We start from the raw sequence: 57,671 nt of genomic DNA on the forward strand, positions 1-57,671 counted from the left end.
CAGGCCGAATTCGGCGCGGCGCTGCCGGGCAGTGTTGCGACGACTCCTTTACTCGGCTGGCTTATACTTCAGGCGACCTGGGCAAACGTGCTTGAGCATGCCGCTGGGCCACCGGACTACTGGGGGTCAAGGGGTCGTCGGTTCGAATCCGGCCGTCCCGACCGATTGACCTGGGAAGATGAAGATCTTCTCAGGTAACGGCGGTAACATCCGGTAACGGATGATCTTTGTTGGCGGTAACCGCATGGACGATTGGCCGCCGGCCTGCTCGCCTTGGAACGCTCTGACCTGCCGCTTCATCTGCGTTTTCGGATGAGGCGGCATTTTGGTCTCTTGATTGCGCGTCAAGCGCTGCTGATGCGCCGGCTGTCGCTGGTTGGCGTAGGGAGAATCGAGGGTCTCGTCGTCCAGGGCGACAATCCAAGCCTGTAGTCGGACAGAATCTCCAGCACTCGGGCCAGGCGAATCTTCTTGCGTCACCTGCCCGCGCGGTGTCGGGCCGTCATGTGCGGTTGCGGGGGACAGTTCCTTGATCCGCCGTCGGCAGGAGGACTGCCCTGCTCGGTGAGCGGACGGCGGAAGGGCACTACGACGACGACCGAGGGCCCGCTCGGATGAGCGGGCCCCCGGTCGTCGTCAGTTGATCAGAACAACTTGTTGAAGCCTCCCCAACCGACTCCGATCCTGGTGCCGCCGGAGGGGTTGGTGAAAAGCGCGGAGCCGTTTCCGCTGCCGTAGTAGACGTGCAGGTCGCCGTTCGCCTTGATGCCGAGCAGGTCGTTCTTCCCGTCGTCGTTCATGTCGCCGGGGGAGAACAGCGCGTTGGTGTAGACGTTCCAGCCCGTGCCGGCGACCGTTCCGTTGTAGTTGCCGCAGATGGCGAGGAACGGAATCCGGTTGTCGGGATAGTCCATCCACCAGTTTGCCATCCAGCCGGTTTGGCCGTTGGAGCTGATGCCGTAGACCCAGTACGGGTTGCCGCTGACGACCTGGCCGGTGCGTTGGCAGATTGGGGTGAACATGGAGCCGGTGTTCAGGGTGTCGATGGCGGTTGAGCAGTTGGTGGTGCTCGGAGATGCCTCACATGCGGCGTTGGTGGAGGCGACGGTGATTCCGTCGGTCCAGACGGTGTAGGTGCCGCTCGTCGGTACGGTGCAGTTCGGCACGTCTGGCAGTTGGTTCTCGCTGTAGTCGGCGTAGTAGGCCGAGATCCACCCCGTCTTACCGCGTGGTGTCGTCACCTTCACCCAGTACGGGTTCCCGCCGACGTACTCGCCTTGGCGGGTGCAGATGGGCGTGAACTGTTCCGTGGTGGCGAGGTTGTCGATGATGGTGGGGCACTTGGCGATGGTCGGTGCGGGGTCGCACGTCGTGTTCGGTTGGCGGACGTTGACCCCGGCCTGCCAGACCTTGTACTTGGCACCGCCGATGCTGGCGAATCCGGCCTTGCCGTTGCCGCGGAACAGCGTCAGTTCGCCGGTGGACTTGCGGGCGAACAGGTCGGGCTTGCCGTCACCGTCCACGTCGCCGGCGGCGACGATGGAGTCGAAGCCCTGCCAGATGCCCCAGCCCAGCCGGACGGGCTGGGAGTCGTCGGCCCAGCCACCGTAACCGTTTCCGCGGTGCAGGACGATCTCGCCGGTGGACTTGCGCGCGATCAGGTCGGGTGCACCGTCGCCATCCCAGTCTCCGGGTGCCAGCACGAGGTTGTACTGGTTCCAACCGGTGGCGGCCACCTGGTTGCCGTCAGCGTCCCAGCTGGTCACCGGTTCAGCGTTGGGATAGAAGCTGCCGGCGCCCATGCCGCTGTGATAGACGAGGTCACCGTCGGCCTCGACGACCACAAGGTCGTTCCAACCGTCGCCATCCCAGTCGCCCGGCCGGACCACATGCAGCCAACCGGCCCGATTGCTGTCGATCTTCAGTGAGCACTGGACACCGTCGAGGAAGTTTCCTGCGCCGTCGCCGATGTAGAGGCAGACGTCGCCGGCGGCGGTTCGGCCGATGACGTCGCCGTGGCGGTCGGCGTTGACGTCGCTCCGGCTTTCGTGGACACCAGGAGAGGTCGCGAAGAAGCTGAAGTCACTGTCCAGTGACGTCGAGGGGTTGACGCCGTCCCAGGTGCGCACACTGACCACACCGGGCCCGCTACGGGTCGGGGTCATGGTGATGGTCGCCGTGCCGCCGGGAGCGTTCGCGGCGACGTACCGGGTCGGGGCGTCGTTGTCGATGCCGACGTAGAACCCGACGATGTCCTTGTTGCCCTTGGCGTTGATGGTGAACTGACCCGGCGTGCCAGCAGGCTTGGTGCTCGACGGGTTGCCCGGGTCGTTGTAGTTCGGATACTCCGCCGACGTGATGTCGACATCGGCGATGGGCATCGTCCGGTCGACCGTGAACTTGCACGTTGTCGAATATCCGGAGAACGCCCCGTCACTGTCCTTGGTACGGACCCTCCAGTTGTACGTCGCCCCGTCGGTCAGGCCAGTCTTCGCCAGCAGGGTGCTGGCCAGGTTGCCGCTGGAGACCGTGACGTTCCGGATGGTGGTGGCGCCCCCGGTGGGCCAGTAGGAGAACTCCGCGGTCACGTTGCCGCCGTCGGCGTCACTCGGCACCGCGCGGAGGTAGACATCGGTGTTACCGAGCTTCCCGCCGGCGCAGGGCACGCCGGGGCTGGTGCTCAGGCTGGTGGGGACCGACGGTGTGGAGTTGTACTCGATACTGAGGGTGGGGTTGTTGCGGAACTTCTTCCACGCCCAAGTGTCGGACTCGTTGCTGGCCCGCAGGCCGAGGGTGACGTCACCGGCGTTGGCCGCCGCCGAGGTCCGGACACCGGCGGTGGCATCGAAGTCGACCCCACCGTCCGGGCACGAGCTGCTGTAGCCGCGCGCGACGTTGGCGGTGTACAGCTTGCTGATCCAGCCGGGCTGTGTGTTCCAGGTCGTCGACGAGCTGATGGCGCCGGTGCGCCACAGCTCCACTGACCGCTCGTTACAGGACCATGAGTGCGTCTCGTAGGTCTGGAATGTGGCGCGGATGATGTTCTTGCCCTTGACCTTGCTGGTGTCCATTCGGAAGAAGGACCGGTTGGTCAGGTTGTCGGTCTCGGAGTAGCCGACGCGGGCGATGTCGCTGGAGTTCCAGTACTTCGAGTTGGGGAAGGTCTTCCACACCGAGGTCCAGGCGAGTCGGGCGCCGCCGACGAGCGCTGGATCGAGGTAGACCGGGTACCGGGTGGTTGATCCCTTGAGGAGCGCCTGATCGGGTACGAGTGAGAGCTTTCCGCCGCGGATGCTCGTCTTCACCTCCGCCTGCCGGGCGCCCTGGTTGTTCTCGAAGGTGCGGGCGCTGGTCGAAGCGCCCGGCTCGGCCGTGCCGCCGCTGTCCCACATCCGGGGTGTCGGCGCGTTGAAGACCGTCCTGCCGTCGCCGTCCAACACCTTGATGTTTCCGGCCGTGTCGGTCGTGACGTTGAGACCCTTGGTGCTGACGGCGAACGTGGCCGTGGTGACGTCGGGGTTGGCGGCTGCCTCGGGCGTACGAATGACGAAGACCTCGGAGAAACCCTCCACGTCGGCCTTGACGACCAGATCCACGTCCGGCAGAACATTGGCATAGGTGGCGGTGTCGCCGTCCAGAGTTGGCCGGGGCAGTGTGCGATGCCAGCCGAATTCGAGTTCCTTGCCGTCCCGGCTGAGTCGAACCAACGCCCCGTCGCCGCCTGCCGAGAGGCTCAGGCCGACGGAGGTCGCACGAGGAACAACCCGGCCGGCCTTGTCGAAGACGAGGGTGGTGTCGACCGGGACCCAGGTGCCGTCGCGTTTGATCCGGACCGGGCGGGCGCGCTGCTCAAGGGTGAAGGTGCCCTGGGGATTGGCGAAAACTTGCCGGGTCTCGGTCGTCAGGCCGTCGACCTCGATCCGTGTGCCGGTCTCGCGGGCTGCGGCGAGCGCTTCTGGCTCAGTTGCGTACCACGCCATGTCGCCGGCGGGCGCTGCGGAGCGCTTGTCAGTAGCGCGTGAAGCTGGTGCCGCCGAGGCCGGCGTAACTCCGGCCGTGGCCAGCACAGATGCGGTAGCGGCGAGTGTGGCTAGAAATCTGGACAGCGTACGGCGACGCGACATGGATCCTCCCCGTGAGCCCGGCCGGTGTCGTCGGTGCCCCGGGCGGCGAGGCAGGAGTCAACCAAACTCACCGTCACCGCACAAGGAGTTGCCGGTGAACAACTGACTGGCCAAACAGGACATGGGCCAGCACATCAACCGATCTCGCCCTGTGAGATTTCCCGTCCTTGTGTGCGCCCTAAACGATCTCTACGGTATCCGACGGTCAGATCATCATCGATGGTCGTTCGTGAACGGGGGAGGCTTTCGTGGCCCGAGGTCCATCCACGCCGTCCGCGCCCAGGCGCGGCAAGCGGTCGTCAGCAGCTCGGCGACTGAGACACATCGCCGGTCTGCTGAGCCTGGTCCTGGTGACCAGTGTGCTCACACCGGTTCAGGCACAGGCATCTCAAAGCGTCGATTTGCCGGCATTGCAGACGGAGCGCTCGGTCACCGGCCGTACGAAGCCGGCCGAGTCCCGGTCCTCCACGCTCAGGAGAGTGCCGAGCGCCGCTCTGCCCACGCCTCGGTGGCCGGCGGCATCGTCCACGACGGTGGATCTGGGCGGCGCCCAGAACGCCGGGTCGCGGGTGCAGGCAGGAAACGCCCCCGTCCGGATCGGTCCCGCTGCCGCGGCGACCCAGCGGGGCAGCTCCAGTACGAGCACGCCGGCGATGGTCCAGGTGCAGGTCCGTGACCGCGCCACCGCCGATCGGGCCGGTGTGCGAGGTCTGCTCCTCAGCGTCGGCAGTGCTGACGGCAGGGCCGGGCGCGTGTCCGTCGAGGTCAACTACAGCACGTTCCGCACCGCGTACGGCGCGGACTACGCCTCCCGGCTGCGTCTCGTTCAGCTTCCGGCCTGCGCGCTCACCACACCGGATCGGGCGGCGTGCCAGCAACCGACGGTGCTGCCTACCCGCAACAACGGAGCGGCCTCCACTCTGGTCGCCGAGGTGAACGTGGCCCGTGCGGCTACGGTGCTCGCGGCAACCGCGGCGGCGTCCGGCCCTGGCGGTAGTTACGGGGCAACCAGCCTCAGCGCCACGGGCTCGTGGTCTGCTGGTGGTTCGGCGGGTGACTTCTCGTGGTCGTACCCAATGGATCTGCCGGCCTCGCTCGGCGGCCCGACGCCCTCGATCGGGTTGGGCTACTCGTCGAGCAGCGTCGACGGTCGGATGGTCTCGACCAATAACCAGGCCACGTGGGTCGGGGACGGCTGGGACTACTGGCCCGGTTACGTCGAGCGTCGGTACAAGTCCTGCGCCGACGACATGGGTTCCGGAGCGTTGAATACCGAGAAGACCGGCGATCTGTGCTGGGCCTCGAACAACGTCACGTTGTCGTTGAACGGACGGACCACCGAGTTGGTTCGGGACGACGACACCGGCGTCTGGCGGACGGCCGAGGACGACGGCTCACGGATCGAATCGTTGACAGGTGCCAGCAATGGCGACAACAACGGTGAGTACTGGCGGGTGACGACCACCGACGGCACCCAGTACTACTTCGGCCGTAACCGGTTGCCGAACTGGTCCGGCAATGCACCGGAGACGAAGTCGACGTGGACCGTCCCGGTCTTCGGCAACAACTCCGGTGAGCCGTGCCACGCCAGCACGTTCGACGCCGCGTGGTGTCAGCAGGGTTGGCGATGGAACCTCGACCATGTCGTGGACCCGCACGACAACTCGATGGCGTACTACTACCAGCCGGAAAGTAACTACTACGGCCGCAACATCAAGACCAACGGCGTGCAGTACGAGCGTGGCGGCTACCTCGACCGGATCGAGTACGGCCAGCGCAACGGCCAGGAGTACGCCAAAGCCGCCCCCGCGAAGATTGTCTTCGGCGTCGCCGAGCGGTGTCTGCCGAACGCGAGCTTCGACTGCGCCGAGTCGAAGTTCAACGTCGGCAATGGCAGTCACTGGCCCGATGTGCCGGCTGACCAGAACTGCAACGCCGGCGAGGCCTGCGCCGACCGCTTCTCGCCCACCTTCTGGACCCGGAAGCGGCTGACGTCCATCACCACCCAGATTCGGGTGGGCAGCTCGTACAGCGATGTCGACTCCTGGACGCTGAGTCACGAGTTCCCGGACACCGCCGACGGCACCACCCCTTCCCTGTGGCTCGCGTCGATCACCCGCACCGGCAAGCTCGGCGGGAGTAAGAGCATGCCCGCGGTGCAGTTCACCGGGCAGACCATGCCCAACCGGGTCGATGGCCTGGAGGGCGTTCCGGCGATCACCCGACAGCGTATGGTGAGGATCGACACCGAGACCGGGTCGACCATCGGTATCGGCTACCTGCCTCGCGAGTGCAGCCGCTTCGAGCCAATCGTCCTGCCGGCGCCGAACGAGACGAACACCAAACGGTGTTATCCGGTCTACTGGCAGCCGGAAGGCGAGACCAAGCCGGTGCTCGACTGGTTCCACAAGTATGTGGTGAACCAGGTCGTCGAGCAGGACCGCAAGGGCGGTCAGTTGCCCAAGGAGACCAACTACCAGTTCTCCGGACCGGCCTGGGGCTACGACGACAGCGAGTTCACCAAGGCCGATCAGCGCACGTGGGGTCAGTGGCGTGGCTACGCCAAGGTGCAGACCCGGGTTGGCAAGGCACCAGACCCGATCTCGCTGACCGAGACGCGCTACTTCCAGGGTCTGCACGGCGACAAGACGTCGACGGGTACCCGTGACGCGCAGGTCGTCGACTCGGAAGGTGGCTCGATCAACGACCTGCCCGAGTTCCAGGGCATGATCCGGGAAGCGCTGTACTACTCCGCCGACGGTGGTGTCCTCGAATCCGCGACGTTGAGCACCCCGTGGCGCAGCGCGGCCACCGCCACCCGAGCGCGCAGTGGCACCAGCGCCCTGAAGTCGTACGTCACGCAGACGACCAAGGTGCAGTCCCGGTCGAAGATGGCCGACGGGTCCTGGCGTCGCACCGAGGTGCAGAACAGTTTCGACGAGTACGGGATCCCAACCCAGATCAGTGACCTGGGTGACGTTTCTCGTAGCGACGACAACAGCTGCACCCGGCACGAGTACGCGCGCAACACCAGTGACTGGTTGCTGTCCAAGGTCAAGCGGACCGAGAAGGTCGCGGTGGACTGCGCCACCACCCCGTCTCGCCCGACCGACGTGGTCTCCGAGACCCGGATGTACTACGACGGCTCCACCACCCTCGGTCAGGCTCCGACGAAGGGTGATGTCACCCAGGTCGAGGAGCTGATGGAGTGGCCGGCGGGCGGTCCACGCTACAAGGTGACCGCGCGGTCGGTCTTCGACGCGTACGGTCGCGTGACCGAGGCGTACGACGTCTACGGCAACAAGACGACGACGGTGTTCACGCCAGCGGCCGACGCGCTGGTGACCCAGATCGACACCATCAACCCGAAGTTGCACAAGTCCACGTCCTACGTCCAACCCGCGTGGGGTCTGCCCACTGCCGAGGTCGATGCCAACGGTGCTCGCACCGATCTGGCGTATGACCCGTTGGGTCGGTTGGAGAAGGTCTGGCTGCCAGGCCGTGACAAGACTGCGAACCTCGACACGCCGAACAGCAAGTTCTCGTACCAGGTCACCCAGTCAGCTCCGGTGGTGGTCACCACCGAGACTCTCAAGGAAGACGGCTCGTACCGGGTCGGGTACGAGATCTACGACGGCATGCTGCGGCTGCGCCAGACCCAGCAGCCAGCTGCCGGTGGTGGCCGGATCCTCACCGACGTCTTCTACGACAACCGCGGTCTCGCCTTCAAGAAGCGGGCGGCCTACTACAACGACTCGCCGCCGTCGGCTCAACTCCTGGACGATGTCGGCGACAACCTGGTGCCGAGCCAGATGCGGTACTACTTCGATGGAATGGGTCGTCCGACCAACGAGGTCTTCGAGAGCTTCGGCGTCGAGAAGTGGCGAACGGTAACCACCTACGGTGGTGACCGGATCAATGTGACCCCACCGTCGGGCGGAACCGCCACGACCTCCATCAAAGACGGGCTGGGCCGTCAGACCGAGCTGCGCCAGTACCACGGCACCACGGCGACGGGCGCCTATGACGCGACCACCTACGCGTACGACCGGTTCGGCCGGCTCAGCAAGGTCAAGGACCCGACCGGTAACGAGTGGACCTACGTCTACGACCTACGGGGTCGGCAGATCAAGGCCAGCGACCCGGACAAGGGCGACACCACCAGCACCTACGACGACGGTGACCGGCTGACCTCGACCACCGACGCCCGGCTGGAGCGGCTCTCGTACACGTACGACGAGCTGGGTCGCCCGAAGACCCTGCGGCAGGGCGCCGAACCCGGAAACCTTGCGGCGCAATGGGAGTACGACACCCTGAAGTTGGGGTTGCCGACTTCGTCGACCCGATATGTGGGGTCCAACGCCTACACCACCGAGGTCACCGGCTACAACGCCCGCTACCAAGCGGAGGGAACCAAGTACACGATCCCGCCCAGCGAGGGTGCTCTCGCGGGCACGTACAGCTTCGGGGCGTCGTACACCCCGAATGTCGGCCTGCCGAAGACCAACACCTACCCGTCGGGCGGTGGCCTCCCCGCGGAGACCGTCACCTACGGGTACGACGGCCTGGACATGCCCGTCAGCGTCACCGGTCTGAGCAAGTACCTCCAGACCACCCAGTACTCGCGATACGGCGAGCCGCTTCGGCACACCCTGGGAGCACCTGGCAAGGAGGTCTACCTCAGCTACTCCTACGAGGAAGGCACCCGGCGCCTCGCCAAGACCACTACGGACCGGTCGATCGCGCCGACCCGACTGGATGACATCGAGTACAAATACGACTCGATCGGCAACATCACCAAGATCAAGGGCGTCGAGCAGAGCACGTCCACCGACACTCAGTGCTTCGGCTACGACTATCTGCGGCGCATGACCGAGGCGTGGACGGCCACCGACGACTGTGCGGCGAAGACCCCGTCGGCAGCCACCGTTGGCGGGCCGAACCCGTACTGGCACTCGTACACGTTCTTCGACGGGACCAGCAACCGGAAGACCGAGGTTCAGCACGACACCTCGGGTAATCCGGCCAACAACGTCACCGCGTCCTACGTCTATCCGGCGGCCAAGGCTGCGCAGCCTCACACGCTGCGCAACGTGACCACTGTTGGTCCGGCCAGCGGTGGCCTGCCCGGTGGCCAGCGCTTGGACCAGTACGAATACGACAAGGCGGGTAACACCACCAGCCGCAAGATCGGTGGCACGACCCAGGACCTGACGTGGGACGCCGAGGGACACCTGTCCAAGGTCACCGAGGGCACGAAGGTCACCGAGTTCCTCTATGACGCCGGCGGCAGCCGGCTGATCCGGCGGGATCCCGGCACGGTCACGCTCTACCTCGGCTCCACTGAGGTGACGTTGACCAAGGCCACGTCGACGGTCACCGGGACCCGCTACTACCAGGGTGTCGGCGCGGTCCGTACTCCGTCGAACAAGGTGAACTTCCTGCTCGGTGACCACCACGGCACCGCGCAGCAGACCATCGACGCGACCACGCAAGCCTCGACGCGCCGCAAGTTCACACCTTACGGTCAGGCTCGCGGCACCCAGCCGTCGGTGTGGCCGGGGCAGAAGGGCTTCGTCGGGGGCACGATCGATTCGTCGACCGGGCTGACACACCTCGGCGCGCGGGAGTACGACGCGGCCACGGGTCGGTTCATCTCGCTGGATCCGATCGTGGACTTCAACGATCCGCAGCAGATGCAGGGGTACGCGTACGCGAACAACTCGCCGGTGAGTTTCTCCGACGCCTCGGGCCTGCGGTTCTGCGCCGACGACAACTGCACTGGCAATGGTGGTGGCGTTGCGGGTACGGGGCCGCGGCCCACTCCGACGCAGACCACGACGCCGTCCAACGGGACCAAAGCGCCGTCGGGGCCGAGTGACGAAGAGGTCCGCAAGGCCAAGACGGTCTCGGAGAAGAAGATCCTGGACGTCGTCATCGAAGCTGGTGGGCAGATCCTGCTCGAGGTTCTCGGGATCAACGACATCCGCGACTGTGTGATGAAGGGCGACATCGGCGCCTGCGCGATGGCGGTCGCGGGTGCGCTGCCGTGGGGCAAGATCCTCAAGGCCAAGAAGATCGGCCAGGCGATGCTGCGGGCCGGTAAGGCCGTGATGACCTGGTTCGACGAGATGAAGGTGGCTCGGCGGGTCCTCGCGGAGGCCGACGAGGCGGCGGCGCTGTTCGCCAAACAGGCGGACGAAGCAGCGGCAGCGGCGGCGAAACAGGCCGACGACGCTGCGGCGACAGCGGCGAAACAGGGCGACGACGTCGCAGAAACGGCCACCGACTGCGCCAAGAACAGCTTCACCCCCGACACCCTGGTGGTTATGGGTGACGGCTCCACCAAGCCGATCGAAGATGTCCAGCTTGGCGAGGAGGTGCTCGCCACCGACCCGGAGAGTGGGCTCACCGAGGCGCGGCCGGTCGTGGGGCTGATCGTCGGGGAGGGCCAGAAGAACCTTGTTGACGTCACGGTCGACACCGACGGCGCGAAGGGTGATGCTTCCGGTTCGGTGATCGCGACCGACGGCCACCCGTTCTGGGTCGCCGACCTCAAGGAATGGGTCAAGGCCGCCGACCTGAAGCCCGGTCAGTGGCTGCGCACCTCAGCCGGCACGCTGGTGCAGGTCGAGGCAGTCCGGCCGTTCACCCAACAACGCCGAGTCCACAACCTCACCGTCGACGGCATCCACACCTACCATGTGGTAGCCGGCAGCACTGAGGTACTGGTACACAACTGCAGTGCAGCCAAGAAGGCGGTTGATGACCTACGTGCCAGTGGTACCGTCGCGTCCAAGCGGAACATCGCGGCGGCGGAGGTCAAAATCGACGGAAAGGCCCCCGTCCTAATGCGGTCGGTCAGCGGCGGGGCCAGTCGAAGCGGGATGGTTGCTAATGTTGGCGAACACGGGAACCCCCAGCGCCTGATACCTCAGGTTCTGCGCGGAGGCAAGAACAATCGTTTCTTCGATACCGAGTTCAAGATCCTAAACCAACTCGCCAACGATTTGGGGCCGTCCTCAAGCTCGATCACCGGACGTGTCGACCTCCATACTGAGCTACCCGTCTGCGGCTCGTGCTCGAGCGTTATAGCTCAATTCAATGGAATGTTTCCCGGAATTCGCGTATCAGTTACTACTGGTTGAGGTGGCAGATGGATCCGGAGCAGGTCCACTTAGCCGTAGAGCACGAGAATCTCGTCCTGTTGGCTGAACTATTGGATAACGGTGCTGATATCAACGCGGAGGTTGACGGGCTGAGTCTTCTGCAGCACGCGATAGACGTCGAGGTTGATGGACACGTGCAGACTGGAGAACCACTCCATGTCGATACCACTGTCCTTCTTCTCGCAAAGGGCGCCGACGCGGCAGTTAGGTCGAATCGCGGCCATGGCTCCAGCGCGGCAGAATATGCATCTTTTCGGGGGCACTGGCTGGCCGTATGTGTTATAGATGCCTGGCTGCGCCGACCCCCGATCAGTTAACAAGACCAGCGTGTTTGGTGTGAAGGTTTCCAGTCAATTCTATTGGTAGGTGCAAGAATGGGGGTGGCTTCGGCTGCCCCCATTCATCCCTGTCGCACGGCTCCGGAGAGTCTAAAATGCTCCGTTGGCGCGAGATTGCGTGGGACGGCTTCTGAGGCCATGTCGACTCCACAAAGAATGGCTGCTGGTCGCTCGGAATAGGGTCGGTCACCCCCAATTATGCATTCACTTGCATGTAATCGAAAGTAAGAACCGACGTGGCGTCCTGTTTTTCCGCAGAGCGCTCGTCCGACCGTTCACCGAACAACGCCGAGTCCCCAACCCTCACAGCCGATGGCATCCGGCACCTACCACGTGCTGGCAGGTGCCGCATCGGTATTGGTGCACAGCTGCGGTAGCGCATTTGCGAGTCTAATCCGGCGCACGGGAAGGAAACACGAGCTACCTCTCGTGATGGAAGCGGCGCAGAGCCAACTGGTGGGCACGACGCACTCGGCATTTCGGTCCAGGTCAAGGCAACCGCTTCACGCCGGGTCGGCGCGCGCCGAAATGCTTAGGGTGCTTGAGGGCGGCGACATTTCCCAGTCCCCGCGTGCGCTACTCTCGCTCATCCGCCAGCCCGATGAAGAGATCGCACCAGAAGTGGTTGGTGAGGTCGCGCTTCACGCTGGTGGCGTCCGGAGTGGCACGGTCGAGTTCCGTGACGATCTCCCGCCAGGCTCCGCGCGTCATTTCCTCGGCAAGCGCTGTCACCTGCTCGGCTGGCGTCGGGTACGGTTCGCCGTCTTCGGGCACTGCGGGCGGCGGCGGAGCGGCAAACCAGTCCGCGATGTCGACCCGGGCGAGGTCGGTCGTGGCTTCCTGGTTGCCGCGGGTCTGCTCCAGGCGCCGCGGACGATGCTCTGTCCAGACCAGTTTGCTTTCGAAGCGCTTCCGTCCCTCGTGACGGATCAGATGGTCCTGGTCGACGTGGTCGAGCCAACCGTGCACACCATGCGGGCTGCCGCCGCACTGGGTTCAGAGGCAGCGGTGGCCTCGCGCTGTCTCGCAACTAGGATTGTGTCTGCCGGTGTCCATGTCGCGGCGACCTCGCTGATCCGGTTGACCCGGTTGCGTTGCTAGCGATAGCTGACTAAATGGAATCTCGCTGATACTCTATGTCGCCGGCTGATCTATGCCAATGCCGGTCGACCGAGCCTGTCGGATGCGGGCAGAACATCGCCTGTATGTGGGCCAATGACTACAGGTGGTGCCGAAGGTTGTAAGCCATCAGCACTCCCGCCGTCTCTGGTTTGGGTTGCAGTCGGGGAGGTGTCCGCTTGCGTCCGTCAGAGGCGGTGGAGGCCTTCGCTGAGCTGGTGGATGACTTGCCACTGTGCTTCCTCTCCGGTGGGCCGGGGGAAGCCGGCGTGCCGGAAGGTCCAGTTCAAGTAGGACACCAGGGGCATGCCGGCCTCGCCCACGAAGTGCGCGTCGGCGGATGCGTCGGGCAGGATTATGCCGTAGGGGCCACCGCCGCTGACGTTGTCCTTGTGGTAGTGGTCGGGCGCGACGGGAAGTAGGAATGGATCGTCCTGGTCCTCCTGCCACGCCTCGATTTCTTCCGCGAAGTAGTCGCGGATGCCGCTGTTCGGGTAGCGGGAACCCGCCAACTCCAGCACGAGCGGGTCGGCCGCGGCCGAGTTGGGCCATTGGGGGTGCGTTCCCACCAACCACACGTCGCCCACGATCCGGATCCACGACGACAGCACCATCGGGAGTGGGCCGAGACGCTGTTCCAGCCAGTGAAGGAGCTCTTCTGCCTTCGGGCCGGGTGGCGTGTATGGCTCTGTCGGGGTCTGGTCGTCGTCGTTCTGGTGGAATCGGTAGCCCTGCTCGCGCAGTCGCGCGACAAGCGTTTCGATGTTGCTCCGGGCTCGGCGGGCCATCTCGTCGCATACCGCCTGCGCCTGGGGGGCGAAGGCTGGCTCACGGACACGGCTTCCCAGTTGCCGCATCTCGTGCCATACCCGATCTTGTTGCCCGTCGACGTAGCGGTCTACCCAGTCCAGGTGCTTAATCACTGCGATCATGGTGGCGCAGGTGATGTCTTGCAGCAATGGTCCTTGCGACACCGCGCGCCCAGGCGCGCGGTACCCAATCGCTCTAGCCGGTCGAAGGTTGGCGCCGCTGACGGTCGCGAGGCAGGAGTACGTTCGGACAGCCTGGCATGGGAAGCGCTTGACGATCCGCGGTAACGAACCCGGTAACCGAGGGGATCGCAACGGGCGGATCGTTCACGGTGGGCAGCCTGCTCCCCGGCCTCGATAGGGTCGTGCACGCGCGTCGGACGAACCCGGACGAGGCGCGGGAGTTGATCCAGGCAGTGCTGCGCGACCGGCGGGCCATCACCGCATACGCGACCGGAGCGCGCGCTGCTCGCCCTGCCTTTGGCAACTTCTGGGCTAGCTACACCAGCGGCTTCGGCAGTGTGCTGCGCGGCTACGGACCTGTCACCGCCTCTCTGAGCCTGCTGGGCGGACGTCGCATCATCGATTCCTCGCCGGCACCACCATCGTCGAATACAAAACGGGTCACTTCGACGATGGTGGTGACCTTGATGCTCTCGTCGAGCAGGTGCTGGCCTATGCCCTCCTCGCAGCAGGATCCGGCCATCCGGTCACCGCAGTCGTCATGTATCTCGCCCGCTACCATGTGCTTGTCCGCTACCCCCTCGACATGTTCCTTGCCCGCCTCGCCGGGCAACCCATCGACGTCACCGAAGTTGGTCGTCGCTTCGCCGCCCTCGTTGACCGAGCGAACCGCTGGGGCGGCGTCCTTCCTGGACGTCGCGCACGCGGCGTTCGCGGCGCTGACCCCCCAGGCGTCCGGCCGGTCGGCGGCGAACCGCCGGTTGACCAGGTCCCCGCCGGGCTGCGCCGCCGGGTCCGACGGCTCACTCGGCCCCGCACTCCGTAGGCGGAATGCCTCATCGAAGATGGTCCGCAGCGCACAGAGAATTCCGGCCATCCACCGTTCGAGACTGTTCGAGACTGTTCGAGATGCTCGAACCCGTAGTTGCGCTCGGATAGGTTTCAGCACATCGATTTGAGCGGCGTCTATGCGGCCCTCAGGAGGCGATGTGCACACATTCCGCCATTCGCCGGCTCCGGCTGCCAGCCTACTCCGTGCCCTGGTGGTCGTGCCCCTCACAACCCCCGCCAGTGCCGCCCGCCCATCGATCCCGAACGTCAACCGACCCTATTACCACCGTTTTCCCCGGAACAGCTCCGGCGCCTCCGTCCACGTACTGAACAGCACCGGTGAGAGGGTGCTCAACCGGCGGCACACGGACCAGAGCAGGGTGGGTCTGGCCCTGAATGTTGATCCCGGACAGACGAGGTGGTCGCAGGTGCGACGCCTCGGTCTCTGGTGGGGCTAGTGCCTCGTCTTTGAACGTTGATCGTGTAATCCGCCGGTTCTGAGGGCGTTTCGGGCAGGCTGTCTCCCATCGGTTGGCTGTGGGAGGTGATGGTCGTGGGCAGACGCCCGGAGGTGTTCGTCCGGCAGGTGTCGATGGTCGAGGGTCAGCGGTTGCAGAAGATCACCCGCACGGCGAAGGACCCGGTGAAGCTTCGGCGGGCGATCGTGGTGTTGATGTCGGCCCAGGGTCAACCTGCACCGGACATCGCTCACCTGCTGAAGGTGACCGAGGACTACGTCCGCGACGTGATCCACGCGTTCAACGATCGGGGGTTCGACGCGCTGGACCCAAAATGGAGCGGGGGCGCACCGAGACGGATCGATGAGCAGACTCGTGACTGGATCTGCGTCATCGCCCGGTGCGACCCCCGCTTCCTCGGCCAGCCGTTCTCCTGCTGGTCCCTGTCGAAGCTGTGCGAGTACCTCATCGCCGCCGGCTATGTCACCACGATCAGCGTCGAGACCGTTCGCCGGATCCTGCACGAGCGTGGCGTGTCCTGGCAGGCCACCAAGACGTGGAAGGCCAGCACCGACCCCGACTTCACGACGAAGATGCGCCGGATCCTGGACCTCTACGACCACCCGCCGCCGGCTGGCCGGGTCCTCTGCGTGGACGAGTTCGGCCCACTGAACCTGCAACCCCGCCCGGGACGGGCATGGCGCCCGGTCGGACAACCTGTGCGACTACGCGCCACCTACACCCGCGACCAAGGTGTGCGACACATGATCGCCGCCCTCGACCTGAGCACCGGCAAGCTGCACTACCGCATCCGCGACCGCAAACGCTGGCGCGAGTTCCTCAGCTTCCTCAAGACCCTGCGCGCCCGCTGGCCCGGCGAGCACCTCTACCTGATCTGCGACAACTTCTCCCCGCACAAACACCCCGAGGTCCGCGCCTGGTGCGCCACCAACCACGTCGACCTGGTCTTCCTACCCACCTACGCCTCCTGGCTGAACTGGATCGAAGCCGAGTTCGCCGCCGTGCGCTACTTCGCCCTCAACGGCACCGACCACCGCAGCCACGCCGAGCAAGACACCGCGATCGGCAGCTACATCCGGTGGCGCAACCAGCGAGCCCGACCCAAGACCGGATTCGCGATCGACTCAAAAATCCGCCACCCGGATTACCCGTTCAAGGCTGCATGACGAGGCACTAGCAATGGCCCGGCGTGCTCAGGTCGCGGTTGGTGTCGCGGCAACATTGGTGTTGGCCGGTACCACGGCCGTCCTGCCCAATGCGGCTGAGGCGGCCTCGGCGCCACCGCCAGCCCTCGCGCCCGCAGATCCGCAGCCGACGGCGCACGCCAGTCGGCCGGAGGTCGCCCCGGCGCAGCGCGACACAGTACTGGGCAAGGGCTGGCGAAGTTCGACCGACATCGCCTGGACCACCTCCGGTGATGCCAACGGGCTGCACATCCTGGCGGCGAAAGCCGGCGATGGGTACGCCTGGCACACGATCACCACCCTGTCTGAGCCTGGTTTCGAAGCCGACGCCTGGATCGGGAACGTCTGCGTCACCGGTTCGGGCCGCCGGCTGGCGGCCACGTACACGCCGCGGACGTTCACCAACAGTGGAGCGCTCTTCACGCGGGGCGCGTTCACGGCGGTGGTGGACCTGGGCACGGGGAGGGTGACGAAGCTGCCGTTGCGGGCGAGCCTCGCGTACTACAGCCCCGGTTGTGGCATTGGCGAGTCCGTCGTGTTCACCCAGCCGGCCGATGAGGACAGCTCGCGTACCCGGCTGGTGCGGGTCGACGCGGGAAACGGCAAACGGGCCGCGGCTGTCGAGCAGACCGGTCAGGTGACCTCAGCGGTGCCGTTCGCCGACGGCACGATCGCGGCGGCCGACCGGCACCGGATCGTCGGCATCGGCGCCGACGGCCGGCGACGGGCCCTGGCGCGCACCCACGCCGTCCCGTTCACGATCGTCGTTGGTCCGGACGGCGGCCTGACGTACCTCGACCACGCGGACGGCAAGGGCTTGGTGCAGCATCTGCCGCGCAAGGCAAGCAGGCCGAGCACGGTGGCGCGCGGCGACCTCACCGGAATTGGCCTGACCCGCGACGCGACCGGTCGCGCCTACGTCACGGGATCCGCCACCGGTGAACGGTCCGGCGTGGCGGGGACTCCCGCCCTGCCGAAGGAAACGCTGGCTTCGACGAGGGGCGAGTCCTTCGTGACCTCCACCGGCTGGTCGGCGGCCGGAGCCCGGCAACCGGACCCGACACCTGCGGTGGAGGTCGCGCTCGCCATTCGTTCCACCGGCCATCGGCTTCACTTCACCGTCGACGTGACGGCCAGCGGCGACCCGGCCGGCCGGGGACCGAGCCCGGTGCCGGGGACCGCCACGCGTCAGCGCATCGCTGCCGCCGCCGGCTCGACGACGAACCCGGTTGAGGACGAGCGGACCTGCGCGGTGCCCCGCAACGACCCGCGTAACCAGGCTGGACACACATGTACGGCATCTACTTCGACAGCCATTACACGTTCCGTGCCTGTTGGGTGGAGGACATTACCTCGCCGCCCCTGCAGACCTGTACCGATCCGATCACCTTCGGCTGACCGAGGGCCAGGGTCACGGCCTCCGTGAGGGTCGTGACCCAGACGCCGGGCGTTCGGCGTTTCCGCCACACGTCATAGCCAAAGACCCACACAAGGGGGAATGCGAATGTTTGACAACGGGCGCCGGCTTCGGCGCGGTCACCGTCTGGGGTTGGCCTCTCTGCTCGTGAGCGTGTTGGTGGCGGTGTCGTCCGGGCAGCCGGTCTACGCGGCCAACCTCGGTAGCGAGCCGACCCTGCCCTACGCGCAGCCGGGCAACACCAGCCTGCCCAGGGCTGGGTGCGACACGACCGCCACCGACCCGAAGAATCCGCCGGTCAACAGTCCGGCGGCGGTGCAGGTGATCTACGCGTGGAATGACTCCACCGGTAACCAGTACGCCGCCAACGTCGAGAACGCCGCCCGCGTCGTGGACCGCGTCGACTGGCTGCTCGACCAGGCCAGCGACTATGACCAGCACTTCACGTTCAGCTGCCGATCGACGACCACCAGCACGTACAACCAGTATGCGCAGGCGATGGTGACGTCGGAGAAGATCGACACTCCGAGCACCGACTTCTGGTCGATCGCGAACGAGTTGGCGGCCAAGGGGTACGACGACAGCAACCGCTGGTACGTGGTCCTGACGGAGTTCGCCGCGCCGTCCGCCTCGGCACACTGGTGTCCGACCAGTGGAGGCAGCGGCTGCGTCTCCATCGTTGAGGCATGGGACAGTGGAGTCGTCGGGCACGAGATGGCGCACCTGCTCGGTGCCGGTCACGCCTACATGACCGAGCACGTCTGGCAGGACTCGAGCGGTAGCTGGCAGGCCGAGCAATACTGCCCCGACATCATGATGTGCGCCGGCGACTGGTGGGCCTTCGACATGGGCTACCGCCAGAACTACGACCCGAGCGAGACCAGCGCAAGGTTCTATGTCGACAATTATCCGTCAACGACGACGAACAACGCGGCGGTTCACCCGCTGCTCACCTCGCCGGTGTGCTGCGACGTCGGCGCCAACAACGACCTGCTGACCGCGCAGGAGCGGACCATCGAGGCACAGGTACCTGGCACGTCGAACCCCACCGGGTTCACCACCTCCGGCTCCGGGGCCACCATCTCGGTCACCCCGCAGGGCTCGTACACCGGCGTTTCCGCCCGCTACTTCGACAACCGTCGCTCGTTGCAGTTCGTCAGCTCACCGCAGCCGGCGGAGAAGTCGGTAATGGTGAGCCGTAGGCCGTCGGTGACGGTCGGGCACAACTACAAGTTCTACGTCCGGCTTCGCGCCGACTCCGGCACCGCCGCGCTGCGCATGCGGTGGTACAACTCCGGCGGCACGCTGCTGTCCACGTCGACCAGCAGCTGGTTCGGCCTGACGTCGAACTGGTGGGAGTGGTCGCACGAAGCGGTCGCCCCGGCGAACGCGGCCACCGTGCAGATCTCCGTGGTGGCACCGGCCGGTGGCTCCCAACCGGCGACCCTGACCATGCACGTGGACACACTGCAACTGACCGACTGCAGCGCCAACCAGAACTCACTGTGCCGCCCCAGTACCTGATGTCACCCAGGTGATCCGGCCTTTCCCCGCGTCGCGCTCCCGCGACGTGGGGAAGGCTGTATCTGCCCTTGATCGCCGCGGTCATCGCGCAGGCCAAGGGCATCATCACGGCCGAACGCCGCTGCAGCCCCGCCGAAGCCTTCGCGATACTGTCCAAGGTGTCGCAGGACTCCAACCGCAGGGCCCGCGGCGTGGCCCAGGCTCTCGTCGATCGGGCAACCGGGAATCGCGCCACGCCCTGATCCGGTTCGGCGCCTCCGCCTCGCCGTCGAGATTTCCGTACCCCGCGCCGAGTACGACCACCAGTTGCCCCTGGTGCGCAACGACGGTTGGGTGACCCTGCACGCCGAGGCCGGCGAGACCGGCATGGGGGAGACCCCCAACTCGGTGCTCGAACCGTTCGCGGTCTCCGCGTCCGAGCCGCACCACCAGGACCTGGTGCTGCGGCCGCTCACCGGCACGGAGGTACGCGCTGGCGGTGTGGTCGACTCACGCACGTCCGCGCCGTGCCCGCCGGACGTCGCGCTGACCACGGACGGGCAGGTCACGCCCGGCACCGCCGAGCGGGTCGAGGTGGCGGTCACCGCCCGGTGCGCCGACGGGCTGCGCGGGGTCGACGCGACCGTCGCCGTCCCGACGGGCTGGACGGTCACGCCGGCCAGCGCCGACCTGGGCACGGTCGCGGCCGGCACGCCGGAGACGGCGGTGTTCCAGGTGACCGCCCCGGCCGGCACGGACATCGGTTCGTTCGACCTGACAGCCACGGTGGGCGCGACCTCCGGGGCCGGGTTCCCCAGCTCCGTCACGGCGGAGGTCACGGTGCGCACGCCGCTGCCCCCCGGCCAGGTGTGGCTGAGCGACCAACAGTGGACGGGCGAGTCCAACGGGTGGGGCCGGTCGAGAAGGACCGCAGCAACGGCGAGGACGCCGGCGGCGACGGCAACCCGATGCGTATCGACGGGGTCGCCTACGACAAGGGTCTCGGCGGGTCCGCGCTGTCGGTCATCTCGCTGGACCTGGGCGGGCGGTGCACCACGTTCCGCTCCGACGTCCGGGGTGGACGACGAGACAGGCAGTAACGGCTCGGTGGTGTTCGAGGTGTGGGTGGACGGGGTTCGCAAGGCCCAGACCGGAGTGCTGACCGGCTCCGGCAGCCTCAGCCGCTCTCCGTCGACGCGACCGGCGGCCAGCGCCTCGAACTGCGCCTGACCGACGGCGGCGACGGGGTCGGCAACGACCACGGTGACTGGGGCGCGGCCCGGCTGACCTGCGACGCCTGACCGAACCGGACGCGCGGCGGCGACCCCCGGGAGCCGCCGCGCCACCGTCCGGCCCGGTCGTCAGGGTGGAGGCCCGGCCTTCCGCCCGTTTGGGAGAATCGTGCGGGCGGCGGGTGTTCGTATCAGCGCCGTCCGTGGATCCGCACGGTCGCGTCGCGTACCGCGTCGTTGAGTCCACCAAACAGTTTCGGCTGGCGTGGCTGCTGGCCACGTGCGCGCGCCTGCTGTCGGGCCGGGCTACCTGCAGCACATCGTCGTTGTCGGCGCCGACACCGACGGCGACGCGTCCTGTACCGCGTCACCGACGAGGAACTGCTCAGCCTCGCCAAGCAGGCCGGCGAGCACTGGCAGGTGGCGCACCTGCGGGTGCACGCCGACCTGATCGTGTTCAGCCAGCACCAGGCTCCGGACCCGTAGCGCGGCTGTCGCCGGCAGGGCAGCCGTCGCGGCTGAGTACCCACCGTTCCCCGCCGACCCGCACCAGCCACCGGCCACCGCAGTCGAGGGCACCACCTTCAGGAGAAGGCTCGTCAGCTGTCGGTGGCGTCAGCGGCCCGCATCGCGGCGGCCTCTTCGCGGGCACGGGCCGCTGCGACAAGATCTCCCGACACGGTGTGTGCGCGGGCAAGGGTGTCCAGGCCGTTGGCAAGCCAGGTTCGCGAGCCGATCCGCCGCCACAGGCTGGTAGCTGCTTCCGCACGGCGTCGAGCGAGCGCAGGCTGGCCCGCCAGGAGTTGCGCTTCCGCGAGCGCGTTCAGTGTCGCAGCCTCGCCCCAGAGGTTGCCGAATTCGCGATACGTCCACAGGCTGCGAGCCAGATGCCGTCGCCCCTGCGCGTGTTCGCCCCGGCGCACGAGGACGTCTCCGAGCCAGCACGTCGCGTGGGTGGCGCTGAGCCGGTCACCCAGACCTGCGCTGATGGTTGCCGCCTGTTCGAAGCAGTCGCCCGCGGCCCGGTAGTCACCACGCGCGCGGTGACTCTGGCCCAGACACCGCAGGGCCTGCGCCTCCCCAGGTCGGTAGCCTGCGAGTCTGCTGGTGCGAAGACACTCCTCAAACCGTTTCTCGGCCCTCTCCGGGCGCCCATTCTCCAGGTCGATGACGCCGATCCCGTTCATCGCGTAGACGAGGCAGTTGACGTTGCCCGCTCCGCGGGCCAGCGTGGCGGCAGCCTCGAAATGACGTACCGCGGACGTGTAGTGACCGAGTAGCCGGTGTACGTAGGCCAGCCCGGCGGTGGCGCTGGCACGGTATGTCGGGCCTTCGCCCTCGGCGAGCAGAAGTGCCTGCTGAAAATGTTCGATCGCTTCCGGGTACCGGTCCAGGATGGTGGTGAGCTCACCGAGGCAGCGGTGCAGTTTCGCGGCGCTGCGCCGGTCGCCGCAGTGCAACGCCACCTTCAGCGCCCGGTCCTGGAGCCGTTCCCAGTCGTCGAAGTGACTGCCTATCTGGAAGTAAGACGTCATGGCGGTGATCAATCCGGCAGCCGAAGCGATGTCGGTGTCGTTCATTCCCCAGTCGGCCACGTCGATGAGGAACCGACGTTCGTTGGTGAACCACGTCTGCGGGTCGATGAGGAGCTCGTCGGAGACTCCTCCCGGTAGTCGCCAATGCACGAGCTCGGTTTGCGGTATGCCAAGGAAGTCGGTGCAGAGAATGTCCACGGCACGCTCTGCGAGGTCGAGACTCGCGCTGAGCACCCTGGTGGCGGCCATGTGGCGTTCGTGTGGCGAATCTTGCTGTTCCGCGCGTTCGCGCCCGAGTAGTTTCACCAGGTCGTGCAGACGGTAACGGAGGTCGGCGGCGCTGACGGAGCAGATTTCCACCAGGTGCACGTCGACCAGACCGTCGAGCACGACTTCCGCGTCCGGCAGGCTCAGGTCGAGAAGCGCTGCGGCGGACCAGGCAGCGAAATCCGTCGCGGGTAACAGGCTCAGCATCCGCAGGGCGTGCTGTGACTGCTCGTCCATGGCCTGGTAGGTGAGTTCGAGACTGGCCCGCACCGCCACATGTCCGACGGTCAGCTCGTCCAGCTTGCGCTGCTCGTCGGCCAGCGACCGGGCAACCTTCCTCAGCGGCCAGTGGGGACGCGCGGCGAGCCGCGCTCCCGCGACCCAGACCGCGAGGGGAAGACCACCGCAGGTGTCCACGATCAACCGAGCGGATGCCGGATCAGCGGCGACCCGGCCGTGGCCCAGCATGTCGGCCAGCAGAGCGAGTGCGGCTGACGGGTCCAGCACACTCAGGGGCAGACGACGGCCACCGAGTTCGGCCAGGCTGGTGCGGCTGGTGACGATGGTGGCGCACCGTGATCCGCTCGGCAGTAAATCGCGTACCTGGCATGCGTCCCGTGCGTTGTCCAGGATGACGAGTACCTGTTTCTGGGCCAGCAGCGTGCGGTACAGGTTGATCCGATGAGGCAGATCCGCGGGCACAGCTCCACCACGTACGCCGAGCGCTCGCAGGAACGCGCCGAGAACCGCTGCCGGCGTGGCCTGCTGCTCATTGAAACCACCCAGGTCGACATAGAGCTGACCGTCCGGGAAGCGAGCGGTGAGCAGGTGCCCGACGCGTACCGCGAGTGCCGTCTTCCCGCCACCGGCCGCGCCGGTGATCAATAGAGTCGCCGGTCCAGGTCCGTCCTCGGTCAGTAGCCGACAGGCGCGGTCCACCTCGTCGTCTCGGCCCACGAGCACCGGCAGGTCGGGCGGAAGCAGATAGGGTGTCGCCTGCGCTGCGGACAGAGCCCTCTTCGGAGACTGCGCCGCCTCGGGAACGGTCGCGCGCTCCACGACGCCTTCGACGACGTCCGGTGTCGTCTCTTCGGCCACGGACAGTGCCCGTTGGGCTTCGAGCCACTCATCGACGATGGACGGCTCGCCGCCACAGGCCCGTACGAATGCCGTGACCAGCTCCTGGCTGGGTAGTGAGCTGCGATTCAGCGCACTCGCGACGGTGCTGGGGGGCAACTGACAACCACCCTTCCGGCCTTCTCTCTCCAAGGACCGGTAGGAAAGCCCGGACCACGCCTTCAGCGCGCGCAACCGGGCGACAAACTCCGCCGCCGTCCGCACCCTGCCGGGCCGAGGTAGCGGCGTCGTCACGGATTACATCCTAGCGACCATCGTCGAACCCGGGTTGACCCTGAGATCGCGTCGGACCGATCACCGGCGAGGGCGGGCCGAGTTACTGGTACCGCGATGAGCTGCCGACCGACCTGCCGCCGGCGCCGACCGACCCGACCGGCGTACGCCGGGTGTACGCCCGGGGCGTGCTGGCCATGGCCAACGCCGGGCCGGACACCAACGGCAGCCAGTTCTTCCTGGTGTACGCCGACTCCGCGCCGGGTCTGCGAGTTCACTCCGGCCGCAGCGGCGACCTGGCTGCTGCGCAGCCCGTTCATGCCGTCATCCTGGCGGCGGCCCGTTGCGCGAGCGCGTCGAGGACGTCAACGTGCGCGGCTGGCACCTGCACGTCGACGCGCAGCGCGCCGGCGTCGCCGGCCCCCTCATCGAAGTCCCCGTCCTCGTCGGACTCGTCTACGTCTCGCTGTGGGCACGCCGCCGCTACTTCACGTCCACGCCTTTCATCAGCACATCCGCCTAAGCGGTAAGGGAAACACCGTGAGTGACAAGCCCAGCGTCCTGTTCGTCTGCGTCCACAACGCCGGCCGCTCCCAGATGGCCGCCGGCTGGCTACGCCACCTCGCTGGTGACACCGTCGAAGTCCGCTCCGCCGGCTCGGCCCCCGCCGACGCCATCAACCCCGCCGCCGTACAGGCCATGCGCGAAGTCGGCATCGACATCACCGACCAGGGCCCGAAACTGCTGGAGTACGTCACGGCGGAATCGTCCGACGTCATCGTCACCATGGGCTGCGGAGACGCCTGCCCCGTCTTTCCCGGCAAGCGCTACGAGGACTGGAAACTCGACGATCCCGCCGGCCAGGGCGTCGAGGTCGTCCGCGGAATCCGCGACGAGATCCGCACCCGGGTGCAGGCACTCCTCACCGATCTCATCCCCGTCGCCTGAACCACGCTGTCGCCGCGCCTGCCGGTCTGAACTCGTCCGGCAGGCGCACGGCGTCTGTGCGCAGCGGCGGCGAGTCCACCCGTCGCGCAAGGCCGGCGGTGACGCAAGGCCGTGTCGCATGCCGTCGCGTTGTTAGTCAGCCGCTGCCTACGCGCCGGACGAAGGTGGAGCGGCTGCTGCGCCCGCCGCGCCTGCGCGAATCGCCGTCTGTCAGCAACCGGCGCCCGGAGCAGGGGCGGTGGCGTCCGAGGCTGTACCCGATCGAACGGGTGGTCGGATAATCTCCGGCATGTCTGCTGGAGCGAATCGTGTCGACGATGCGGCCGACGTGGAGCAGGTGGCCCCGGCTACCGGTCGAACCGCGGTGGCGGCGAGCACTGGTCAGGCGTGGCGGGTGGTGGTCGGATTCGGTGTGGTGAGCCTGGCCGCGGACATGGTGTACGAGGGTGCCCGCTCCATCTACGGGCCGCTGCTGGCCTCGTTGGGCGCGTCGGCTGTCGTCGTCGGCCTGATCACGGGCGCTGGGGAGGCGGCGGCGTTGCTGCTGCGTCTGGTGTCCGGGCCCCTGGCGGACCGGACCCGCCGGTACTGGACCTTGACGATCGTGGGGTACGGGCTGACCGCGGTCTGCGTACCGCTGCTTGCGGTGACCCCGATTCTGGGCGGCGCCGGCCTGGCGGTGGCCGCGGTGCTGATCCTCGCCGAGCGGCTCGGTAAGGCCATCCGCAGCCCGGCCAAGTCGGCGCTGCTCGCTGACGCCGCGAGCCGGGTCGGGATGGGCCGCGGCCTGGGGGTGCACAAAGCCCTCGACCAGATCGGTGCGTTCGCCGGTCCGCTGCTGGTCGCTGCGGTCGTCGCGGTGACCGCCGGTGCGCTGTGGCCGGGGCCGGCGGTGCTGACCGTTCCGGCCGTCGTGGCGATGCTGCTGCTGATCACGCTTCGCACGCGGGCCGGTACCTCTCCGGCAGAGCGCGACACCGACACAGGGTCAGGCACCGCGGCGAAGACCGGTCGGGAATCGCTGCCGGGCAGGTTCCACTGGTTCGCAGCGGCGATGGCGGTGTGCACTGCGGGCCTGGTGACCTTCGGGCTGATCGGTTTTCATCTGGTGCGCGCGGGCGTGGTCGCGACCGCGGCGGTGCCGCTGATGTACGCGATGGCGATGGCCGCGGGTGGGCTCGCCGCGCTGCTGACCGGGGTGCTGTACGACAGGGTCGGCCCGTGGGTTCTGGTGGTGCTACCCGCCATGATTGCCGTCGTGCCGCCGCTGGCGTTCGGTGGCGGCCTGTCGGCGGCGGTCTTCGGGGTCGTGGTCTGGGGCGCCGCTGTCGGGTTGCAGGACTCCACGGTCAAGGCCATGGTCGCCGATCTCGTGCCCCGTAAGCGGCGGGCCACCGCATACGGCATCTTCGCCGCTGTGCAGGGCGCCGGAGCCCTGGCCGGCGGCGCAGCGGCGGGGTTGCTCTACGACCGTTCGGTGCCAAGCCTGATCATCGCCGTGGTGCTTGCCCAGGCCGTCGCCCTGCTCATGCTCGTCGGCGTACTGGCACGAACCCGCCAGCACCGACGCGACCCTACCTAAGTCCGGCTGGGCCCGATGTCGCTGGAGCGAGCGCAGCAGCGACAATCCGGCAATTGTCTGCTGTGACCGGCGAGTTACGCCCGGATAGCAACCCGATGAGACCGCCCGCGCCGCAGAGTAGGCCGAGAATCCGGTGCGGGGCGATATCGCCGGTGGTGGTCAGGGCGAGGATGCCGTAGGTGCCGGCGCCGACGATCGAGGCGAGGAACGTCGAGGCCAGGGCGGCGGGCGCGATCTGGGCACCGGGGTGCCGCGGCCGGTCAGGATGGGGCCGATGATCGAGGCCCAGGATTGTGGACTGGGACAGCGGCGGCAAGTCGGGCGTGCCGGTACGCAGTGCGCGGGCGCAGAGCCAGAGTTCGAGCGGAAGTAGGACAGCGGCAGCGACGAGCCGGAAGGCGTCCGCTCCCGGGATGGCAAAGACGCGGATGACCGCACCCAGGATGACACCCGGCAGGACCCTGAACCACCTCGCCGACCGCATCCGCAACCACCGCCAGCAGCGCGAATCCCGGTGGAGGCGGCTGAACCCGGGCCGCCAGGCCCTGCTAGCCCTGGCCCACCTGCACAACTGCGACACCTACACCCGCCTTACCGCCGGCCGACGGCAGCCTGTACCTGTGGGCCGGCCGTGCCCAGGATCCCGCGCCGGACCGAGCTCGCTTCCGGCCTCCGCTTCGACGTGGTGGGCCCTGAACGGTCGGGCCTTGGTGCGACTGCTGAGCATTCGGTCATAGTGGACGCTCCGTGCGCCCACCCGCGCGTATATCGTGATGGGCAGGCATAGGCAGGTATCGATTGCAGAGGGGGCGTCGACGTGGCGTTATCAAGACGGGTGGCCCTTGCGGCATCCTGGCTGGTAGCGGGAGTGGGCGCGCTGACCGCCCTCGCCATGATCTCTGTGGTGCCTGGTAGCGCCTCGGCGGACACCGTGGCAGGTGGATGCCGGGCGACGGCGCGTACCGACTCGCATTGGGGCAATGGTCCGACGAGCGGCGCGGTCGTCGTCGTCACGGTCACCAACACCGCGACGACGCCCGCGACGACCTGGTCGGTGACGTGGACGCTGGCGGACGGCCAACGGGTCGTCAACGCGTGGAACGCCACGGTCAGCACGTCGGGCCAGACGGTGACCGCGGTCAACCTCGCATGGAACGGCAGGCTGGCTCCGGGTGCCTCCACGACGTTCGGGATGCAGCTGGCCGGCTCGAGCTCGGCACCGGCGTTGAGCTGCAGTAACGATGCCGTGTCACCGCCCTCCTCGCCGCCGGTCTCCAGCTCGCCGCCGGGGCCTGAGGACGTCAGGGTCACCGAGGCCGACACCCGGACCGCGGTGACCCTGGTCCTCGGGCAGACGCTCGGCGTGTCCCTGCCGTCGAGCTACCTACCGTTGACGTCCACCAGCCCGGCGTTGACCCTCGTGTCGAGCAGCGGCGGATACCCCACCGGTCAGCCGCTGACCGCGCTGTTCCGGGCGGTCGGTACCGGTTCGCTCGACCTGTCCACGGTGAGCGACGACCCGTGCTTCCACACGACGCCACCGTGTGCGAGACCGGTCCTGCAGTGGACGGTTCACGTCAACGTCGTCCCCGCGTCGCCGGCCGGAGACGTCAACCTGACCCAGGCCGCGAACCGGACCACGGTCAATCTGGTCGTCGGGCAGACACTCGGCGTGTCGCTACCCGCGAACTACCGGCCGTTCACGTCCGTGAACCCTGCGATGGCCCTCGTGTGGACCACCGGTGGTTACCCCACCGGGCAGCAGCTCAGGGTGCTGTTCCGGGCGGTCGGGGGCGCCTCGTTCGACCTTTACACGCAGACCGACACGGCGTGCAACCACGACCCCACCCCGTGCCCCAGCCCATACCAGCCGTGGACGGTACGCATAAACACCCTCTACCCGCCGCCGTCCCGCTGACCGGGCCCACAACGACAAGTCGATCACCATGCACCTCGCCGTCACGCGCGCGCCGGCACCGGCGATGATCGCCAGGTATCGGCGCACTCAGGGGAGGCGAATGCCCGGCCTGCGATTGACGCGCCGGCCACAACGGGCGCATGACGCCTACGTCCTGGCGTACGTGGTGGCACAACCACCGGGTGCACGAGCGGACCCACGGCACCAAGCACATGGTCCACCCCGCCGTGGGTCCGATGACCATCCGATACGAGGCGCTGGCACTACCCGGCGACGACGACCAGACACTCTTCATCTACACCACGGGTACATTGACAAGCCGCGCAGCCTGGACAGGCCACCGCCCCCCGGGATTCCGAGCTCGCACGGGGATCCGGTCGCGTGATAGGTAACTAGCGGCCGGACCCGCCGAACAGGCGAACCGCCTCTGTCGCTCGCTGCTGATGGCCGACGCACGCTCCGTGCAGACGGCCTGTGCAGGATGAGCCCTGTTGGCCGTCCGGCGCGTCCGGCATCACGGCCGGACGACCCCGACGGCATCTACGACGAGACTGCCGCTGCGCACCATGATCTCCACGGTGTGCGTGCCGGCGGCGAGGTTGCGCAGGGCGTACGTCTGATAGAACTCGGGAGAGGCGAGCGTGCTCGCTGCGGAGTTGACCACCGTACCGTCCACCCTGACCTGCAGGACGGCCGAGCCGTTGTTCGGCCCGATGATGTCCAGTCCGGTACCGGCGAACGTGTAGGTCAGCGTCGAGCCGCTTCCTTGGCTGGTCGACAGGCTCCGCTGAACGTTGTACATACCCTTACCGTTTTCGTGCGCCCAGGACCCGCCGTACACCAGCTTCCTGGCGGGCGGATTGGCCAGGTCGGACATCTCCAGGTTGTCCAGCACCTCGGAGTAGTACGGCGGGCTTCCGTCGACCGTCTCCACCCGGAGGTTGTCAAACCGGGTGAAGTAGTAGCCGCTGCCCAGCGTGATCCGGCCGGACAGCTTGGGATTCGGGTCGGTGTAGGTGGCCAGTGTGACGCCGTCGAGGTAGGCGGTCACGGTGCTTCCGGCGCCCTTCAGCGCGATGTTGTGCCACGCGTTGTGAGCGGTGTTGAATCCACCGATCCGCACGCCGCCGGCGCCGCTGACCACGTTGCCGCTGGCGACCGCGCTGTTGTTGACCAGCAACTGCCAGCCCCCGTCGAAGGTGAACTTCACCGAGTACGGCGCACCGTTGTCACCGTGCTGCTCGCGGATGCCCAACCGGGCGTGGTTGGCGCCGTTCTGGGTGCTGCTGTTCTCGAAGGAGACATCGACGCTGGCCTTGTAGTTGAGCCACCGACTGTCACCGATCCTGGTGACCGCGTCTCCCCCGTTCCACGCACCGCCCAGGCCCTGGCTCGGGCCGTCCAGCTGCTGACGCAGCACGTAATTGGTCGATCCGTCCGGCTGGTACGCCTCGAAGGCGCCATTGCGGTCGCTGGCGTAGCGCGGGATGACGCTCCTGGCGCCGCCACGCGAAGTGATGAAGTCCTCGGTGCCCGTGATGGTGCCGCCACTGCCGATCACCGGGACCGTCTTGCCGGAGTAGTCGAAGCCGTCGGCGTAGAGGATGTTGTCGCTTGTGCTCTGCACGTCGCCGGAGATGTCGGTGTCCAGCACGGTGCGCTGGCCCTCCACCGGCAGGGGTTCCAGGTACTCGGGATTGGTGTGGTTGGCCAGCGTCGTCACGGTGACGACCGAGTTCGGCCTGACCGTCACGGAGTACACCCCGCCGTCATCGGCCGTGACACTGCCGAGGTGCTTCAGGTAGTTGGCGTTGAACGCCTGGCCGGGGTCGGCCGCGCGGGTTTCCCACAGCTGTAGGGCCGGAGTGCCGGAGTAGGCCATGTTCACCGGCTGGAGGCGGTACGACTGGGTGTACTCGCTGTCGTTCATCAAGACCGTGGAGAAGTTGCGCCTGTCGGGCGCGGCGAGCGTGAGATAGCTGGGCGTGCCGTTGCGTCCGACCACCGGGTTCGTCCCGGTCGCTCCGGTATAGCTGGATTCGGGGACGGCGCGCCAGATACCGGCCGTGTTGCTGGAGTTCTCCCAGCCGGTCTTGGCGAACCAGCTGAAGTGCCGCAGCACGTCGATGGCGGCGTCGTAGTGCAGCCAGCCCGACCAGGGATCACGGGCGCTGACGATCTCCTTGTAGGAGTACTGCCCACCCTCGTAGAAGGACCCGATGGCCGGTTGGTAGATGAAGTTGGTCCGGCGCGAGTTGACGAATCCCTTGATGATGGTGTTTCCCATCTCCAGCGCACTGTTGGTGCCGCCGATGCCGGTTCCGACCACCGACGGGGACCGCATGTTGTTGTTGGGGCGGAAGGCGGAATTGCCGAAGGTCGCCTGTGCTTCGCTGTTCCAGATCTCCTTGTCGTAGTCCATCGCCAGGCGCTTGAAGTTGCCGGCGCTGTCGTCGTCGGGGCTGTAGTGGTAGCCGGCCGCCGCCACCACGTCGCGCAGGCCGGCGTCGCTGATCATGCTGCCGCCGAACGACCCGACACCTACCTCGTCGGAGATGACGACCTTGATCTGGTTGTACCGAGATTGCTCTGTCGAGTTGGCGAAGTCGGCACTGTCGGTCCTGACCCGGTTGGCATAGGTCTTGGTCCAGTTCAGGTCCGCCCCGCGCTCGTTGAGACCCGGGTTGACGTAGTCGACCATGAACCCGTAGGTCCGGTACGCGCTCAGGATGGTCTTCTTGAACCAGGTGTAGACCTTGTCGTTGCTGTTCGCCCAGCCGGGGGAGTTCCAGCGCAGCAGGGACACCTTGACGTTGGGGTTGACCTTCTTCGCGTCGGCCGCGAGCTGGAAGCCCTGCGCACGCTTGACGTTGGGGGTCTCGGACTCCCAACGCATGGTCGAGGGGTCCGGTCCGGTGGAGTTGTTGCGGTCGTTGCCCATCTCGATCTTCACGTTGGTGAAGACCGGACTCTCCCCACCGAAGAGGACCCGCAGCAGCTGCGCGTACGCGGTAGGGCTCTGGGCCTTGTAATCCATCAGCAACTCGCTGGTGCTGTTGGCGCTGAGCGCACCGAAGCCCTTGAACGTCAGGCCGTTGACGTTGCCGGCGCGGATGTTGTTGCCGTCCACCGTGATCGTGCCCGATCCCGGAGTCGACACGTCGGTGACGATCCACTGCTGGTTGGTGCTGCCGCTGTTCGCGTACTGGACGAGGTTGGCGCCGTCGGACGTGCTGCCCCCGCCATCCAGGTACAGCCCGTTGGCCCGGTTCCTGAACTTGACGTAGCCGCCGGAGTCCTCCCGGGTCCACTGCTGGTTGGTGCTGCCGCTCTCACTCCACTGGCCGCAGATGGATCCACCCGTCGTGCGGCCCATCCCGTCCAGGTACAGGCCGGTGGCCCGATTCTTGATCCGGACGTAGTCGCCGACGGCATCGATCGTCCACTGCTGGTTGTCGCTCGACGACGAGGAATACTGGCCGACAGCGGCGCCGTTGGTGGTCCGACCCATGCCGTCGATGAACTTGCCGGTGGTCCGGTTGCCCAGTTTGACGTAGGCCGCGGCTGCTTCCATGGTCAGGCCCACTGGCGTGGATGCGACCGGCATGGCTACCACGTACGTCAGGACAAGCGCTGCGATCGACAGCATGCTCAGCGCGGTGGGCCTGACGCGGACACGGCGGGGGCGGGCTACTCCCGGAGTCTGCCGAGGCGGAGCGGATCGAGGGCTGGTCATGAGATCTCCAGTCAACCGGTCAAGGTGTGGCAGCCGACGCCTCCGGCTCGCCGGCCTGCGGTGACCAGAGGTGGCACGTCATCGTCTGATCGCATCGAACCATATATATGCCATCCGGATCTAGAGATGCCAGGAAACGGAGCGAGACGTGCAAGAGAGTTCAGATTCGAACATCCGGCCGTCAGGCTGAAGCACCGCGACGGATCCACCCAGCGGTCGGGGGCCACGCTGGGGACAAGGTGGGGACGGCGAAGTGGACCGCGTCGAGGTGCAGGTTCGGCCAGCGCACTGCGGACAGGAGGGTTGCCACAGGTTCGGGGCTTGCGGTACGGCATGCTCCCTTCGAGGTTCCCGCGGTAGCCGCCGTCGGCCATCACCTCGCGACCGGCGAGTTGGGTGTTGATACCGCTGCTGCGGTACACGATCGTGTCGTTGCGGTTGCCGGGTTGCGGGTCGCCCGAGGCGATGACGAGGCGGGTGTTCGCGTCGATCGCCACCTGCAGGTTGGTCGGGTAGCGGTAGTTCTTGCTCTGCGCGGCGAGCCGGTGATCCCGGGTCGGGATCGGGGTGCCGTCCACGATCGCGACCTGGTCTTTCGGGCAGTGGCGTACCCGGTGCCGACGCGAGTAGCGGCCCGACGATGTCGATCACCCGGTGCGCTGCCGAGTGAGAAGCCCCGAACAGGGCGCCGAGCCGGCGCATGGTCTGGGGTGTCTCTCAGGACGCGACTGAGGAGCGCAGGTCTTCTACGGCCTCCCAAAGCTGTCGTTCACGGTCAGGGTCGTAGGACTCCTTGGACGAGCGCTCCACTCGTGTGCGGTCGATGTAGGAACCGGAAGGTGCCGGGACGCGTCCGAGCGCGACGTCGGCGAGGCGCTGGCCGGCGACTTTCTGGCTCGACGCCATCGGGGTCAGCGTCATCAGTGGCATGATCCGCCGCCCCACGAGCCGGACAGCTGCGCCTGCGTCGCGGCTCAGGCCGGTACCGGGCACGAATCCAGGGTTGTAGCCGACAATGTCGACGCCCTGCGGCAGGCGTCGTGCGTACTCGTGGATGAGGTAAATCGCGGCGAGCTTGCTGGTGGAGTAAGCCGTCCCTCCGGCCGTGACGGTGTCGGCCTCCGGGAACGCGCGGATGCGGGCCAGGCCGGCCGGATCCTGCCAGGACGGCGCGGGCATCATTCCCGCGTTGTGGCGGAAGTCGCCGAAGTGCGCGTCGCTGACGGTGAGGACGATTCGTGACGGCACCTCGAATCGATCCTGCAGAAGGCGGAGAAGGACGTGATTGGCGAGCACGTTGACGGCGAATGTCGCCTCGAATCCGTCCGGGCTCTCTGTGACGTTGTTCGTGTAAAGCAGGCCGGCGTTGCCGATGAATCCGCGCAGCGGCGGCAGATCTCCTGCATCGAGCCGTCGGATCAGCTCGTCAGCTGCTGCGCGGACGCTGCCCATCGACAACAGGTCCGTCGGGATCGATGTCACGGCGCGCCCGTTGTGGCGGAACTGGGAGGCGAGCTCGTTTCCCGTGGCGCCACGTGCCAGGAGCACGAGGTGCGCCTCAGTGTCGCCGTCAAGGACGCGCTCGACGGCGACGCGGCCGAACCCGCGAGTCGCGCCGGTCATGACGATGGTGTGGGTCACCGGGTTCTCCCTTTGTTGAAGACTCATGACCACCTCTAACTATACGGCGTAAATTTACCTTGTATATCGAAGGTAACGCCTCCTTGCTTGATCGTCAACCGCACCCTTTACGAGATATAGTGAGCCTCATGTCACCCCGACCCCCGGCCGCCGAGCGACTCGATCACGACGAGCTCCTGTCCACAGCCCTCGCCATCGCGGACGCGGACGGGCTCGACGCCGTCACGCTGCGCCGGGTCGCTGGGCACTGGAACGTCACTCCCATGGCGCTGTACTGGCACTTCAAGAGCAAGGACGCCCTCCTCGACGCGCTGGTCGAGCGGATCCTCGGCGAAATGGAGCTGACCGCCGACAGCGAGCCCGACCTGCCTACGGTGATGGCGGCCCTGCTGCGTGTCCTGCGCGCGCACCCCGCCCTCGCCGAGATCGCACCCCTCCGCTTCATGCGCACGGACGCCGGCATCGATCTGGCCGAGCGGGTCATCGGACTTCTGCGCGCCGAGGGACACTCGCCGGTGGCCGCAGCGCAGCTGAGCATCTTCCTGCTCAACGCGTTGATCGGGTTGGTGATCCGCCAGCCGGGTGAAACCGCCGTCGCCGACCCGGCCCTGCGGGAGTCCCTGCTCAACGCCAAGCGCGCGCGGCTGAAGTCACTCTCCCCGCAGGACTACCCCCACCTGACCGAAACCGCCGACTTCTTCCTCGGACTTCCCGACGAGCAGGAGTACTACCAGCGAGGCCTGACCATGCTCCTCGACGGGGTGCGACTCACCTGAACAGGCCAGCACGGGAATCGAGTTACGAGACATCCCTCAGCGCCGCGCTGCAAGTGCTGTAGATCGACGTAGAGGGTTTCGGGTGAGCGGGGCTGAAGTGCCCCGCAGTCCCGCCATCGAGACACCGATCCCGCTCGCGACGCCGTGGCCAGCGCATCCCTTGTCGTGACCTCTTCGGCGGATGCGAAGGTGTCACCCGTGATTCTCCCGGTCGTCGGTCGCGCGACGTCCACTCATGCCGATGTCAGTGCGTTCGGCCAGCTACCGCTCGGGCCGGCATTCTGGAAGATCGAGTCGGTTCCAGCCGCGGGGCGCCGAGTCTGGGATCCGCCTGTATACCCTGTGCGGATGCCTTCGGCGAAGCAGCTTCTGCCGCTCCTCGGGGCCGCGCTGATCGCCGTCGTGGGCGCGCTGTTCGGATCCCCCTGGACGACCGGGGCCGGCGGCGTCGTCGTGCTGGGCGTCCTCGCCGTCCACCCCGCGGTGACCGGTCCCGCTGTGCCCCGGTCGACACGTCTGCTGCTGCAGGGTGGCCTGCTCCTACTCACCCTCGCGGGCGTCGTGGAGATGTGGGGATGGGCGGCCTCGCCATTCGGCGACGCCCCACGGAGCGCGAGCGAGCTGATCGCGCTGGTGACCGACCCGGTACGGCAGCGGACGCAGTTCCTACGACAGCTAGCCGTGGCAAGCTGTCTGATCCTGGCCTGCGCCTGCCTCGGCGGCGCTATCGGGCGGTTGCCGCGAGATCGGCTGCGCCGGGTCGGCCGGGCCGCGCCGGCCGTGGGCGTGCTCACGCTGGTCACCCTGGGATTCGTCGCACTCCTCCCGTCGGGGCTGTCCGCCCTACTCGGCTCGTTCACCAATGTGGCCGTGGGGGCGTTGCTCGTGCTCGGGGGGTATGCCTGGGTCGTGAGCCGCGCGGTCCGGCGCCATGGCCCCGCCCCGATCGCCGCAATCGGTGCCACGCTGCTGGCCACGGCGGCCTGGCTCGCGGTGGACGATGCCTGGCGGAGTCGGCCGGAGCCGCGCGGCAGCGACGCCTTCTACCAGACGGGCGTCAGTGTGTCCGTGGCCGTCGAGACCGGGCCCGACGTCGAGACCGCCGTCGCGGTCGCGGCGCTGCTGCTCGGAGCCGCTCTGACCGTGCTGGCCTGCGCGAGGCTCAGCACGACCCACAGCGAGACGCGCTGAGCCTGGCGCCCTCCAGCGGTGACTCATGGATGACGAGCGCGCACATCTGCCGAGATGAGTGCGCCCCAGGGGGAGCGGGCTGCACATCGTCGCTATGGTCGGTGTCGTGGAGACACTGGGCCGCCTTGCCGGAGTCACGGTCGACTGCCGGGATCCGCAGCGACTGGCTGACTTCTGGTCCGTGGTGCTTGGCGGACGCGTGACGGAGTCTCTTCCCGGCTGGCGGCGTGTCACTGTCGCCGGGGGCGGCCCGGTGCTGACATTCCAGCCGGTCCCGGAGCCCAAGGCCGGCAAGACGCGACTACACCTCGACATCGCCGTTATCGACGTTGACGAAGCGGTCGATCGGATCGGGATGTTGGGCGGGCGGTGGACAGGTGAACGACATGACTACCAGGAGGGCGCAGTCCTCGTCATGACCGACCCGGAGGACAACGAGTTCTGCGTCGTGCAGTACCACCGGGTGTGATCTCGTCAGGCTTTCGACCGAGCATCCGAGACCTGCTGATGGCGTCCTACGCACCGTCGTCGTTGCACACTGATCACAAGCGGCCGCGAGAGCGTCGAACCGTCGACACACTCTTCTGCCGCGATCCGCGCGACTGCACCTGAACCGAACGCGGGTCCGTCTCGTCCAAAGCGTCCCGCGATCCGCACTGGTGTGGGTTTGGCTGATGTCGGCGTTGTAGGTCGGGCGGCTCGCAGTGGGCTACCAATCAACGCGTCGACGCGGGCTCCAGCCACACTCGGCGCCCCGGCCGGTCCACCTCGACGATCCTGACGGTGGCGATCGCACCCATCGCTGGCCTTCACTTCAGAACTGACTCGTGAAGCAGCCCCAGGATGCCCGGCGCGACGCGGACGAAATCGGCGCTGGGCCGGCCAGGGGTGCACGCCTTTGAAGCGGAGCATGAGGTCGTGCTGCCGAAGCCGTACCGAACCTTCGTCGCGGAGATCGCCGACGGATCGTTCTCCGGACCACCGGATTTCGGTCTCCTCGGCGTAGCCGAGATGCCCGATGACTGGGGCAACGACCGCCCGGTGCGCGAGTTGGCGGCCTCGTTCCCGCTGACTGAGGCGTGGCTGTGGGAGGAGGACTCCCGGCCGTCGGAGGAGATCGAGCCGCTGCTCGATCCCGTTTTCGACCATGGATCGATCGTGCTCGGCACGGATGCCTGTGGGATGTACTGGTATCTCATCGTGACCGGCCCGCATCGCGGGCACATCTGGAATGTCAGCGGTGAGGGCGCGATGCCCTTCGGAGCGGAGTTCGGCCACACCACCGGGGCGTCGGGGTTCGTCGGGCTGCCACCCTCGTCCGTGTGCGGGCAGGAGCGACGTCGACGCACCGGCCGACGCTGCTTCGGGGCGCGGTAGCCGGACACCTCCTCGCCAGGCTGAGGCACGAGGGCGACGAGACCGCCGTCCACCAGCACCGACTCCCACTCCGTCAGGTGCAGCTGGAGTACTGGCCCCCTTGGCCGCGGGATGCCGATGCCGGGGGCGCCGGCCGCGCCATGGGCGGGAGCGACGAGGCGTCCGGGCTGGCCTGGAATGCCTGAATGGCGAGCGCGGCGAAGCGCCGGGAGGCGGTGACCTTGGCAGCCGGCGAGGACGCGTGGATACCGCTGTTGGCCATGAGTACGAGGATGACGTCGTCCAAGGCGAAGTCGGGGCGCAGACGGCCGGCTTCCTTGGCGCGGCGGGCCAATTCGGCGATCGACCTGAGAGCGTATTCGCGGCGCGCGTCGAAATCCACGGCACGGGGAAACGTTGAGGTGAGAGCTGCGGTAAAGCCCCCATCACGCGCGTTCAGTTCACACATCTTCTCGATGACGAGACAGAAGCCGTGCCACGGATCCGGATCGGCGAGGCCCTCGTCGACGACGGCGCGGCACGCGTACATCTGCTCTGCGAATGCCTCGGTGACCAGCATCTCCTTGGTCGGAAACCGGCGGTACAAGGTGGCCGGTGCAACCCTGGCACGCCGTGCGATTTCCCGCATCGGCACGTCCAGACCTTCAACGGCGAAGACTGCGCGGGCGGCATCGAGGATGCGCTCGCGGTTGTTCAGGGCATCGGAGCGAAGGGTGTGAGGCAAACGATCGGTCACTGCTCTCACTTCCAGGGAGGTGGACAGCAGGGTGCGTTAGCGTCCTGCGCATGAGGGCTCTGCAGTTTTCCAAGTATGGTCCCGCGAGTGTGCTTGAGGTATCGGAGGCACCGGAACCGCACGCCGGACCGGGACAGATCCGGGTGGCGGTTCGGGCCTCGGGGGTAAACCCGGCCGACACGTACGTCCGCGCCGGCCGATTCCAGGAATGGATTCCGCTCCGACTGCCGCACGTGCCCGGCGTCGACGCAGCCGGCGTGGTGGATGAGGTCGGCGACGGAGTGACCACCACTCGGGTAGGCGACGAGGTTTTCGGGATCACGGACTACGCCCAGATGGGCGGAGCGAACGCCGAATACGCCGTCCTGGCCGCGTGGGCACCGAAGCCGGCCGCGCTGAGCTGGGAAGAGGCCGGAGGTGCGGCCGGCAACATCGAGACGGCCACGCGCGTGCTCGACCGACTCGGCGTGAAAGATGGCACCACGCTGTTGATCGAGGGTGCGGCTGGCGGGGTCGGTACGACCGCGATCCAACTCGCGGTCGCTCGCGGCGCGGCCGTCATCGGCACGGCCAGCGATCGTAACCATGGCTTCGTCGCCTCGCTCGGGGCGGTCCCGACCACCTACGGCCCCGGGCTGGCCGAGCGGGTCGGCGCCCTGGTGCCCGACGGGGTGGATGTCGTACTCGACTGTGCCGGCTCTGGTTCCATACCCGACCTGGTCGGCCTGGTCGCGAGCCCGGACAGGGTGGTGAGCATCGCCGACATCAACGCCGGAGCGTACGGCGTGCACCTGTCCCGCGGCTCTGGCCCCGGCGCGGACACACCGGCTCTCGAAGGAATCGCCGCCGCGGGCGACCTCGCCGAGCGGGGCCGCTTCACGGTGCCGGTCGCTGCCGTGTTCACTCTGGAAGAGGCGGCCGCCGCTCACGAGTTGAGTGAGTCCCGCCATGCGCGAGGAAAGATCGTGCTGAAGCCGTAGCGTGTCCCACCCGTGCCGTGGGCCCAGATTGACAGCGAATTCCGGTCGGGCAGTCATGGGTGCACTCTCTCGACGGTTCGTCGTTCGAAGGATGGGACCGCCCGCCGTTGGGCGGGCGGTCCGTCGACAAACCCGAGCAACCGCTCGCGAGGTGGTGCGCCAGGACCGAGGGGCGGCGGACCGTTGTCGATCAGTGCGACAGACGCGGTCAATTTCTCGCCTCAGTCCGCGGTCTCGTGCTGGTGGATTACCCGGTCAATACGGCGGTCGGGAATGATCCACATGATCGCCGTGGCGACGAAGCACGTCAGGGCAGCCCAGACGCCGATGCGGTCCCGGTCGATGGCCAGGGCGCCGAGTATCCCGAGGAGGTAGAGCGCGGGGGAGAGCTTGCCCTTGAGGTCATTGCCGACGGCCCGCCTGAGCGGCGAGTCCGGTCCCTGCCGCCGGATGATCACGGCTTGAAGCACGAAGTATGCGATTGCCGCGGCGAGCAGATTCAGGCCGTAAATGACGACCGGGGTCGGCTCGAACCTGGACTCGTCCATCCAGGCTGTCGTGAACGGGAACAGCGACAGGCAGAACAGCAGTGCCGAGTTCGCCCACAGCACCGCGCCGCTGACCTGCCGCACCAGATGGAACATGTGATGGTGGTTGTTCCAGTAGATGCCGACATAGACGAAGCTGAGGAGATACGTCAGCAGCCCGACGCCGGTCGTGTGAAGAAGGCCGCTGAGGCTGTGGTCCTCCGGCACCTTCAGCTCGAGAACCATGATCGTGATGATGATGGCGAGCACGCCATCGCTGAAGGCTTCGAGTCGACCGGTCCTCACCGCTCTGTCGTCCCTTTCCCTGTAGCGGTTCCTTTATCCGGCGCTGTCATATTCTGTCCTTCTCCGTGGTGGCCGGCGGAGGGCCGCGGCTGCGGGTTCCGTGTCGTCACCGTCCAAGACCGGGCAGCCGTGGAATCTGTGACAGGCAGCGGCAGCGTTGACAGACCGAGATCGGTGTCCTGAGACACCTCGGCCGGCGTGTCACAGGTCGTCGGGTTGCCTTGTCTTTGCTGGTGTTCACCCGGATACCGGGTGGAGAAGAGGAAAGTCCCGGCCAGCGATGACGCCTTCCTGTCCAGGCTCGAGCGCAACGTCAGGGGAGAGGTGACGGGCGTCGCCCTCGCTGTATCGATCCACCGGTTGTTCGACCCGGCGGATACCAACGCGAGAAGGCGGGCCTGTGCAGTCTCTTCGGCGCGGGCGCTGCCCTGGAGGACGGCCCGGTCACGGCCGGCCGAGCGATACGGAGATCGAGATGCCTGTAAGCGGTAGCCACCTGGCCGCCCGCGACCATTGCCTCAGCCTGGTGCGCACCGTGGACCGGCCCACCGGGGCGGCCCGATACGGACGCATGTTCCCCGGCCTGGGCCCGCTGGGCACGGACCCCGGGCTGCTGATGCGCGCGGGGGGCGACGGCGGGATCTGCGACGCCGCCCCGGTCCTGGACCAGTTGAACCGGGACGGCGATGACGCCACGGAGGCCGCCGGTTGGCCCTTCTTCGGCCAGCTGATCGCCCACGACATCACCGCCGACCGCTCATCCATCACCGGCGGCGTCGACCCCGAGGCGCTGCGCAACGCGCGTTCCCCGAAGCTCAACCTGGAGACCATGTACTCGGACGGCCCGATCGGTTCGCCGTACCTGTTCGACGTGGGCGACCCAGCGAAGTTCCTGCTCAGCGAGGACGGCGGCGACGTGCCGCGCAACCCGCAGGGCGTGGCCCTGATCGGCGATCCGCGCAACGACGTGCATCTGTTCGCGCTGAGTCTGCACGTCGCGCTGCTGCACGCGCACAACCAGGTGGTCGACCTGCTGCGCGAGGGCGGGGTACCCGAGGCCGACGTCTTCGACCGGGCGCGGGTCACACTCACCTGGCACTACCAGTGGAACGTGGTCCACGACTTCCTGCCCAGGCTTGTCGGGACGAGCCTGGTCGAGCAGGTGCTCGCCGAGGGCGGCCGATGGTTCGCGCCGCCGTCAGGGCAGGCGTACATTCCGCTGGAGTTCGCCGACGCGGCCTTCCGCTATGGCCACGGCCAGATCCGGCACAGCTACCGGCTCGTCGACGGCGGTCCCGCGGTGCCGCTCTTCCCCGATCTGGTCGGGTTCGGCCCGCTGCCCGCCGGTCGGCGCCTGGACCTGGCGCAGATCTTCGATGTTCCCGGCCGCCCACCGGCGCAGCTCGCCAAACGCCTCGACGGCCGGCTCGCCGCCAGCCTCATCGGCCTGCCCGAGCGAGTCACCGGCGTGGTCGACACTGCCGCCTACCGCTCGCTGGCGGTACGCGACCTACTGCGCGGCGGAACCACCGGGCTGCCCAGCGGCGAGGCAGTCGCCCGGCTGGTCGGCGCGGCGCCGCTGACCCCCGACGAGGTGGGACAGGCCTGGCCGCACGGCACCCCGCTGTGGTTCTACATCCTCAAGGAGGCCGAGCACCGCGGCGGCGGCGACCGGCTCGGCCCGGTCGGCGGCCGAATCGTGGCGGAGGTCCTGATCGGACTGCTCCGCGCCGACCCGGCGAGCTACCTGAGCCTGGAACCCGACTGGGAGCCGACCCTGCCCGCTGCGGGAGCACGCTTCGGCCTGACCGACCTGCTCACCCTTCAGCGGCACGCGCCCAGTGTGTGACGTGCATCCGAGTCACAACCGGCGGTGCTGTCCGGTCATAGCTGGCGTAGCCGGGCGGACGCCCGGCGTCCCGACCAAGACAGAGGTGTGAGAGACATGAAGATCGCCGTACTGGGCGGTACCGGGCTCATCGGATCGCAGGTCGTCAAGATCCTGCAGGCCGAGGGGCACGAGGCGGTGCCGCTGTCTCCGTCCAGCGGAGTGGACCTGCTCACCGGCGAGGGCCTCGACGCCGGGCTCAAGGGCGCCGACGTCGTGCTGAATCTGACGAACTCGCCGACCTTCGACGAGGCTTCGGCCGACTTCTTCCGGACGACGATGGAAAACCTGCTGGCGGCGGCGCAGCGCGCGGGCGTCGGCCACGCCGTGATCCTGTCGATCGTCGGCGTGGACCAGGTGCCGGACCTCGCCTACTACCGCGCCAAGGTGCTGCAGGAGGAGATCCTGAAGGCTGGCCCGCTGCCGTACTCGATCGTCCGCGCCACCCAGTTCTTCGAGTTCGCCGGCGCGATCCTGTCCTGGACCGCCGACGGCGACACGGTGCGGCTGCCCGGTACGCCGGTGCAGCCGATGGCATCGGCCGACGTCGCGAAGGCGGTGGCCGAGGTCGCCGTGGGCGCGCCGCTGCAGGGCACCCGGAACGTGGCCGGTCCCGAGGTCATCACCCTCGACGAGTGGGGCCGGATCACGCTTGCCGCCAAGGGGGACGAGCGCACGGTCGTCCTCGACCCGGCCGCCGGCATGTTCGGCGCCGTGCCCGGCGACGTCCTGCTCGCCCCGGAGGGCGCAGCCCTCGCGACGACCACCTACCGCGACTGGCTGGCCCGCTAGTCGCCGGGGCTACGCGCGAGACGGCCTGACCGCTGCGGGTGGCCGACCGGTTTCGGATTCCACTCCAGACAGTGCAGGTGACGCCGCCTGGTGCCTGGGTGGGCTCTGCACCGTCGAGACAAAAGCCGCTGCTCGGCGAGATCCATCGGGTACTGCCGCCCGATGCCTCGCCGGGCCGCGGTCTCGATGCAGTTGCTCCTGCGGTCGTCCGCCCAGCCCTGGACAAGCAGCACACGGAGGAAAGATGACCAACCCGACCACGACTCAGTCAGAACCGCAACGGACAGTGGCAGCCCCATCGGCAATGCGGATCGAGACGCTGGACGATCTTCGCAAGCACCTTCAATGGGCGATCGAGCTGGAACACGCCACCCTGCCGCCGTACCTCTGCGCGCTCTATTCGCTCGACCCATCGCGCAACCCCGAGGCCGTTCAGGTCGTGGGCAGCGTCTTCGTCGAAGAGATGATCCACCTGGCGCTGGCCGCGAACCTGCTCAACGCCGTCGGCGGACACCCTCGGCTGGACACGCCGGAGATGCTGCCGGGCTATCCCAGACTTCTGCCCCACGGCGACCGCTCTCTGGAGCTGTCGCTGGTTCCGTTCGGGGCGGAAGCACTTGAGATGTTCCTCCGACTCGAACGGCCGGCACCGCCCGGTGCTCCGGCCGAGGACGACAGTTACGAAACGATCGGGCAGTTCTACAGCGCAATCGAGCAAGGAGTGCGCCATCTGTGCGCTGCACTCGGCGAGCGGGCGGTCTTCTGCGGCGACCCGGCCCGCCAGGTCACTGCGGGTCTGTTCCAGCACAGCGGCGGACGGCTGATCGCGGTCAGCGATCTCAGCTCGGCAATGGCAGCGTTGGAGGAGATCGTCGAGCAGGGCGAAGGCACAGCACGAGGTGAGGTCTGGGACGGTGACCAGGACATCCTGCACCCCGATCGGGACGAGGTCGCGCACTACTACCGGTTGCTGGAACTCAAGCTGGGCCGGCGATACCGGCGCGGTGACACCTCGCAATCCGGGCCCACCGGCGAGGCTCTCTCGGTCGACCTCGGCGGCGTCTACCCGATGCGGCCCAACCCACGTCTGGCCGACCACGATCCAGGTAGTCCGATCCGGGCCGCACAGGAAGACTTCAACCACACCTACTGCGCTGTGCTGAATCTGTTGGAGCAGGCGTTCAACGGCAACCCGGGGATGCTCGGCGTCGCAACCGGCACCATGTACGCCCTCAAGGCCAGGGCGCAGGGACTGAACCAGATGTCCGATGGAGGAAGCACAACAGCCGGCCCGACATTCGAGTACGTACCGCCGGAGCTCAGGCGGCCGTGACGCCGGTCTCGTACCGGAATGGGATTTGCTCTGATCGCCTCGGCGATCTCCCCGGCCGTGCGGGCGTTGCCGTCGTGCGATCACCGTGCTCGTTGTGAGCTGCGACGAGGACCGGCCGACGCCCTTTGGATAGTGCTGAGAGGAAGGTGACGCGATGCGGATCGCGGTGGCTGGAGGTACGGGCTGCGTCGGCAAGTTGGTCGTCGAGCGGGCACGCGCGGCGGGCCATGACGTCGTGGTGATCTCACGGTCCCAGGGAGTCGATCTGACCAACGGAGCGGGTTTGGACGACGCACTCAGGAACGTGGCGACCGTGGTCGACGTGTCGAACATCCAGACAATAAGTAAGCGCGCGTCGACTCGGTTCTTCGAGACGACCACGCGGAACCTGTTGAAGGCTGAACAACGGTGCGGGGTCAATCACCACGTACTGCTGTCGATTGTCGGTATCGACCGGGTGAACTGGGGCTACTACCACGGTAAGCGTCGTCAGGAAGGACTCGTGCTCGCCGGTCCGGTGCCGGCGACCATCCTGCGGGCCACCCAGTTCTTCGAGTTCGCCGTGCAGTCACTCACCCTCTTCCCGGGACCCGTGGCCGTTGTCCCGCGGATGCGTACTCAACCGGTGGCAGCGGCTGAGGTGGCCGCCGAGTTGGTGCGTCTGGCCGAAGGACCCGCGTTGGGGCGTGTTCCGGAGTTGGCAGGGCCTGAGGTGATGATGATGTCGTCGGCCGTACGGCGGGTAGCCACGGTTCGGGGCCCGCGTAAAGCCGTAATCAGCGTGCCGTGGCCGTCAGCTGCGGGGCGGTCGATGGCCAACGGTGGCCTCCTTCCCGCCGGGCCGGGTCCCCGTGGCACTTTGCGGTTCGGTCAATGGCTGACTGAGACGGCGAAGACCGACGCCGCACAGTGATGGATCGAGCCCGGAACGCGGGTCGTCCTTGCTGTTCGCTGCCGCGTTCCGTGGCTGAGACCTGTCAACAATCCACCGAGCCGAGAGTCTTCCAGCCATGACACCTCAAGCCACCGACACCGCTGTACCCATGATGAAGAAGTGGCTGCGTGGCGGGCTTACTACCCTGGCCGCGCTGCAGACGGTTGCCTCCGTGTGGCAGTACGTGTTTCCCCGATCGTTCTACGACGACTTCCCGACGGTGCGACTCGACCCTGCGTACAACGAACATCTGGTGTCCGACGTCGGCGGCCTCGGGCTCGCGTTGGCCGCCATGCTGTACCTCGCCGCTGTGGTGCTCGACAGAAAGGTCGTCCTGTCGGCGCTCCTTGGCTACTTGATCTACGCGGCGACGCACTTCACCTACCACGTCACGCACGTCGACCACTTCTCGCTTCTGGAAGCGCTGGGAGTCGGCACCGGGCTCGGCATCGAGGTGGTGCTGGCGCTACTCCTGCTCTACCTCGGCCGGCTCGTGCACCGGGCCGAGTCCGCTGCGGTGCCGAGCGCTGCCCTCGTGACGGGGCCGGCGTCCCAACGCCCGCCGGAATGGCGAAATCCCAGGTCGGAGTCCGCACCGGACTTCGCCAACCTCCCGGCGCCCGCCGAGGGCATTCTGGTGACGCTGTTCATCACGGTGCGCGACGTAGCGCGGTCCCGCGACTTCTACGCCCATGTTCTGGGCGGCACCGTCGTGCTGAACGAGAACCCGTGCATCGTCAGGCTGTCCAATTCGTGGATCATCATGAATCCGGGTGGCCCGCCCACCCCCGACAAGCCCGGAATCTCGGTGGTCGACTACAAACCCGGCGACACCACATCGATCTTCCTGAACTTGCGGGTCGCCGACATCCGCGCCTGTTACGAGCAGTGGACGGCGAACGGCGCACAGTTCTTGACGCCGCCGATCGACCGCGAGTCTGAGATCCGCTGCTACCTCCGGGACCCGGACGGGTACCTCATCGAGATTGGTCAGTCCACGGGACTGTTGCAGGGCAAGCGTGCCAGAACACATCCGCACGATCCCACCAGCTGACGGCCTTACTGCGCCCGCCCCTCCGTCAGCGTCGCCCCATGTGTCGACCGCCCTGCCGGGAGGGCCCGGATGGCGGGGCCGATGCCTGCGTCCACCTGCGCGCAGGGAAGCCGATGTGATCAAACGGGGCCGTAGTGCTCGGCGAGAACGTCCTGCAGCGATGGTGGTTCAGCTGCGGTGCCAGTCCCGCAGTTTGGCGGGATTCAGCACGATCCACATGGCTGCGGCCCGATCCCTGTCGCAGGTCACGGCGATCACGGCGACGGCACGCCCGGTCTGGCGGATCACCAGTCCGGCGTGCCCGTTGACGCTCGCAACGGTCAGGTCGGCTCCGGGTAGCAGGGCACGGAGCAGCCGAGCGACCTCGGCTGCTCCGTGCACCGGACGGATCGGAGCGGGCACGCGGCCGCCGCTGTCGCACACCGCAACGGCGTCCGCGCCGAGGACAGCCTCGATCGCGGTGACGTCGCCCACGTGGCAGGCAGCTGCAAGCCGCCGTACGACGTCGTCATGAACGCGCGGCATCGCCCGCCGTGACACCCGCCGGCGGAGCACCCGCCTCCGCGGGTGCCGGTGCGGGCGTGCCGGCCAGGAACGCCTCCCGGGGGTGCTGCACCGAGGTCAGCGAGACGATGTCCCGGCCGAACAGCGCGGCGGTCGCCCAGACCGCGAGCACCCGGACCTTGCGCTCCCACGTCGGCACCGCCAGCACGTGGTAGCCGCGGTGCATCAGCCAGGCCGGGAAGCCCTTGATGACCAGGCGGTGGAACTGGAAGATGCCGCGGCCGAGGCCCAGCGTGGCGACCGTGCCGAGGCTGTGATGCACGTACCGCTTCGGCTCCCGCCCGCGCAGCGTGGCGATGATGTTGCGGGCCAGCAGCTTGCCCTGGCGCACCGCGTGCTGGGCATTGGGCACTGTCGAGACGCCGGCCCGCTCCGCCGCGAGGTCGGGGACGGCCGCGTCGTCGCCGGCGCCCCACGCGTCCGGCACCGGCGCGTCCTCGGTGCCGACCCGCAGGTCGGCGCGGACCACAAGCATCCCGCGCCCGTCGACGGGCAGGTCGCTGTGGTTGTGCACCATCGGGTTCGCGGCGTTGCCGACCGTCCAGACGATCAGCTCGGAATCGAACTCCTCGCCGGTGGACAGCACCACGTGACCGTCGCGCGCGGAGAGCAGCTGCGCGTTCAGGTGAACGCGCGCGCCGCGCTTGGTCAGTGAGCGCACGACCCACTCGCCGGGCCCGTCGGTCACCTCGGGCAGGATCCGGTCGCGTGCCTCCACCAGGTGGAAGCTCAGCTCGTCCAGGCTCAGCTCGGGATAGCGCCGGATCAGCGCCGTCGCCAGCGACAGCAGCTCACCGAAGCCCTCGACCCCGGAGAAGCCACCGCCGACGAACGTCACGGTGAGCAGCCGCCGGCGCTCCGGCCCGGGCGGCAGCGTCGCGGCCTGGTCGAAGGCGGTCAGCAACCGGTCGCGGATCGCGACGGCCTCCTCAACGTGCTTCATGCCGATCGCGTGGTCGCGCACACCAGGGATGGCCAGGGTGCGGGTCACCGCACCGGCGGTCACGACGATGATGTCGTACGCGAGCGGGTATTCCCGACCCATGGCCGGGCGTACCGTGACCGTCTTACGCGCGTGGTCGACCGCCGTCACCCGGCCCGCGATGATCTCCGTCTTCCGGAGGTGTCGGCGCAGTGAGACGGCGGCGTGGCGCGCCTCGACCGAACCGGCCACCACCTCGGGCAGGAACGGCTGATAGGTCATGTACGGCCGGGGGTCGACGACGATGACCCGCGCCTCGCCCCGGCGCAGCTTCTTCTCCAGTTTCCAGGCCGTGTAGAAGCCGGCGTACCCGCCGCCGACCACCAGGATGGTCCGCACCTTCGTCCCCTGTCTCTCGCCTTCACCAATAGAGACCGGGCTGCCCCCTAGTTTGTGACGTCGGCCATGGCGGCGATCTTCTGCGGATTCATCATCCACAGCACCTGGTCGATACCCTCCGAAGAGGCGACGACCGTGACGATCCCGAGGACCGTGTCACCGCGGCGCATGATCGCGCTGGTCTGCCCGTTCGTGGTGACCCACCGCAGGTCCATGCCCTCCCAGTAATCGGCCGAGAACGCGGCGATGTACTTCGCCACCCGGGCCGCGCCCACGACCGCCTTGCGGGAGACCTGCCGCGCGCCGTTGCCGTCGGAGACGCTCGCCACATCGGCCGCGAACAACTTCTCCAATGCTTCGAGATCACCGGTGCGGGCGGCGTCGAGGAAGGTTGCCAGCAGCCGGCGCTGCGCGGACTCGGGCACCGGGATCTTCCGCTCGCTGGCGACGTGCTTACGCGCCCGGCTGACCAGCTGCCGCACGGCCGGCTCGGTGGACTGCAGGATTGCGGCGATCTGCGGGTACGGGTAGTCGAACGCCTCCCGCAACACGTACGCCGCCCGCTCCTGCGGGGTGAGCTTCTCCATCAGCATCAGGACCGCGAGTTCGAGCGCCTCCCCGCGCTCGGCGCCCAGGAACGGGTCCGCGCTGGTGTCGACCGGCTCCGGCAGCCACGGACCGATGTATGTCTCGCGGCGCGCCCGCGCCGACTGCAGCTCATTGATCGCGAGCCGCGTCGTGGTCGTCGCCAGAAACGCGCCCGGGTTCTTCACCACGCTCCGGTCGGTGGCCTGCCAACGCAGCCATACGTCCTGCACCAGGTCCTCGGCCTCGCTGGCGCTGCCCAACATGCGGTACGCGATCCCGAACAGACGTGGCCGCACGCCCATGAAGATCGCCGCCGCCTCATCAAGATCCCCCACCACGATCCCCCAAGGTCGTTCGCCGCTCCAGGCTAACCTCCTGTCACAGACTCCTCGCCGCGCTCGCCCTCAGATACGGATCTGCGCTTGTGTCGACCGGTTGGGGTAGCCGGCTGTGCTGGGTGATACCGGTGGTAGCGGCTGGTCCGGATGAGGCGGTGAGCCACGGCATGGACCCCGACCGGACCAAGCGACGCCGGGCAGGTGGCGCGCTCACTGTCGCCGGTCGTTGGCACGTTCGAGGCGGGTGAGACGAACCCGTACGCGGTCGTTTCCGCCGAGATGCTGGCCGCGTACGAGAAGCTGTCCAACCTCGCTCGGGGACTCGGCTTGAAGACCGAGTACCGGGTCGTGTCACCGCCGGGCACGGTCGACCTGAACCCCACCGATCTGGTCGTGGTCGGCAGTCCCCGGATTCTGCTGTTCGTCGGGCAGGTGCTCGCGTCCGATCCGAAGCTGGGCTTCGGCAGCGATGACGACGGCGTCTACCTCGTGAACCGACAGACCGGCGAGGAGTTCCGCTCCCCGTCCGACAGCGGCTCTACGCCAACCCCTTGCGACCAGTCGTCAACTGTTCCCGGATCCGGCCACGGAGTCCTGGCCAGCCGCTGCTTCAGACCGGCGATCACCGATGGTCCTGCAGGTGTGCGAAATGTGGAGCTGGCGGGTCAGTTGCTCGTGGATGCCGTGGTTGTGGATGCACCGGTCGCGGCGGCGCGGGGTGCGCGAGAGTTGGCCCGGCTGAGCAGGAGTGTGCTGGCGACGGCGAGTTGCCAGATGACGATGGTGTAGACGGAGCCGCGTTCGATCGCCCCCGAGGGCAGGCCGGCACCGAAGGTGAGGAAGAGAGCGACCACGGAGACCAGGCCGAATGCTCCGACGACGATGCTGATGAGGCCGATCAGCCGCGTCTCGGGAGACTTTCGCCAGTGGATGCCCAGGACGAGGGCAAGCACGTTCCCGCCGACGATCGCCAGCGTCGCTCCGGTGAAGTGCAGGGGAAGCGTGCCGTTCTGCTGCGCCTGCAGGGAACCGTGGAAGGTTCCGACAAGGATGTAGCCGATCATGGTCACGACCCCGGTCACGGCGGTGAACGTTCGGGACCGTCCGCTGATCGTTCGCGACAGCAGCACTGTGGCGATCCCGAAGAGGATGCCCTGAACGATGAAGCCGGAGTTCATGACGACGTGCAGCGGCGAGTCGAGTTCGCGGCCCTGGAACACCCCGGCTGTTGCGGATCCGAGGTCGCTGATCCAGTTGTCGGCGTAGCTGTAGCTGGGCGATTTCCACGCCGCGGCCGTGATCGCTTCGGCAGCGAGATAGAGCGCCGGGCCCAGCAGGAAGGCGGCAGCGGCGAGGGGGCGGAGCCTGTTCACCATGTTTTCCATTTCCGTCTCGGTGACTGGTTGGCCAGTCACCTGTGAAGTGAGGGGTGTTCGGAGGGCGAGTCGCGGCCGTTTCAGAGACGGCGGACGCCGCGGGTGAGGCGTGTGCCCGGGAGGTGTCAGGCTCGTACAGCCCGGCCTGCTCGCTAAGGAAGGGTTCGTGAGCCGGCCGCGCGGTCGGGCGCTTCATCGGTGGGAGCGGCCTGGATTGGTGTCAGTCGTCGTTCGAACCACAGGTGGGCGAGGACTATCAGGGCCAGGTAGACCACGAGCGTTCGGCCACTGACGGCGGTGGCGAGCAGGCCGAGCAACAGTGGGGCCGCGATGCCTGTGGTGACCCGTGAGATCGTCCTCGGCAGGTCGGAACTGCGGCTGGCGACGCCGGTGACCACGCCGAGGGTGAAGTAGGCCGCAACCGCGCCGCACAGCAGCCAGCGACCGTGGTCGGGCAGTGGGTCGGCGCCGTGTCCGACCACCAGAGAGAGCGGTACGGCGATGGTGGCGACGACGCCGGTGACCAGGCAGTGCAGGCCCAGGGCGGCGCGGGTGGGGATCCGGCCGGCCCGCAGGTGCGGCAGGCCGGCGTATCCGAAGACGACGGACAGGCCGAACAGACCGGCCAGCAGGACGAAGGACGCGATCGTGGTGGCCAGCAGGCCGATGTCGTACCGCGCCTCGCCTGCGGCGGCGACGACCTGCACCACCGATTCGCCCAGCACGATGATCACGAAGAGTCCCAGCCGCTCGGAGAGGTGGGCCGGGTCGACCGACACCCCGTGGACGACCGGTCCCGTGCCGTAATTGCGGACTCCTGATCGTGGCCGACGCCGAGGACTTCTTTGCGCGGTGAGGTACGACTGGACGCGCTGGAAAATCCTGCTGCCAGACAGGACCAGGATCAGCAGCAGGTCGAGGCCGACTCCAGCCGCCCAGAGCCCGAGTTTCACGTGTTCGTCGGCCCAGAGCGACGCGAACCAGGGCAACAGGCCCGCTGAGTACTGCACCACCGGGAAGTCCAGCAACACGGCGCCGCGTTGCCACGACTTGGACCCGTAGACGCGCGTGGCGATGTAGGCGATCGCGAAGACATTGAGCGGACGGCTGTCGCCGCCGTGTCCGAGCACCGTGTGCGCCACGCCTGGCACGGACGCGGCCATGACCCCGAGGCCGAACATGCCGACCATCAGCCGCAGCACGCGGGTCTGGCCGGCGGCGACGTTGCTGTACAGCATGAACGTCGTCCAGGACAGCCACAGAGCCAGGAACAGCAGTGCGTAGAGACCGAGTGCCGCCGCGTCCAGTTCAGACCCGAGCACGTGTGCCAGGGCGGCCACGCCGGCCACCGCCACGAGGTCGAAGAAGAGCTCGGCCCAGCTCGCGTGCCGCTCGATCCGGGCGTCCTTCGGCTCTTCGTCGATGTTCACCATCAGTGGCCGCCGGCTGGCGATGTCGCGGTGCTCGTGGGTGCGAGGGCGCTGCTGGTGGCGGCACGCAGACCGTGGTCGAGAAAATTGATCATCCAGGTGAAGCTGTCGTCGACGGATGCGTCCATCTGGAAACCGCCGGCCGCTTCCAGGGTCGAGAATCCGTGCAGGGCGCTGCGGAGCATCCGCAGGGCGTGAATCTCCTGAACGGGGTCCAGTCGGTAGCCGCGCAGCATGGCCGCCCAGGAGGCGACGACCCGTTCGAGGGCGGGGACGAGCGGGTCGTCGGGTCCGCTCGGGCGGGCGGCGTTGCCGGCCGCGTACCGGCCCGGGTGTTCGTTCACGTACGTCCGCATCGCCTGCGCGCCGGCGGCGAGGGCATCGCTGCCGGCCCGGCCCTGGATGGCGTCGCGAATGGCGTCAGCGAACTCGGCCATGGCCAGAACAGCTATCCGGTGTGCCAGATCAGCCTGGCTGGTGACGTGTTTGTAGAGCGCCGGGGTCTTGACGCCGAGCCGTTCGGCGAGCAGGCCCATGCTGATGTTCTCGAAGCCGATCTCATCGATCAGGGCGGCGCCGGCCTCGGTGACCGACTGCGGGGTGAGCCGGGCCCTAGGCATTCGCCAGCGTCTTGTCGAGGAAGGGACGGGCCAGCGCGAGGACCTGATCCGGCGTCTGCACGTGCGGGTAGTGACCGGCACCCGCGATGACGGCCAGCTCACCGAGACCCCTGGGCAGGTCAGCGATGATCTTCTCGCCCTCGGCGCGGGGGTCGGCCCAGTCGGGGTCGAGGCTGCCCTCGATGACCAGGACCGGGCAGGTGACGTTGGTCAGCTGCGCGCCGGCGTCACTCGGGCTGGTCTTGCACATGGCCTGCAGGACCTTCATCCGGCCGGGCTCCGTCAGCTTCGCCGCGATACGCGTCAGTTCGGCGTCCCAGTCGGCGGGTTTGACCGGGTACGCCACGTCGAGGTACTTCTTCCAGCTCGACAGACTGCCCCGGACCATGACCTGCGCCATCTGGCTGTAACCGCTGCGGAAACGCTTCACCCGCACCAACCCGCCGAGATCGAAGGGTTGCGCACGGGTGAACGGCGCCAGCTCGATGACGCCGTTGATCAGATCGGACGCGGTGGCCGCGGCGATGGTCGCCGCACCGCCACTGATCGACTGGCCGATGATCACGGCGGGGCCGCCGAGGTGACGTACGACGGCGATGAGGTCGCCCGCGATGTCGGTGCGGCTGTAGCCGTCCCAGCCGAGGCTGGAGTCGCCGCAGCCGCGGATGTCGACGTTGGCGACTCGGTACCCGGCGGCGACCAGGGCCGGAGCGAGGAAACGGTAGGAGTGCCGGCTGTCGCCGATGCCGTGCGCCAGGACCACGAGCGGACCCTGCCCGGACACCTCGTAGGCGAGGGTGTTGCCGGCGATGCTCAGGTGTTCGGCCATGCCGACCTCCAGGTTTGGTTAACGGTGCTATCTGTAGGTTAATCGCGTTAACCAGCTGCGTCAAGCGATCTTCCTCAACGGTGCGTGCACCTCGTTCGAGCACCGGGTGTCCGGACGCGGGAAGCGTTGGGCTACCGGGCGCCGTGCGCTGTAGGAGGGTGGTCCTCGCTCGCCAGGGCGACGAGGACGGCGTCGAGTAGGCCGGGAAACCTGGCACCCAGGTCGTCGCGCCGCAGCGAGTGCACGATGACTCGGCCCTCGCTGCAAGCAGGCCGTCCAGTTCCGCCGGACCTGCACGCGAGCTCGCGCCCTGGTCATCGAGGACTGAGCCTGAGCTTGTCCGCTCGCGAGCCCGTGCAGACCCTCGACCTGGGGCCTGTCCTATCGATCAGGCAAGCCAGATGGTGGCGGCGATCAGGACGAGGCTGACTCGTTGACCTGGATCGCGTCCAGCAGCGCCAACAGTTGCGGGTCCACCGCGAGACGGCCCTGGCCATCGACACGTGCGGTGCGACAGTCGAGGAAAGCGCGGAAGCTGAATAACCACATCCTCCGCTTGCACGGAGGTTCCCGAGTTGAACGGAAATAGAAGGAAGCGCCCGCATGGCCTCGGCTGTCGCCGCTTACTCAGGGATCAACTCGCTGAGCCGATCAAGTGTATACGCCTCCGACCCGTCTGGCAGGTCCTCAGGCGCGTGAATGCCGATGAACGTGATCGGCTCGTCCGGTAGCCGGCCGTTCCACGTCGTCACCTCGGCCCGTGCCCGCCACCGGTCGACCAGGTAGGACACGGTGAGGTAGCGCCGCTCCATCAGTGCCCGTACTCGGTCGGCCGTGGTGAAGGTGTTGTCCTCCACTCGGTTGAACGACGGCGCACCCGGCAGGTACAGGTGAAGCCACACGGCCTGCCAGCCGCCCTCGCTTCTGGCGAACACCATCGGCAGCGCGATCCGTCCCTGGCCGCGCAGGTGCGAACGCGCGCGGACCGTCCGTGCGTCGAAGGGGGCACCGAGCTGGTCCCGTGTGCGGGCCTGATATCCGAACATCGACTCGGCGACTTCGTCGAACGACTCGCCCGCATAGATGAAGACCTGCGGAACCACATAGCGTCCCCCGGTTGTCAGGGGCACGTCGACGAACTCGGTCGCCCCGTTCGGCGCGTCGGTGATGTCGCCGGAGTGCACCACGCCATCGTGGCGATAGTTCGTCCACGACACCTGACCCGCACTGTGGAACTCGTCATCCAGGAGCAGCACCGACAGGTCGTAGTCGGTACGGCGGCTTGCCTGGCGCCAGTACGTGAAGAACCGCAGCAGCTCACCGGACACCGACGCCCGGGAGCCCCTCGGTAGGACCGCGAACCCGCCTTCGGCCGCCTTGCCGGACAGCGGCAGCGCCACGTCGAGCACCTCGGGGTCCACCACCAGCTGTCGTTCCGGCTGCGGCAGCCGGGCGCTGATCTCGGCGTCGAGCAGCGACGTCAGCTCGGCCACCAGCTCGGCCGGCAGCGGTGGCCGCTCGTCGGGACCTACCCACGAGCTGCGCGAGCGGCTTGCGTACATCCGGGCAGACATGGGCGTCAGCCGGTTGTCCAGATGCTCCCGCAGCGAGAGCAGCACTCGGCCGGACGCCGAGCCCAGCGCGCCGGCGACCGCTTCGACGACACCGCTTCGCTCCGGCTCCGACGCCAGCCGCAGCAGCCGGTCCGCAGATCGCAGGAGTAGGCCCGGCGCCGCCGACAGCACCGACGTGGCCGAACCGATGGCTCCGGCGCGGATCGCCGCCTCCGCGCGACCGGCGAGGGTGGGCACCCGCCGCTGGCCACGCGCGACCTCGAACACCGCCTGTGCGTGCGGCCACCTGTCGTACTCGTGCGGATGGAGCCGTTCTCCGAGCCGCTTCCACCGCTCCCCGTAGCGCACGACGTCACCGAGCTTGCCGGGACTCGCGCCGACGACGTCGTTCAGCGCGGCCAGAAGCATCCGCCGCTCCGGGCGCCGGAAGGCGCGGAATCGCGTGGGTGTCACGAGCGAGGCGTCCCCGCCGGAGACCTGGCAGGCGAGGCGCAGCACATCGGTCGGCGTGTCCACGCCGACCAACGGCCGGCCGAGGACGAGCCGGATCCCGTTGAGCACGGCACGGTTCTCCCGTACCGGAATCTCGGCCGGCTGCGCGCCGTCCACGCAGGCGACCGCGAGCTCGCTGAGGATCGCGAGGTCCGCCTCGCCAAGCGGGGTCGAGTTGCCGGCCAGGGCCAGATACAACCGGGTTGCCTCCACCTCGGCGGCGTCGCCGAGCCGCAACAAGGTCACCCGGTCACCGGCTGCCGTGATCAGCTCGTCGTGCGCGGCCAACAGCTCCGCATAGGTGTGCTGGTAGGTCCCATAAGCCGGCAGGTCCAGCAGGTTCACCGCACCCGAGGCGACGGCCTCCCGCAGCTGCTCGTCGGTCGCCGTGCCTCCGCCGGTGAAGACGGCCGCCCGCAGGCGTTCCGTCCAGAACTCGGCGGTGTCCGGCACGTCATCCGGGAAGCCGATGAAGTAGGCGTTGTGCCGGACATGGTCGCCCACCAGTTCGCGTACCGCCGAGACGACCGTGGCGGCCAGGTCCATCGCCGGGGCGGGGGCCAGGGCGCCGATGTGCTCCAGCAGAGCCCGTGATGCCGAGAATCCGACGTCGAGGAGCGCCACGTCCAGTTGCCGGGCCACCGGCGTGCCATCGCCGGCCGCGCCGGTGCTGGCCGGCACGCGCAGGGTCTTCTGGATGATCAGCTTCTCGAGCACGTGGTTCCCCGTCCCGGTCAACTCCGGCGGATGCCGGCCCCGCAGCCGCGCCGCAGTGGGTCGCCGGGGACTCGAACCCCGAACCCTTCGATCCAACTAGGAGAAGGAAGCGCACCCATCACCGCGCAAGGCGGAGAGCGGACGCGCTACTCAGTCGAATGCTCTATCCAGTTGAGCTAGCGACCCAGATGTTGATCATTGCATTGGCCCGGCCGACGTGGCTATCCCATTTCGACTGCGCCGGGCTCGTCGGCGCCCGATCACAGCGATGGTGCCGCCGAGGTGTCGGACCCTCCCAGGTAGGAACGCAGGGCAGCGGAAACGCGGGTCACCTCGGCGGGTGTGACGGCGGGCTGGTCAGGCTTGCCGAGGAGGCGGAAGACCCGGGGGCCCTGGAAATGATGGGGCAGCCCATCAGCGCGGGGCACGACGTGGAAGTGGACGTGTTCGAAACCTGCCAGCTCGGCGAATTGCGCGACGTAGGTCTTCGCGCAGCCGGTCACCGCGTGCAGTGCACGGGACAACCGGATCTGCCAGGTCCCCAGCGCGGCGGCCTCGTCGTCGGTGAGGTCCGCGATGGTGACGACGTGCCGGCGTGGCACCAGGACGAGCCAACCGGCGACTGCGGCACCGATCGCGTGACTGACCCGCCAGTTGTCGTCGGAGGCGATCCAATTCTCGGGGCGGCGGTTCGGATTCTCGGCGTTCTGCCCACACGACAGGCAGGATGACGGCGCTGACATGACGTTCCTCAACGGTGCGGTGGGGACTGGTCACGGCGCTGTTCGGGCCGGAACCGCTGGGCAGGCGGTGGCGGTTCACCCCTGCCGGGTTGGGCGGCCCGTTCACCTGCTCGCTGTGCCACCGGCGGGAACGCCAGCAGAGCAGCCGAGCGCCGCTGCTGCGGTAGCGTCTGCCAGCCGCGGCTCGGATTCCAGGTGGCGTCGTCGGGTGCCGCCGCGAGGGCGTCGGCAAAGGACCCCACCCGAGCGCGCATCTGCTCGAAGGTCGGGTAGTGCCGGAGCTGGACCGATCCTTGGCGAAGTGCTTCGTACTCCCTGGCCCACGGCAGTGGTGTCACTCCGCCGGCGCCCTGCTCGCGGAAGAGCTGGTACGGCACCGGTAGCCGTTGCAGGCCGATGCGGGGCATGTTGTGGTTCTGCTCCGTGGCCTGCCGGAGCTGACCGGCCGTGAAAGGACAGGTCTCGATCATGTAGTAGATGTCGAAGAGGTCCTTGTACCGGTGGAAGTCCGGTGGGCGATCGGCGTTACGCGAGCTGCGGGGCACACCGGCCAGGTTGCAGATCTTGTCGGCCATCGCGTCCGCATTCGGAGTCAGCAACGGCGTCAGGGGCTGGAACCCGGGGATCTCGAGACCCAGCACCGGGCGCTGTGCCACCTCGGGTGGCTGGGTGACCGCCTTGTACGGGCTCAGGTCGACTTCGACGGTCAGTGGACCGTCCACCGCGGGCGGCCGCCGCACGCCGTACCGGGGGTTGATCGGCTGGGCCGTGATCTGTCCGTAGACCTTGCCGTTCTCCGGCACCGTCCGCATGGCGGAGATGCTGTACCGCACGAGCCCGCCCAACCCGATACCCGCGGCGGTACCGGGCTCGGCCTCCGGAGCGGCGACCGTCTGCAGGGCGGAGGCGAGGCGCTCGGTCAGATGCCGGCGGTCACCGACCTGGCCCTCGTCACCGACCAGGGCCAGGTCGACGTCGAAGGCCGAGCGGGTCATCACGTACGCCGCGTCGACGCCGTTTGCGGATGGGCCCAGGCCGGTCGTGGTGCTGGGCGGTACCCGGGCTGGCAGGCCGGTGGACCCGTACAGCATCCAGGAGACCCCGGCCACCTCGTGGAACCGGCTCGCCACGTCCGCCTTCAGCAGGTGCTGCAGACCCCGGGCCGTGTCGAACTCCGGGATGTCGGCCTGGGCGGCGACGTGACGACGCAGGTCCGCCCAGGTCGGGAACGCCGCGTGGAAATCCGGGCCGATGTGTCCCGAGAGAGGTTCGGTCATCAGTCACCCGTCCAGGTGATCAGCCGCGTCGAGCCAGTGCCGCAGAGTCGCCGACGGGTCGGGGTGATCCGGCGCGAGCCCGGCAGCCAGCGCTTCCTCGGACACCTGTCCCGCCGACATCAACGCCCAGGCGACACGGCCGAGGTCCGCGCCGTCGAGACGGCCCGTAGCCGCCAGGTCCCGAAGAGTCTGTGCGGGTGTGGTGACCGGCATGCCATGGCGTTCCGTCCACTGATGCGCGGTGAGCGCGCCGACGTGAAACTGCACCTCGGGCGGCAGGGGCCCGGCCGGGTGGCGCGGCACGGTGAACTCAACCTCCGGGCCCGGGCCCGCGCCGACTCCCCAGAGCCTCGCCGCTGCGGAGTGCGAAACCACACCGCACTGCGGGGCGACCCGTTCCCATCCCGGAGTCGTCGGGTCCAGAGCCAGCCAGGCCGCGTACAGGCGGGGCGTCGGGTGGCGGCCGCCGGCCCGAAACCGTACGACAGTGGCCGAGACGGCCTCCACCAGGCCCGCCGCCGACAGTTGCTGCAGATCGCCGGG

The 57,671-nt window shown here is 67.8% G+C and carries 45 protein-coding genes, 1 tRNA gene and 4 pseudogenes (1 of these 50 running past the window's edge); 24 read left to right on the top strand and 26 right to left on the bottom strand.

Annotation, left to right across the window (positions count from 1 at the left end):
- Window positions 1-126 precede the first annotated feature (126 nt).
- Both MILUP08_RS35305 and MILUP08_RS33805 read right to left on the bottom strand, forming a co-directional pair.
- The gene (locus MILUP08_RS35305; RefSeq protein ID WP_007458777.1) at window positions 127-480 is read right to left on the bottom strand and encodes a hypothetical protein; all 354 of its coding nucleotides are present in this window, start codon (window positions 478-480) and stop codon (window positions 127-129) included.
- A 164-nt stretch (window positions 481-644) separates the two neighbouring features.
- Window positions 645-4,124, bottom strand: a complete 3,480-nt coding sequence (locus MILUP08_RS33805; RefSeq protein ID WP_083915841.1) for an FG-GAP-like repeat-containing protein — start codon at window positions 4,122-4,124, stop codon at window positions 645-647.
- A 350-nt stretch (window positions 4,125-4,474) separates the two neighbouring features.
- On the opposite strand from MILUP08_RS33805, the gene MILUP08_RS14350 reads away from it, so the two are divergent.
- Window positions 4,475-11,272 carry a polymorphic toxin-type HINT domain-containing protein gene (locus MILUP08_RS14350; RefSeq protein ID WP_144056931.1) on the top strand — a complete coding sequence of 2,266 codons (6,798 nt, stop codon included), beginning with the start codon at window positions 4,475-4,477 and terminating at the stop codon, window positions 11,270-11,272.
- 68 nt (window positions 11,273-11,340) lie between these two features.
- On the opposite strand, the gene MILUP08_RS35910 is transcribed toward MILUP08_RS14350, so the two are convergent.
- The 4 genes from MILUP08_RS35910 to MILUP08_RS14365 form a co-directional block, all read right to left on the bottom strand.
- Complete coding sequence (locus MILUP08_RS35910) at window positions 11,341-11,517, bottom strand: hypothetical protein (protein WP_007458791.1); 177 nt, start codon at window positions 11,515-11,517, stop codon at window positions 11,341-11,343.
- Between the two features lie 690 nt (window positions 11,518-12,207).
- On the bottom strand, window positions 12,208-12,600 hold the full coding sequence (locus tag MILUP08_RS14355; protein WP_007458794.1) for a hypothetical protein: 393 nt from the start codon (window positions 12,598-12,600) through the stop codon (window positions 12,208-12,210).
- 338 nt (window positions 12,601-12,938) lie between these two features.
- On the bottom strand, window positions 12,939-13,673 hold the full coding sequence (locus tag MILUP08_RS14360; protein WP_167626049.1) for a hypothetical protein: 735 nt from the start codon (window positions 13,671-13,673) through the stop codon (window positions 12,939-12,941).
- A gap of 418 nt (window positions 13,674-14,091) precedes the next feature.
- Window positions 14,092-14,619 (bottom strand): hypothetical protein, encoded by a 528-nt coding sequence (locus tag MILUP08_RS14365; protein ID WP_007458796.1) that lies wholly within the window; start codon window positions 14,617-14,619, stop codon window positions 14,092-14,094.
- Window positions 14,620-15,120: 501 nt separating this feature from the next.
- On the opposite strand from MILUP08_RS14365, the gene MILUP08_RS14370 reads away from it, so the two are divergent.
- The 6 genes and pseudogenes from MILUP08_RS14370 (at window position 15,121) to MILUP08_RS37540 (ending at window position 20,457) form a co-directional block, all read left to right on the top strand.
- Entirely contained in the window at window positions 15,121-16,218 is a 1,098-nt protein-coding gene (locus MILUP08_RS14370; protein ID WP_420329258.1) for an IS630 family transposase, read from the top strand.
- A gap of 13 nt (window positions 16,219-16,231) precedes the next feature.
- On the top strand, window positions 16,232-17,662 hold the full coding sequence (locus MILUP08_RS35310) for a hypothetical protein (protein WP_007458802.1): 1,431 nt from the start codon (window positions 16,232-16,234) through the stop codon (window positions 17,660-17,662).
- Window positions 17,663-17,785: 123 nt separating this feature from the next.
- Window positions 17,786-19,177 (top strand): hypothetical protein, encoded by a 1,392-nt coding sequence (locus tag MILUP08_RS14380; RefSeq protein ID WP_144056933.1) that lies wholly within the window; start codon window positions 17,786-17,788, stop codon window positions 19,175-19,177.
- Window positions 19,178-19,254: 77 nt separating this feature from the next.
- Window positions 19,255-19,419: pseudogene (locus tag MILUP08_RS34550) on the top strand (ANTAR domain-containing protein); the annotation flags it as partial.
- A gap of 73 nt (window positions 19,420-19,492) precedes the next feature.
- Window positions 19,493-20,386: an NEW3 domain-containing protein gene (locus MILUP08_RS37535; RefSeq protein WP_051065717.1), complete on the top strand. Its 894-nt coding sequence runs from the start codon at window positions 19,493-19,495 to the stop codon at window positions 20,384-20,386.
- The gene (locus tag MILUP08_RS37540; RefSeq protein WP_272944020.1) at window positions 20,383-20,457 is read left to right on the top strand and encodes a hypothetical protein; all 75 of its coding nucleotides are present in this window, start codon (window positions 20,383-20,385) and stop codon (window positions 20,455-20,457) included. Before MILUP08_RS37535 ends, MILUP08_RS37540 begins: the two co-directional genes overlap by 4 nt.
- 237 nt (window positions 20,458-20,694) lie before the next feature.
- Here the strand turns inward: MILUP08_RS37540 and MILUP08_RS37405 are convergent, their stop codons facing one another.
- Both MILUP08_RS37405 and MILUP08_RS14395 read right to left on the bottom strand, forming a co-directional pair.
- Window positions 20,695-20,856, bottom strand: coding sequence for a hypothetical protein (locus MILUP08_RS37405; protein ID WP_167626050.1), 162 nt, complete (start codon window positions 20,854-20,856; stop codon window positions 20,695-20,697).
- 131 nt (window positions 20,857-20,987) lie between these two features.
- Window positions 20,988-23,561, bottom strand: a complete 2,574-nt coding sequence (locus tag MILUP08_RS14395) for an ATP-binding protein (RefSeq protein WP_007458818.1) — start codon at window positions 23,559-23,561, stop codon at window positions 20,988-20,990.
- 62 nt (window positions 23,562-23,623) lie between these two features.
- On the opposite strand from MILUP08_RS14395, the pseudogene MILUP08_RS34565 reads away from it, so the two are divergent.
- From MILUP08_RS34565 to MILUP08_RS14410, 4 genes and pseudogenes are all read left to right on the top strand, one after another.
- Window positions 23,624-23,800: pseudogene (locus tag MILUP08_RS34565) on the top strand (peptidylprolyl isomerase); the annotation flags it as partial.
- 83 nt (window positions 23,801-23,883) lie between these two features.
- The gene (locus MILUP08_RS14400) at window positions 23,884-24,063 is read left to right on the top strand and encodes a hypothetical protein (protein ID WP_007458822.1); all 180 of its coding nucleotides are present in this window, start codon (window positions 23,884-23,886) and stop codon (window positions 24,061-24,063) included.
- 17 nt (window positions 24,064-24,080) lie between these two features.
- A complete protein-coding gene (locus tag MILUP08_RS14405; protein WP_007458823.1) occupies window positions 24,081-24,488 on the top strand; it encodes an arsenate reductase ArsC in 408 nt (135 codons plus the stop codon).
- A 289-nt stretch (window positions 24,489-24,777) separates the two neighbouring features.
- Complete coding sequence (locus tag MILUP08_RS14410) at window positions 24,778-26,070, top strand: MFS transporter (protein WP_007458827.1); 1,293 nt, start codon at window positions 24,778-24,780, stop codon at window positions 26,068-26,070.
- On the opposite strand, the gene MILUP08_RS35920 is transcribed toward MILUP08_RS14410, so the two are convergent.
- Complete coding sequence (locus MILUP08_RS35920; RefSeq protein ID WP_007458829.1) at window positions 26,063-26,554, bottom strand: hypothetical protein; 492 nt, start codon at window positions 26,552-26,554, stop codon at window positions 26,063-26,065. The two genes, MILUP08_RS14410 and MILUP08_RS35920, sit on opposite strands and share 8 nt — an antisense overlap.
- Here MILUP08_RS35920 and MILUP08_RS36340 point away from each other — a divergent pair.
- The 3 genes and pseudogenes from MILUP08_RS36340 to MILUP08_RS35925 form a co-directional block, all read left to right on the top strand.
- Window positions 26,499-26,672 (top strand): annotated as a pseudogene (locus MILUP08_RS36340) (IS5/IS1182 family transposase); the annotation flags it as partial. The gene MILUP08_RS35920 and the pseudogene MILUP08_RS36340 sit on opposite strands and share 56 nt — an antisense overlap.
- A gap of 302 nt (window positions 26,673-26,974) precedes the next feature.
- The gene (locus MILUP08_RS33810) at window positions 26,975-27,988 is read left to right on the top strand and encodes a cellulose binding domain-containing protein (protein ID WP_167626051.1); all 1,014 of its coding nucleotides are present in this window, start codon (window positions 26,975-26,977) and stop codon (window positions 27,986-27,988) included.
- A 140-nt stretch (window positions 27,989-28,128) separates the two neighbouring features.
- On the top strand, window positions 28,129-28,380 hold the full coding sequence (locus MILUP08_RS35925; protein ID WP_007458838.1) for an MmyB family transcriptional regulator: 252 nt from the start codon (window positions 28,129-28,131) through the stop codon (window positions 28,378-28,380).
- Window positions 28,381-28,502: 122 nt separating this feature from the next.
- Here MILUP08_RS35925 and MILUP08_RS14425 read toward each other — a convergent pair whose 3' ends face one another.
- The 3 genes and pseudogenes from MILUP08_RS14425 to MILUP08_RS14430 all read right to left on the bottom strand — a co-directional run bounded on the left by MILUP08_RS14425 (window position 28,503) and on the right by MILUP08_RS14430 (window position 33,365).
- Entirely contained in the window at window positions 28,503-31,637 is a 3,135-nt protein-coding gene (locus MILUP08_RS14425) for an RICIN domain-containing protein (protein WP_202805216.1), read from the bottom strand.
- Between the two features lie 401 nt (window positions 31,638-32,038).
- A pseudogene (locus MILUP08_RS34580) lies at window positions 32,039-32,438 on the bottom strand (transposase); the annotation flags it as partial.
- 3 nt (window positions 32,439-32,441) lie between these two features.
- Window positions 32,442-33,365 (bottom strand): SDR family NAD(P)-dependent oxidoreductase, encoded by a 924-nt coding sequence (locus MILUP08_RS14430; protein WP_144056936.1) that lies wholly within the window; start codon window positions 33,363-33,365, stop codon window positions 32,442-32,444.
- A 128-nt stretch (window positions 33,366-33,493) separates the two neighbouring features.
- On the opposite strand from MILUP08_RS14430, the gene MILUP08_RS14435 reads away from it, so the two are divergent.
- The 4 genes from MILUP08_RS14435 (at window position 33,494) to MILUP08_RS14450 (ending at window position 36,709) form a co-directional block, all read left to right on the top strand.
- Window positions 33,494-34,141, top strand: coding sequence for a TetR/AcrR family transcriptional regulator (locus tag MILUP08_RS14435; protein WP_007458844.1), 648 nt, complete (start codon window positions 33,494-33,496; stop codon window positions 34,139-34,141).
- A gap of 198 nt (window positions 34,142-34,339) precedes the next feature.
- Window positions 34,340-35,332 (top strand): hypothetical protein, encoded by a 993-nt coding sequence (locus tag MILUP08_RS35320; RefSeq protein ID WP_007458846.1) that lies wholly within the window; start codon window positions 34,340-34,342, stop codon window positions 35,330-35,332.
- Between the two features lie 106 nt (window positions 35,333-35,438).
- Entirely contained in the window at window positions 35,439-35,801 is a 363-nt protein-coding gene (locus MILUP08_RS14445; protein WP_237747071.1) for a VOC family protein, read from the top strand.
- 374 nt (window positions 35,802-36,175) lie between these two features.
- Window positions 36,176-36,709 carry an SMI1/KNR4 family protein gene (locus MILUP08_RS14450; protein WP_083915845.1) on the top strand — a complete coding sequence of 178 codons (534 nt, stop codon included), beginning with the start codon at window positions 36,176-36,178 and terminating at the stop codon, window positions 36,707-36,709.
- A 73-nt stretch (window positions 36,710-36,782) separates the two neighbouring features.
- Here the strand turns inward: MILUP08_RS14450 and MILUP08_RS14455 are convergent, their stop codons facing one another.
- A complete protein-coding gene (locus tag MILUP08_RS14455) occupies window positions 36,783-37,445 on the bottom strand; it encodes a TetR/AcrR family transcriptional regulator (RefSeq protein ID WP_007458853.1) in 663 nt (220 codons plus the stop codon).
- Window positions 37,446-37,495: 50 nt separating this feature from the next.
- Here MILUP08_RS14455 and MILUP08_RS14460 point away from each other — a divergent pair, with 50 nt between their 5' ends.
- Complete coding sequence (locus MILUP08_RS14460) at window positions 37,496-38,425, top strand: NADP-dependent oxidoreductase (protein ID WP_007458855.1); 930 nt, start codon at window positions 37,496-37,498, stop codon at window positions 38,423-38,425.
- A 221-nt stretch (window positions 38,426-38,646) separates the two neighbouring features.
- Here MILUP08_RS14460 and MILUP08_RS14465 read toward each other — a convergent pair whose 3' ends face one another.
- A complete protein-coding gene (locus tag MILUP08_RS14465; protein ID WP_007458856.1) occupies window positions 38,647-39,258 on the bottom strand; it encodes a TMEM175 family protein in 612 nt (203 codons plus the stop codon).
- A 475-nt stretch (window positions 39,259-39,733) separates the two neighbouring features.
- Here MILUP08_RS14465 and MILUP08_RS14470 point away from each other — a divergent pair, with 475 nt between their 5' ends.
- The 5 genes from MILUP08_RS14470 to MILUP08_RS34590 all read left to right on the top strand — a co-directional run bounded on the left by MILUP08_RS14470 (window position 39,734) and on the right by MILUP08_RS34590 (window position 45,259).
- Complete coding sequence (locus tag MILUP08_RS14470) at window positions 39,734-41,107, top strand: peroxidase family protein (protein ID WP_007458860.1); 1,374 nt, start codon at window positions 39,734-39,736, stop codon at window positions 41,105-41,107.
- Between the two features lie 96 nt (window positions 41,108-41,203).
- The gene (locus MILUP08_RS14475; protein WP_007458863.1) at window positions 41,204-41,938 is read left to right on the top strand and encodes an SDR family oxidoreductase; all 735 of its coding nucleotides are present in this window, start codon (window positions 41,204-41,206) and stop codon (window positions 41,936-41,938) included.
- Window positions 41,939-42,182: 244 nt separating this feature from the next.
- Window positions 42,183-43,271: a ferritin-like domain-containing protein gene (locus MILUP08_RS14480; RefSeq protein WP_007458864.1), complete on the top strand. Its 1,089-nt coding sequence runs from the start codon at window positions 42,183-42,185 to the stop codon at window positions 43,269-43,271.
- Between the two features lie 154 nt (window positions 43,272-43,425).
- Entirely contained in the window at window positions 43,426-44,184 is a 759-nt protein-coding gene (locus MILUP08_RS14485; protein ID WP_007458865.1) for an SDR family oxidoreductase, read from the top strand.
- A 97-nt stretch (window positions 44,185-44,281) separates the two neighbouring features.
- On the top strand, window positions 44,282-45,259 hold the full coding sequence (locus tag MILUP08_RS34590; protein WP_007458866.1) for a VOC family protein: 978 nt from the start codon (window positions 44,282-44,284) through the stop codon (window positions 45,257-45,259).
- 168 nt (window positions 45,260-45,427) lie between these two features.
- Here the strand turns inward: MILUP08_RS34590 and MILUP08_RS14495 are convergent, their stop codons facing one another.
- The 12 genes from MILUP08_RS14495 to MILUP08_RS33815 form a co-directional block, all read right to left on the bottom strand.
- On the bottom strand, window positions 45,428-45,733 hold the full coding sequence (locus MILUP08_RS14495) for a sigma-70 family RNA polymerase sigma factor family protein (RefSeq protein ID WP_237747072.1): 306 nt from the start codon (window positions 45,731-45,733) through the stop codon (window positions 45,428-45,430).
- A 34-nt stretch (window positions 45,734-45,767) separates the two neighbouring features.
- Window positions 45,768-47,144 (bottom strand): NAD(P)/FAD-dependent oxidoreductase, encoded by a 1,377-nt coding sequence (locus tag MILUP08_RS14500; protein ID WP_007458870.1) that lies wholly within the window; start codon window positions 47,142-47,144, stop codon window positions 45,768-45,770.
- A 47-nt stretch (window positions 47,145-47,191) separates the two neighbouring features.
- Entirely contained in the window at window positions 47,192-48,067 is an 876-nt protein-coding gene (locus MILUP08_RS14505) for an RNA polymerase sigma-70 factor (RefSeq protein WP_007458871.1), read from the bottom strand.
- Between the two features lie 668 nt (window positions 48,068-48,735).
- The gene (locus tag MILUP08_RS14510; RefSeq protein ID WP_007458875.1) at window positions 48,736-49,455 is read right to left on the bottom strand and encodes a DUF998 domain-containing protein; all 720 of its coding nucleotides are present in this window, start codon (window positions 49,453-49,455) and stop codon (window positions 48,736-48,738) included.
- 143 nt (window positions 49,456-49,598) lie between these two features.
- Window positions 49,599-50,879: a low temperature requirement protein A gene (locus MILUP08_RS14515; RefSeq protein WP_007458877.1), complete on the bottom strand. Its 1,281-nt coding sequence runs from the start codon at window positions 50,877-50,879 to the stop codon at window positions 49,599-49,601.
- Window positions 50,879-51,496, bottom strand: coding sequence for a TetR/AcrR family transcriptional regulator (locus MILUP08_RS14520; protein ID WP_007458879.1), 618 nt, complete (start codon window positions 51,494-51,496; stop codon window positions 50,879-50,881). The genes MILUP08_RS14515 and MILUP08_RS14520 overlap by 1 nt, the downstream gene beginning before the upstream one ends.
- On the bottom strand, window positions 51,489-52,325 hold the full coding sequence (locus tag MILUP08_RS14525) for an alpha/beta fold hydrolase (RefSeq protein ID WP_007458881.1): 837 nt from the start codon (window positions 52,323-52,325) through the stop codon (window positions 51,489-51,491). The genes MILUP08_RS14520 and MILUP08_RS14525 overlap by 8 nt, the downstream gene beginning before the upstream one ends.
- A gap of 623 nt (window positions 52,326-52,948) precedes the next feature.
- Window positions 52,949-55,108, bottom strand: a complete 2,160-nt coding sequence (locus MILUP08_RS14530; RefSeq protein WP_007458884.1) for a TerD family protein — start codon at window positions 55,106-55,108, stop codon at window positions 52,949-52,951.
- Between the two features lie 56 nt (window positions 55,109-55,164).
- A tRNA-OTHER gene (locus tag MILUP08_RS35690) sits at window positions 55,165-55,294 on the bottom strand.
- Window positions 55,295-55,368: 74 nt separating this feature from the next.
- Entirely contained in the window at window positions 55,369-55,851 is a 483-nt protein-coding gene (locus MILUP08_RS14535) for an HIT family protein (protein ID WP_007458886.1), read from the bottom strand.
- Between the two features lie 8 nt (window positions 55,852-55,859).
- A complete protein-coding gene (locus tag MILUP08_RS14540; protein ID WP_007458888.1) occupies window positions 55,860-57,128 on the bottom strand; it encodes a nucleotidyl transferase AbiEii/AbiGii toxin family protein in 1,269 nt (422 codons plus the stop codon).
- 3 nt (window positions 57,129-57,131) lie between these two features.
- On the bottom strand, window positions 57,132-57,671 hold the 3' portion of the coding sequence (locus tag MILUP08_RS33815; protein WP_051065721.1) for a hypothetical protein. Its footprint extends 90 nt past the window's final position; only the last 540 of its 630 coding nucleotides appear in the window; its start codon lies off the right edge, out of view; its stop codon occupies window positions 57,132-57,134.

It is taken from the genome of Micromonospora lupini str. Lupac 08, assembly GCF_000297395.2.
Taxonomy (GTDB): Bacteria; Actinomycetota; Actinomycetes; order Mycobacteriales; family Micromonosporaceae; genus Micromonospora; species Micromonospora lupini.

What these genes read in the sequence shown, in the direction of transcription:
- MILUP08_RS33805 (WP_083915841.1), bottom strand. Translation starts at nt 4,124, where the DNA reads ATGTCGCGTCGCCGTACGCTGTCCAGATTTCTAGCCACACTCGCCGCT.
- MILUP08_RS35910 (WP_007458791.1), bottom strand. Translation starts at nt 11,517, where the DNA reads ATGGCCGCGATTCGACCTAACTGCCGCGTCGGCGCCCTTTGCGAGAAG.
- MILUP08_RS14365 (WP_007458796.1), bottom strand. Translation starts at nt 14,619, where the DNA reads ATGGCCGGAATTCTCTGTGCGCTGCGGACCATCTTCGATGAGGCATTC.
- MILUP08_RS14370 (WP_420329258.1), top strand. Translation starts at nt 15,121, where the DNA reads ATGGTCGTGGGCAGACGCCCGGAGGTGTTCGTCCGGCAGGTGTCGATG.
- MILUP08_RS35310 (WP_007458802.1), top strand. Translation starts at nt 16,232, where the DNA reads ATGGCCCGGCGTGCTCAGGTCGCGGTTGGTGTCGCGGCAACATTGGTG.
- MILUP08_RS14410 (WP_007458827.1), top strand. Translation starts at nt 24,778, where the DNA reads ATGTCTGCTGGAGCGAATCGTGTCGACGATGCGGCCGACGTGGAGCAG.
- MILUP08_RS35920 (WP_007458829.1), bottom strand. Translation starts at nt 26,554, where the DNA reads ATGCGGTCGGCGAGGTGGTTCAGGGTCCTGCCGGGTGTCATCCTGGGT.
- MILUP08_RS35925 (WP_007458838.1), top strand. Translation starts at nt 28,129, where the DNA reads ATGACGCCTACGTCCTGGCGTACGTGGTGGCACAACCACCGGGTGCAC.
- MILUP08_RS14425 (WP_202805216.1), bottom strand. Translation starts at nt 31,637, where the DNA reads ATGCTGTCGATCGCAGCGCTTGTCCTGACGTACGTGGTAGCCATGCCG.
- MILUP08_RS14435 (WP_007458844.1), top strand. Translation starts at nt 33,494, where the DNA reads ATGTCACCCCGACCCCCGGCCGCCGAGCGACTCGATCACGACGAGCTC.
- MILUP08_RS14450 (WP_083915845.1), top strand. Translation starts at nt 36,176, where the DNA reads ATGCCCGGCGCGACGCGGACGAAATCGGCGCTGGGCCGGCCAGGGGTG.
- MILUP08_RS14460 (WP_007458855.1), top strand. Translation starts at nt 37,496, where the DNA reads ATGAGGGCTCTGCAGTTTTCCAAGTATGGTCCCGCGAGTGTGCTTGAG.
- MILUP08_RS14470 (WP_007458860.1), top strand. Translation starts at nt 39,734, where the DNA reads ATGCCTGTAAGCGGTAGCCACCTGGCCGCCCGCGACCATTGCCTCAGC.
- MILUP08_RS14475 (WP_007458863.1), top strand. Translation starts at nt 41,204, where the DNA reads ATGAAGATCGCCGTACTGGGCGGTACCGGGCTCATCGGATCGCAGGTC.
- MILUP08_RS14480 (WP_007458864.1), top strand. Translation starts at nt 42,183, where the DNA reads ATGACCAACCCGACCACGACTCAGTCAGAACCGCAACGGACAGTGGCA.
- MILUP08_RS14485 (WP_007458865.1), top strand. Translation starts at nt 43,426, where the DNA reads ATGCGGATCGCGGTGGCTGGAGGTACGGGCTGCGTCGGCAAGTTGGTC.
- MILUP08_RS34590 (WP_007458866.1), top strand. Translation starts at nt 44,282, where the DNA reads ATGACACCTCAAGCCACCGACACCGCTGTACCCATGATGAAGAAGTGG.
- MILUP08_RS14510 (WP_007458875.1), bottom strand. Translation starts at nt 49,455, where the DNA reads ATGGAAAACATGGTGAACAGGCTCCGCCCCCTCGCCGCTGCCGCCTTC.
- MILUP08_RS14515 (WP_007458877.1), bottom strand. Translation starts at nt 50,879, where the DNA reads ATGGTGAACATCGACGAAGAGCCGAAGGACGCCCGGATCGAGCGGCAC.
- MILUP08_RS14520 (WP_007458879.1), bottom strand. Translation starts at nt 51,496, where the DNA reads ATGCCTAGGGCCCGGCTCACCCCGCAGTCGGTCACCGAGGCCGGCGCC.
- MILUP08_RS14525 (WP_007458881.1), bottom strand. Translation starts at nt 52,325, where the DNA reads ATGGCCGAACACCTGAGCATCGCCGGCAACACCCTCGCCTACGAGGTG.
- MILUP08_RS14535 (WP_007458886.1), bottom strand. Translation starts at nt 55,851, where the DNA reads ATGTCAGCGCCGTCATCCTGCCTGTCGTGTGGGCAGAACGCCGAGAAT.
- MILUP08_RS14540 (WP_007458888.1), bottom strand. Translation starts at nt 57,128, where the DNA reads ATGACCGAACCTCTCTCGGGACACATCGGCCCGGATTTCCACGCGGCG.